The 56,918-nt window shown below is 55.1% G+C and carries 57 protein-coding genes and 1 pseudogene (1 of these 58 running past the window's edge); 55 read left to right on the forward strand and 3 right to left on the reverse strand.

Translation table 11 applies throughout. The features are described 5' to 3' along the window. Positions 1-198 precede the first annotated feature (198 nt). From ACTVDO_RS07050 to ACTVDO_RS07060, 3 genes and pseudogenes are all read left to right on the forward strand, one after another. Positions 199-825 carry a lactonase family protein gene (locus ACTVDO_RS07050; RefSeq protein ID WP_442901324.1) on the forward strand — a complete coding sequence of 209 codons (627 nt, stop codon included), beginning with the start codon at positions 199-201 and terminating at the stop codon, positions 823-825. A gap of 552 nt (positions 826-1,377) precedes the next feature. Beyond that, the gene (locus tag ACTVDO_RS07055) at positions 1,378-1,833 is read left to right on the forward strand and encodes a group II intron maturase-specific domain-containing protein (RefSeq protein ID WP_235183463.1); all 456 of its coding nucleotides are present in this window, start codon (positions 1,378-1,380) and stop codon (positions 1,831-1,833) included. Further along, positions 1,793-1,906 (forward strand): annotated as a pseudogene (locus tag ACTVDO_RS07060) (hypothetical protein); the annotation flags it as partial. The gene ACTVDO_RS07055 and the pseudogene ACTVDO_RS07060, both read left to right, overlap by 41 nt. 185 nt (positions 1,907-2,091) lie before the next feature. On the opposite strand, the gene ACTVDO_RS07065 reads toward ACTVDO_RS07060, so the two are convergent. Then, positions 2,092-2,652: a Uma2 family endonuclease gene (locus ACTVDO_RS07065; protein WP_020959289.1), complete on the reverse strand. Its 561-nt coding sequence runs from the start codon at positions 2,650-2,652 to the stop codon at positions 2,092-2,094. 248 nt (positions 2,653-2,900) lie between these two features. Next, positions 2,901-4,640 carry an Rqc2 family fibronectin-binding protein gene (locus ACTVDO_RS07070; RefSeq protein ID WP_442901266.1) on the reverse strand — a complete coding sequence of 580 codons (1,740 nt, stop codon included), beginning with the start codon at positions 4,638-4,640 and terminating at the stop codon, positions 2,901-2,903. 300 nt (positions 4,641-4,940) lie between these two features. Between ACTVDO_RS07070 and ACTVDO_RS07075 the strand changes: the two genes are divergently transcribed. From ACTVDO_RS07075 to spoVM, 17 genes are all read left to right on the forward strand, one after another. Then, positions 4,941-7,613 (forward strand): calcium-translocating P-type ATPase, SERCA-type, encoded by a 2,673-nt coding sequence (locus tag ACTVDO_RS07075; RefSeq protein ID WP_442901267.1) that lies wholly within the window; start codon positions 4,941-4,943, stop codon positions 7,611-7,613. A gap of 87 nt (positions 7,614-7,700) precedes the next feature. Then, positions 7,701-8,576: a YicC/YloC family endoribonuclease gene (locus ACTVDO_RS07080; protein WP_020959292.1), complete on the forward strand. Its 876-nt coding sequence runs from the start codon at positions 7,701-7,703 to the stop codon at positions 8,574-8,576. A 59-nt stretch (positions 8,577-8,635) separates the two neighbouring features. Continuing rightward, positions 8,636-8,899 carry an extracellular matrix/biofilm regulator RemA gene (remA, locus tag ACTVDO_RS07085; protein WP_041267737.1) on the forward strand — a complete coding sequence of 88 codons (264 nt, stop codon included), beginning with the start codon at positions 8,636-8,638 and terminating at the stop codon, positions 8,897-8,899. Positions 8,900-8,910: 11 nt separating this feature from the next. Next, positions 8,911-9,528, forward strand: a complete 618-nt coding sequence (gene gmk / locus ACTVDO_RS07090; RefSeq protein WP_071990875.1) for a guanylate kinase — start codon at positions 8,911-8,913, stop codon at positions 9,526-9,528. A 2-nt stretch (positions 9,529-9,530) separates the two neighbouring features. Further along, positions 9,531-9,731: a DNA-directed RNA polymerase subunit omega gene (gene rpoZ, locus ACTVDO_RS07095; protein ID WP_041267738.1), complete on the forward strand. Its 201-nt coding sequence runs from the start codon at positions 9,531-9,533 to the stop codon at positions 9,729-9,731. A 49-nt stretch (positions 9,732-9,780) separates the two neighbouring features. Then, positions 9,781-10,986, forward strand: a complete 1,206-nt coding sequence (coaBC, locus tag ACTVDO_RS07100; protein ID WP_020959296.1) for a bifunctional phosphopantothenoylcysteine decarboxylase/phosphopantothenate--cysteine ligase CoaBC — start codon at positions 9,781-9,783, stop codon at positions 10,984-10,986. Continuing rightward, positions 10,983-13,388, forward strand: coding sequence for a primosomal protein N' (gene priA / locus ACTVDO_RS07105; RefSeq protein WP_442901268.1), 2,406 nt, complete (start codon positions 10,983-10,985; stop codon positions 13,386-13,388). Before coaBC ends, priA begins: the two co-directional genes overlap by 4 nt. A gap of 16 nt (positions 13,389-13,404) precedes the next feature. Further along, positions 13,405-13,878: a peptide deformylase gene (gene def / locus ACTVDO_RS07110; protein ID WP_023817556.1), complete on the forward strand. Its 474-nt coding sequence runs from the start codon at positions 13,405-13,407 to the stop codon at positions 13,876-13,878. Between the two features lie 6 nt (positions 13,879-13,884). Beyond that, positions 13,885-14,844, forward strand: coding sequence for a methionyl-tRNA formyltransferase (gene fmt / locus ACTVDO_RS07115; protein ID WP_020959299.1), 960 nt, complete (start codon positions 13,885-13,887; stop codon positions 14,842-14,844). Beyond that, positions 14,831-16,168, forward strand: coding sequence for a 16S rRNA (cytosine(967)-C(5))-methyltransferase RsmB (gene rsmB / locus ACTVDO_RS07120; RefSeq protein ID WP_020959300.1), 1,338 nt, complete (start codon positions 14,831-14,833; stop codon positions 16,166-16,168). The genes fmt and rsmB overlap by 14 nt, the downstream gene beginning before the upstream one ends. 15 nt (positions 16,169-16,183) lie before the next feature. Beyond that, on the forward strand, positions 16,184-17,266 hold the full coding sequence (rlmN, locus tag ACTVDO_RS07125) for a 23S rRNA (adenine(2503)-C(2))-methyltransferase RlmN (protein ID WP_051391585.1): 1,083 nt from the start codon (positions 16,184-16,186) through the stop codon (positions 17,264-17,266). A 5-nt stretch (positions 17,267-17,271) separates the two neighbouring features. Then, entirely contained in the window at positions 17,272-18,021 is a 750-nt protein-coding gene (locus ACTVDO_RS07130) for a Stp1/IreP family PP2C-type Ser/Thr phosphatase (RefSeq protein WP_041267875.1), read from the forward strand. A 5-nt stretch (positions 18,022-18,026) separates the two neighbouring features. Then, on the forward strand, positions 18,027-19,997 hold the full coding sequence (pknB, locus tag ACTVDO_RS07135) for a Stk1 family PASTA domain-containing Ser/Thr kinase (protein WP_442901269.1): 1,971 nt from the start codon (positions 18,027-18,029) through the stop codon (positions 19,995-19,997). A 4-nt stretch (positions 19,998-20,001) separates the two neighbouring features. After that, complete coding sequence (rsgA, locus tag ACTVDO_RS07140; RefSeq protein WP_442901270.1) at positions 20,002-20,883, forward strand: ribosome small subunit-dependent GTPase A; 882 nt, start codon at positions 20,002-20,004, stop codon at positions 20,881-20,883. Between the two features lie 3 nt (positions 20,884-20,886). After that, on the forward strand, positions 20,887-21,543 hold the full coding sequence (rpe, locus tag ACTVDO_RS07145; RefSeq protein ID WP_020959305.1) for a ribulose-phosphate 3-epimerase: 657 nt from the start codon (positions 20,887-20,889) through the stop codon (positions 21,541-21,543). 163 nt (positions 21,544-21,706) lie between these two features. After that, complete coding sequence (locus ACTVDO_RS07150) at positions 21,707-22,354, forward strand: thiamine diphosphokinase (RefSeq protein WP_020959306.1); 648 nt, start codon at positions 21,707-21,709, stop codon at positions 22,352-22,354. An 81-nt stretch (positions 22,355-22,435) separates the two neighbouring features. Continuing rightward, positions 22,436-22,516 (forward strand): stage V sporulation protein SpoVM, encoded by an 81-nt coding sequence (spoVM, locus tag ACTVDO_RS07155; RefSeq protein ID WP_017437127.1) that lies wholly within the window; start codon positions 22,436-22,438, stop codon positions 22,514-22,516. Positions 22,517-22,555: 39 nt separating this feature from the next. Here the strand turns inward: spoVM and rpmB are convergent, their stop codons facing one another. Then, a complete protein-coding gene (rpmB, locus tag ACTVDO_RS07160) occupies positions 22,556-22,741 on the reverse strand; it encodes a 50S ribosomal protein L28 (protein ID WP_008878630.1) in 186 nt (61 codons plus the stop codon). A 229-nt stretch (positions 22,742-22,970) separates the two neighbouring features. Between rpmB and ACTVDO_RS07165 the strand changes: the two genes are divergently transcribed. The 35 genes from ACTVDO_RS07165 to flgB all read left to right on the forward strand — a co-directional run. Then, positions 22,971-23,333 (forward strand): Asp23/Gls24 family envelope stress response protein, encoded by a 363-nt coding sequence (locus ACTVDO_RS07165; RefSeq protein WP_020959307.1) that lies wholly within the window; start codon positions 22,971-22,973, stop codon positions 23,331-23,333. Between the two features lie 17 nt (positions 23,334-23,350). Beyond that, a complete protein-coding gene (locus ACTVDO_RS07170; protein ID WP_442901271.1) occupies positions 23,351-25,018 on the forward strand; it encodes a DAK2 domain-containing protein in 1,668 nt (555 codons plus the stop codon). A gap of 65 nt (positions 25,019-25,083) precedes the next feature. Further along, entirely contained in the window at positions 25,084-25,746 is a 663-nt protein-coding gene (gene sdaAB / locus ACTVDO_RS07175; RefSeq protein WP_442901272.1) for an L-serine ammonia-lyase, iron-sulfur-dependent subunit beta, read from the forward strand. A 76-nt stretch (positions 25,747-25,822) separates the two neighbouring features. Then, complete coding sequence (gene sdaAA, locus ACTVDO_RS07180) at positions 25,823-26,707, forward strand: L-serine ammonia-lyase, iron-sulfur-dependent, subunit alpha (protein WP_020959310.1); 885 nt, start codon at positions 25,823-25,825, stop codon at positions 26,705-26,707. Beyond that, on the forward strand, positions 26,704-28,752 hold the full coding sequence (recG, locus tag ACTVDO_RS07185; RefSeq protein WP_041267739.1) for an ATP-dependent DNA helicase RecG: 2,049 nt from the start codon (positions 26,704-26,706) through the stop codon (positions 28,750-28,752). The genes sdaAA and recG overlap by 4 nt, the downstream gene beginning before the upstream one ends. 216 nt (positions 28,753-28,968) lie before the next feature. Further along, positions 28,969-29,565 carry a transcription factor FapR gene (fapR, locus tag ACTVDO_RS07190; protein ID WP_442901273.1) on the forward strand — a complete coding sequence of 199 codons (597 nt, stop codon included), beginning with the start codon at positions 28,969-28,971 and terminating at the stop codon, positions 29,563-29,565. Then, the gene (gene plsX / locus ACTVDO_RS07195; RefSeq protein ID WP_442901274.1) at positions 29,549-30,532 is read left to right on the forward strand and encodes a phosphate acyltransferase PlsX; all 984 of its coding nucleotides are present in this window, start codon (positions 29,549-29,551) and stop codon (positions 30,530-30,532) included. Before fapR ends, plsX begins: the two co-directional genes overlap by 17 nt. A gap of 20 nt (positions 30,533-30,552) precedes the next feature. Further along, on the forward strand, positions 30,553-31,497 hold the full coding sequence (gene fabD / locus ACTVDO_RS07200; RefSeq protein WP_020959315.1) for an ACP S-malonyltransferase: 945 nt from the start codon (positions 30,553-30,555) through the stop codon (positions 31,495-31,497). Continuing rightward, positions 31,497-32,240, forward strand: coding sequence for a 3-oxoacyl-[acyl-carrier-protein] reductase (gene fabG / locus ACTVDO_RS07205; protein WP_442901325.1), 744 nt, complete (start codon positions 31,497-31,499; stop codon positions 32,238-32,240). Before fabD ends, fabG begins: the two co-directional genes overlap by 1 nt. Before the next feature lie 60 nt (positions 32,241-32,300). Beyond that, the gene (locus ACTVDO_RS07210) at positions 32,301-32,534 is read left to right on the forward strand and encodes an acyl carrier protein (protein ID WP_020959317.1); all 234 of its coding nucleotides are present in this window, start codon (positions 32,301-32,303) and stop codon (positions 32,532-32,534) included. 179 nt (positions 32,535-32,713) lie between these two features. Then, a complete protein-coding gene (gene rnc, locus ACTVDO_RS07215; RefSeq protein WP_020959319.1) occupies positions 32,714-33,454 on the forward strand; it encodes a ribonuclease III in 741 nt (246 codons plus the stop codon). A gap of 228 nt (positions 33,455-33,682) precedes the next feature. Beyond that, positions 33,683-37,252: a chromosome segregation protein SMC gene (gene smc / locus ACTVDO_RS07220; RefSeq protein ID WP_442901326.1), complete on the forward strand. Its 3,570-nt coding sequence runs from the start codon at positions 33,683-33,685 to the stop codon at positions 37,250-37,252. 15 nt (positions 37,253-37,267) lie between these two features. Further along, the gene (gene ftsY / locus ACTVDO_RS07225; protein ID WP_020959321.1) at positions 37,268-38,257 is read left to right on the forward strand and encodes a signal recognition particle-docking protein FtsY; all 990 of its coding nucleotides are present in this window, start codon (positions 37,268-37,270) and stop codon (positions 38,255-38,257) included. 213 nt (positions 38,258-38,470) lie between these two features. Then, the gene (locus ACTVDO_RS07230; protein ID WP_020959322.1) at positions 38,471-38,803 is read left to right on the forward strand and encodes a putative DNA-binding protein; all 333 of its coding nucleotides are present in this window, start codon (positions 38,471-38,473) and stop codon (positions 38,801-38,803) included. A gap of 14 nt (positions 38,804-38,817) precedes the next feature. After that, a complete protein-coding gene (ffh, locus tag ACTVDO_RS07235; RefSeq protein WP_020959323.1) occupies positions 38,818-40,158 on the forward strand; it encodes a signal recognition particle protein in 1,341 nt (446 codons plus the stop codon). Between the two features lie 94 nt (positions 40,159-40,252). Continuing rightward, a complete protein-coding gene (gene rpsP / locus ACTVDO_RS07240) occupies positions 40,253-40,525 on the forward strand; it encodes a 30S ribosomal protein S16 (protein ID WP_020959324.1) in 273 nt (90 codons plus the stop codon). Positions 40,526-40,536: 11 nt separating this feature from the next. Continuing rightward, the gene (locus tag ACTVDO_RS07245) at positions 40,537-40,773 is read left to right on the forward strand and encodes a KH domain-containing protein (protein WP_020959325.1); all 237 of its coding nucleotides are present in this window, start codon (positions 40,537-40,539) and stop codon (positions 40,771-40,773) included. Positions 40,774-40,870: 97 nt separating this feature from the next. Further along, positions 40,871-41,257, forward strand: a complete 387-nt coding sequence (locus tag ACTVDO_RS07250) for a YlqD family protein (RefSeq protein ID WP_020959326.1) — start codon at positions 40,871-40,873, stop codon at positions 41,255-41,257. 14 nt (positions 41,258-41,271) lie between these two features. Further along, positions 41,272-41,790, forward strand: coding sequence for a ribosome maturation factor RimM (gene rimM, locus ACTVDO_RS07255; RefSeq protein WP_020959327.1), 519 nt, complete (start codon positions 41,272-41,274; stop codon positions 41,788-41,790). Continuing rightward, positions 41,790-42,551, forward strand: a complete 762-nt coding sequence (gene trmD, locus ACTVDO_RS07260) for a tRNA (guanosine(37)-N1)-methyltransferase TrmD (RefSeq protein WP_200865288.1) — start codon at positions 41,790-41,792, stop codon at positions 42,549-42,551. The genes rimM and trmD overlap by 1 nt, the downstream gene beginning before the upstream one ends. A gap of 136 nt (positions 42,552-42,687) precedes the next feature. Then, positions 42,688-43,038 (forward strand): 50S ribosomal protein L19, encoded by a 351-nt coding sequence (rplS, locus tag ACTVDO_RS07265; RefSeq protein ID WP_020959329.1) that lies wholly within the window; start codon positions 42,688-42,690, stop codon positions 43,036-43,038. 107 nt (positions 43,039-43,145) lie between these two features. Further along, positions 43,146-43,697: a signal peptidase I gene (lepB, locus tag ACTVDO_RS07270; protein WP_020959330.1), complete on the forward strand. Its 552-nt coding sequence runs from the start codon at positions 43,146-43,148 to the stop codon at positions 43,695-43,697. 12 nt (positions 43,698-43,709) lie between these two features. Beyond that, positions 43,710-44,576 carry a ribosome biogenesis GTPase YlqF gene (ylqF, locus tag ACTVDO_RS07275; protein ID WP_041267740.1) on the forward strand — a complete coding sequence of 289 codons (867 nt, stop codon included), beginning with the start codon at positions 43,710-43,712 and terminating at the stop codon, positions 44,574-44,576. Positions 44,577-44,652: 76 nt separating this feature from the next. Further along, entirely contained in the window at positions 44,653-45,432 is a 780-nt protein-coding gene (locus tag ACTVDO_RS07280; protein ID WP_020959332.1) for a ribonuclease HII, read from the forward strand. Between the two features lie 48 nt (positions 45,433-45,480). Beyond that, positions 45,481-47,034, forward strand: coding sequence for a flagellar hook-length control protein FliK (locus tag ACTVDO_RS07285; RefSeq protein ID WP_442901275.1), 1,554 nt, complete (start codon positions 45,481-45,483; stop codon positions 47,032-47,034). After that, positions 47,031-47,315: an EscU/YscU/HrcU family type III secretion system export apparatus switch protein gene (locus ACTVDO_RS07290; protein ID WP_020959334.1), complete on the forward strand. Its 285-nt coding sequence runs from the start codon at positions 47,031-47,033 to the stop codon at positions 47,313-47,315. Before ACTVDO_RS07285 ends, ACTVDO_RS07290 begins: the two co-directional genes overlap by 4 nt. 118 nt (positions 47,316-47,433) lie before the next feature. Then, positions 47,434-48,594, forward strand: a complete 1,161-nt coding sequence (sucC, locus tag ACTVDO_RS07295; protein ID WP_020959335.1) for an ADP-forming succinate--CoA ligase subunit beta — start codon at positions 47,434-47,436, stop codon at positions 48,592-48,594. A 17-nt stretch (positions 48,595-48,611) separates the two neighbouring features. Then, positions 48,612-49,514 carry a succinate--CoA ligase subunit alpha gene (gene sucD / locus ACTVDO_RS07300; protein WP_015374401.1) on the forward strand — a complete coding sequence of 301 codons (903 nt, stop codon included), beginning with the start codon at positions 48,612-48,614 and terminating at the stop codon, positions 49,512-49,514. Between the two features lie 63 nt (positions 49,515-49,577). Continuing rightward, positions 49,578-50,459, forward strand: coding sequence for a DNA-processing protein DprA (dprA, locus tag ACTVDO_RS07305; protein ID WP_020959336.1), 882 nt, complete (start codon positions 49,578-49,580; stop codon positions 50,457-50,459). 78 nt (positions 50,460-50,537) lie between these two features. Next, positions 50,538-52,613, forward strand: coding sequence for a type I DNA topoisomerase (gene topA, locus ACTVDO_RS07310; RefSeq protein ID WP_020959337.1), 2,076 nt, complete (start codon positions 50,538-50,540; stop codon positions 52,611-52,613). 92 nt (positions 52,614-52,705) lie between these two features. Continuing rightward, the gene (gene xerC, locus ACTVDO_RS07315) at positions 52,706-53,608 is read left to right on the forward strand and encodes a tyrosine recombinase XerC (RefSeq protein WP_020959338.1); all 903 of its coding nucleotides are present in this window, start codon (positions 52,706-52,708) and stop codon (positions 53,606-53,608) included. 23 nt (positions 53,609-53,631) lie between these two features. Next, the gene (gene hslV / locus ACTVDO_RS07320; RefSeq protein WP_020959339.1) at positions 53,632-54,174 is read left to right on the forward strand and encodes an ATP-dependent protease subunit HslV; all 543 of its coding nucleotides are present in this window, start codon (positions 53,632-53,634) and stop codon (positions 54,172-54,174) included. Between the two features lie 16 nt (positions 54,175-54,190). Further along, a complete protein-coding gene (gene hslU, locus ACTVDO_RS07325; protein ID WP_020959340.1) occupies positions 54,191-55,585 on the forward strand; it encodes an HslU--HslV peptidase ATPase subunit in 1,395 nt (464 codons plus the stop codon). A gap of 16 nt (positions 55,586-55,601) precedes the next feature. Then, positions 55,602-56,381 (forward strand): GTP-sensing pleiotropic transcriptional regulator CodY, encoded by a 780-nt coding sequence (codY, locus tag ACTVDO_RS07330; protein ID WP_020959341.1) that lies wholly within the window; start codon positions 55,602-55,604, stop codon positions 56,379-56,381. Positions 56,382-56,564: 183 nt separating this feature from the next. Continuing rightward, positions 56,565-56,918: the 5' portion of a flagellar basal body rod protein FlgB gene (flgB, locus tag ACTVDO_RS07335; RefSeq protein WP_020959342.1), read on the forward strand. The gene runs 36 nt beyond the window's last position; the window shows 354 of its 390 coding nt (coding positions 1-354); it begins with the start codon at positions 56,565-56,567; its stop codon lies off the right edge, out of view.

Below are 56,918 nucleotides of genomic sequence, written 5' to 3' on the forward strand. Positions count from 1 at the left end.
AATGCGGCCATCAATATCAAACATGAGGGCATGAAACGATTAGCGATAGTCTAACTTGTCCTCGAACCGTGGGGCACACGGGGATCGCTCGGTCAACTTCCCATCATGAGATGGGATTACCCGAGAAACCCCCACCTCTAAGCGAAGCGTAGGTGGTGGGAGTATGTCACTGCAACGCATCTATATGAAAAATAGGGGATTTCTCATCCCCACCATACGGTATTTGATCCTACGGGACGTTTCCTCGTTGTTCCCGATTTAGGGCTTAACCGGATCATTTTGTTTACACTGAATGCCGAAACAGGCGGACTGACTTCAAGACATTTGCCTTTTGGAACAACGCAGGAAGGGGCCGGACCGCGGCACATCTCTTTCCATCCAGTCTTGCCGTATGCGTATGTTGTGAATGAGCTTGATTCTACTGTCACGGTATATGCGTTTGAAAAAGAAAATGGACGGCTAACGATGAAACAAACGATACCGACCGTTCCTAGCCATGTTAATGGAAATACAGCGGCAGAAATCGCTGTCTCACCGTGCGGGCGTTTCGTATACGCGTCAAACAGGGGGCATAATAGCATCGCCATTTTTGCGGTGGATCAACAAACCGGTGAACTTTCCCCTATTGGCTGGGAGTCTACCAAAGGTGCGACTCCCCGATTTTTCACGTTTGATCCATTCGGAACGTTCCTGTACGTTGCGAATGAGGACAGCGATACGATCGTGGCCTTTAAAGTGGATGGCAAAACCGGCGAACTACAGCCTACCGGCTGGATTTTGGAGACAGAAAGCCCGGTATGTATTGTTTTCTCTTCCTTAAGGTGAGGAGCAAATGCTCTTACGCGTATAAAGCGGGAAAGAAGCGCGAACCACAAAACGGTTCGCGCTTTTGTCAGTACGCCCGGCATGGATGCGACGCTATAGGGTGGGAGTCCCGAACGGGGGCTGGCGAGCGCCTACCGTTAGCTGAAGACAAGGGTGTCCACCGCGAGGTGGAATCTGAAGGAAGCTGGAGGCAAACACTTGACCTGAGGTACACGAACCCAATGAGAGGCCGCCACAGTCGGACGAGTCTGCTGAACAAGACGAAGTCCTAAGCCGCCAAGGGCTGTGAAGGTAGATTGGGCAGGTGCATGAGTGGAAAGTGTCCATCCTTATCCGGGGAGGCCTGTACGACATGCCTTCTGACGATGGCAACCAGAAGTGCTGAACGTACAGGAGTCAGCAGAGGTCATAGTACTGGAGTAAGGGACGCCTGAAACAGGAAGGACCGAACGTCAACTCAGGGGTGAATCAGACTCTTTCGAGATGTTGCGTGCCAACCCAAACTGGAGCATATCGATGCCGGAACGAATTCATCGTGTCAACCAATACGTCATGGGATGGATCGGGTACTTTCGGCTCATCGAAACCCCGTCTGTCCTTCAGAACATCGAAGGATGGATTCGGAGAAGGCTTCGACTCTGTCAATGGCTTCAATGGAAACGGGTCAGAACCAGAATCCGTGAGTTAAGGGCGCTGGGATTGAAGGAAACAGCAGTGATGGAGATCGCCAATACCCGAAAAGGAGCTTGGCGAACAACGAAAGCGCCGCAACTCCACCAAGCCCTGGGCAAGACATACTGGACCGCTCAAGGACTCAAGAGTTTGACGCAACGATATTTCGGAGCTCCGTCAAGGTTGACGAATCGCCTAGTGCGGACCCGCATGCTAGGTGGTGTGAGGGGACGGGGGTTAGCCGCCCCCTCCTACTCGATTGGACATGGATCAAGCGGGGGAGATGCCTCGCTCGTCGCTTCGCTGTTGCGATCCAGAACGGACATTAACGGATGAGGAAGTAACAAACGTTCACGAACAAGTGATGAAAGCGGTTGAACAGCAATTTGGCGCGACATTGCGTGGATAAAACGAAGTCCCTATCCGGATGCATGAGCATTAGATAGGGTGTTTTTATTGTGAACGTCTTCATTGAATGGATGAAGGCTTACAACATTCAGACCAAGTATTACGCCGCATCAGATGTACTGCGTGAACCAGAGGTTAACATGCTAATTTGGATGTATATAGCTTGTTTTGCTGCATTTTTTATTTTTATTGAAAAAATAATCGCCTCGCCTCGAGAGAAAAATCGGTAAATAGAAAAGAGATGATGGTTTCATGTTCCCCAAACGCTTCTCTTTTTTTAAAAAATCCATCTTCTAATCCAAATACTTCAATCGTTTTATACAAAGGGTCAACAATCCAATATTCTTTTACGCCAAATTGTTCGTATAGTTTAAATTTTTCATTTCGATCTTTTAACGCTGTAGATGGAGAAAGAACCTCGACAACGAGTGTTGGGGCTCCTAAACAGCCGTTTGGTGTTAAGTTGTTTCGATTGCAAATGACAGAAATATCGGGTTGAACGACATGTTTTGCATATGTGTAGTCATCGTTTTCGGAGAGACGAACATCAAACGGAGCAATGGCAACGTAGCAATCTTTATTTTGAAAGTACGAACGAAATGCGAACGATAGTTCCATAACGGTAAACTGATGCTCCCACGTTGGGGAAGGGCTCATGTTGTAAGCTTTTCCATCAATAAGCTCCCAACGCCCATCCCATTGAATATAATCGGCATACGTATACAGTTTGGACGGTTCTGGATTCATCGGATCTCCCTCGCTTTTTTCATTATTATACCATATCCAAAACGGCAACGATTATTGAAGATAACAACTTGCAGTCGCGATGGCGGCTTGTGGTTGACTCGATAAGTTTGCAAAGCGGGCTGTCCGTAAGGCCAATGAAACTGGTCTTGCAGACAGCCCGTTGTCTTTTCTGCGGCGCTAGGCCGTGTCGATGGCGATGGAAGTTCCCGCGAATCGCCGATGCCATGTTGAAGGGCATCGAGGCCCGTTTACGGCCGTTTCGCCGCTTGTTCTTTTTGCCGCTGTTTCATGGCGCGGATGAGCTCTTCATCCGGCGTGACGTAGAGCGTTTGCTCGTGTTCGTAAATGACAAACCCCGGCTTGGCGCCGCTCGGTTTTTTGACATGGCGGATGCGCGTGTAGTCGACAGGCACGGATCCGGACTGGCGGGCTTTGCTGAAGTAGGCGGCCAAGTTCGCCGCCTCGAGGAGCGTCTCGTCGGACGGCTGCCTGCTCCGGATGACGACGTGCGAGCCAGGGATGTTTTTGACATGGAGCCAAATGTCGTCTTTGTGGGCGAGCTTCGTTGTCAAATAATCGTTTTGTTTGTTGTTTTTGCCGACCAATATTTCCGTGCCGTCGCTTGCGATGTAGCGATCCAGCTCGGGCGCGGTTGGTTTTCGCTTTTTCGTCCCTTTTGTCGCGCGCGGGCGCAAATAGCCTTGTTCGATGAGCTCATCGCGAATTTCCTCGACGTCTTTTGGCGCGGCGGTTTCGAGCTGGCTTAAAATCGTGTCGCAATAGGCGATGTCTTCTTTCGTCCGCTCGATTTGTTCTTGAACGACAGCAAGCGAGTTTTTCGCTTTTTGGTATTTTTGAAAGTATTGTTGCGCGTTGTCAGACGGCGATTTTTGCGGGTCGAGCGGAATGGTGATCGTGCCGCCGTTTTCGTCGTAGTAGTTTGCGACCTCGATTTCCGTCATGCCGCGCTTTGCGGCGTACAGGTGGGCGGTGAGCAGCTCGCCGTACAGCCGGTAAATGTCGGCTTGTTTCGCTTCCTCCAGCGTCTGTTCGAGCTTGAGGAGCTTTTTCTCGTTTTTTGCCTTTTCGTTCGCCATGAGCCGCTCGATGTCATGGGCTTGCTGCTTGACGCGGTCGCGCTCGGCCTTGCCGAAATAAAAGCGGTCCAATAGCCCGCTCGCGCTCGCCAACGGCTGGCCTTCGATTTGTAAGTGCTTAAGCGGCAACACGTAAAACCATTCTTTTTCCCCGTTCGTGTACATCATCGGGGCAAAGCGGCGGTGCCGAACGTCATCGATGAGCGCGAGAAAGCTGTTCGGCAGCGTCGCCCGGTTGGCGAGCCCGGCGCGGAACACGGCTTCGTTGGCGAACAGCGGCGAAATGCCGCTGAAGGCGGAGACAAGCTGCTGGGCGAGCTTGCCGGCGTGAAAGTCGAGTTTTTTCAGCACCGTTTCTTCGGTCGCCTCGAGCGGATTGAGTTTGCCGTGCGCCGGCGGGGCGACGTACGGATGCCCGGGGAGCACCGTCCGGTAGCGGTTGACCGATGGCGGCAAATGCTTCAAGCTGTCGATGATCGTGTTGGTTGACGCGTCGACTAGGATGATGTTGCTATGGCGGCCCATGATTTCGATCATGAGCCGCTTCGTTTGCACGTCGCCGAGCTCGTCGCGCCCTTTTGCGTCGATGATGATGATCCGGTCAAAGTCGACTTGGCGGACCGACTCGATGATGCTTCCTTCCAACTGTTTGCGCAGCCGCATGCAAAACATCGGCGGCTCGGGTGGATTGTCGTACGTTTCACTCGTCAAGTGGACGCGCGCGTACGTCGGGTGCGCCGACAGCAGCACTTTATGATTCTGGCCGCGGGCGCGCACAAGCATGACGATCTCATAGGCGGACGGCTGATGGATTTTCGTGATCCGCCCGCCTGCAAGCGCCTCGTTCAGTTCACCGGCAATGGCGTATGTCAACACTCCGTCAAAGGACATAGGAAACACCTTTCTATGTTGGTTGTCTGCTATTCCGATCTTACCACATGACGCGCTGTTTTGAACATTTCTTTGAACATTGCCTGAGCGCGGGCGGTGATGCAGGACGAAAAGGTTGCATCATGAATTGGCGCACTGCCTTTCTCTTATAAGGACAGGGCCGCGGCCAGCCGATGACGTCGGGCTGTTTAGGCCGTCAGACATTATGGCGGAGAGTTGATCATTTTTTCGGACAGGGATGAATAAGCATAAAAAAGCGGGAACAGTGCGCTGAAAAGATGGAAGGACGGAGGGAGACAAATGCAGTGGCATACGCTTGCGGCCAACGATGTTGCGCAAGAGGCAAAGACGAATGTCAGGACCGGGCTTACCGCGGCGGAGGCGGAAAAACGGCTGCGGCAGTTCGGGCACAATGAACTGGCGGAAGGAAAAGCGACGCCGGCGATCGTCGTCTTTTTCCGTCAGTTTCAAGATTTTATGGTGCTCGTGTTGCTGTTGGCGACGGTCGTTTCCGCGTTTTTAGGAGAGTATGTCGATGCCGTGGCGATTGTTGTGATCGTCATTATGAACGCCATTCTCGGGTTTATTCAGGAACGGCGGGCCGAGAAGTCGCTGGCCGCCTTAAAACGGTTGTCCGCCCCGCAGGCGGTTGTGCTGCGCGGCGGGGAGTGGGTGAAAATCCCGGCGCGCGATCTTGTCGTCGGCGATGTGGTGCGGCTGGCAAGCGGCGACCGGGTCGGGGCCGATGTCCGCCTGATCGAGGCGAGCGGACTGGAAATCGAGGAGTCGGCGTTGACCGGCGAATCGGTGCCCGCAGCCAAATCGGCTGCCCCGCTTCATACGGAGCAGGCGTCGCTCGGCGATTTGCACAATATGGCGTTTATGGGGACGCTGGTGACGAGAGGAAGCGGCATTGGCATCGTCATCGCAACGGGAATGAAAACGGCGATGGGGCAAATCGCGGCGATGCTCGAAGAGGCCGATGCCGGCATGACGCCGCTCCAGCGCCGGCTTGAGCAGCTTGGGAAAATTTTGCTTGTGGTCGCGCTAGCCTTGACGGCAGCGGTGGTGGCGGTCGGCGTTGTTCAAGGGCATGATATGTACGACATGTTTTTGGCCGGCGTATCGCTCGCGGTGGCGGCGATTCCGGAAGGATTGCCGGCCATCGTGACGGTCGTGTTGGCGCTCGGCGTGCAGCGGATGATCAAACGCAACGCCATCGTCCGCAAGCTCCCGGCGGTGGAAACGCTAGGCTGCGCCTCGGTCATTTGCTCCGACAAAACAGGAACGATGACGGAAAACATGATGACCGTCACACAAGTGTGGACGGGCGGGCGGACGTTTGCGGTCAGCGGCGTCGGGGTGGAAACGGACGGGAAGTTTTCCGAGCGCGGCCAGGCTGTGGATCCGAACCGCATCCCGGCGCTTCGCCGATTGTTGGTGATGGCGGCGCTTTGCAACGATTCGGAAGTAAAGGAAGAAGGCGGCCGCCGCTATGTCGACGGCGACCCGACCGAAGGGGCGCTGCTTGTCGCCGCTGAAAAGGCCGGGGTGACGAAAACGGAGCTGCTTCGCGATTATATCGTGGAACGGGAATTTCCGTTTGATTCGGAGCGAAAAATGATGACAGTCATCGTCCGCGACCGGAACGGACGGCGGTTTGTCGTGACGAAAGGGGCGCCCGATGTGCTGCTTGAGCGGGCGGACCGTCTTGAATGGAACGGCCGCGAGCAGGCGCTGACCCCGGCGTGGAAAGAGGCGGTCGAGAAGGCGGTGCACGGGATGGCGGCCTCGGCCTTGCGCACGATTGCCGTCGCATATCGGCCGCTCGCGGCAACGGAGCGGATTCAGTCGGAAAAGGAGGCGGAGACGAAGCTTCAGTTTCTCGGCGTCGCCGGCATGATCGACCCGCCGCGTCCTGAGGTGAAACAGGCGGTGGCGCGCTGCAAGGAGGCGGGGATGAAAACGGTGATGATCACCGGGGACCATGTGTTGACCGCAACGGCCATCGCCAAACAGCTTGGCGTGCTGCCGCCCGGCGGCAAGGTGATGGACGGAGCGGCGCTCTCGAAGCTGTCGGTCGATGAGCTCGAACGCGAGGTCGATGATATTTACGTGTTTGCCCGCGTCTCCCCGGAGCATAAGTTGAAAATTGTCAACGCCTTCAAGCGGCGTGGCCATATTGTCGCCATGACCGGCGACGGGGTGAACGATGCGCCGGCGTTGAAAGCGGCCGATATCGGCGTCGCGATGGGCCGGTCGGGGACGGAGGTGGCGAAAGAGGCGGCGTCGCTCGTGCTGCTTGATGACAATTTTGCGACGATTGAGGCGGCGATCGAAGAAGGACGAAACATTTACGAAAACATTCGCAAGTTTATCCGCTATTTGCTGGCGTCGAATGTCGGAGAAATTCTTGTCATGCTCTTTGCCATGCTGCTGGCGTTGCCGCTACCGCTCGTGCCGATTCAAATTTTATGGGTGAATCTCGTGACCGATGGATTGCCGGCCATGGCGCTTGGGCTTGACCGCCCGGAAGAAAATGTAATGAAGCGGCCGCCGCGCCGCCCGGATGAAGGGGTGTTCGCCCGCGGGCTCGGCTGGAAAATCATCAGCCGCGGCTTTTTGATCGGCATCGTCACGCTGGCTGCGTTTCTGACCGCGTATGAACGGAGCGGCGCGGATCTCGTTTACGCTCAGACGGCGGCGTTTGCGACGCTCGTGCTGGCGCAATTGATCCACGTGTTTGACTGCCGCTGCGACCGTTCGGTTTTTGACCGCAGTCCGTTCGGGAATATGTATCTCGTTGCGGCGGTGCTCGTGTCGCTTCTATTGCTGCTTGTGGTCATCTATTATCCGCCGCTTGGCGCTGTATTCCATACGAAACCGCTCGCGGTCATTGACTGGCTTCTCATCGTGGGCTTGTCCGCCTTGCCGACATTTTTGTTTGCCGGCTCGTTTTTCGCGAGAAAATAAATAGCGTGTATGGTATAATGAAAAAGGTGATAGAGGCACGCTCTATGACCTTTTCTTTTTCATCAACGACGCAACGGGTGTGATGGCATGGTTTACAGCATGACTGGTTTTGGCGCGAGCACGAAAAAAACGGATCGCTTGACGGTGGCGGTGGAAATGAAATCGGTCAACCACCGGTTTTGTGAAATTTCCATCCGCCTCCCTAGACAATGGCTCGTGTTTGAGGATAAAATAAAAAAAGCAATTTTGCCGTATGTGCGGCGCGGAAAAGTGGAAGTGTTCGTCACGATTGCCGGCGAGGGGCTTGTGAAACGGAACGTACATATCGATTGGGATTTGCTCGGCCAATATTGGAACGGTTTGCAGGAAGCGGCGAGGCGATTTTCCCTCGACGGCGGCGCGACGGCGGCTGACTTGCTTCGGCTCGATGGGGTGGTCGAAGTGGTCGAGGAGGAAGGGGCGAACGAGGAGGTGGAGCCGCTCCTGTTGGCGGCGGTGGAAGAAGCGGCAAAAGCGCTCGCCGCAATGCGCCGGCGCGAAGGGGAGGCGCTTGCTGCGGATTTGCGCGCCCGCCTTCATGAAGTCGAAGCCGGGGTGGAAGCCATTGAACAGCGGGCGCCGCTCGTCGTCGAGCAATACCGCGAGCGGCTTGCGCGCCGCCTGCGCGAATGGGCGCCTTCTCCGGTTGATGAAGCGCGCCTGCTCACAGAAGTGGCGGTGTTTGCCGAAAAGGCCGACATTCACGAGGAATTGAAACGCATCCGCAGCCATTTGTCACAAATGGCAGACGTGCTTAGGGCGGATGAACCGATCGGGCGGAAGCTTGACTTTTTCGTGCAGGAGTTAAACCGCGAAGTGAACACGATCGGCGCCAAGGCGAACGACAGCGTCATTGCCGCGCAAGTCGTCGAGATGAAAAGCGCGCTCGAGAAAATGCGCGAGCAAGTGCAAAACGTGGAGTAACCGTCGTTTAAAACGGCTTGCCGGCGGCAACAATAATGAGTATGGCAGGTGGGCGTGTCTTGATGATGAAATTTATTAATATCGGGTATGGAAACATGGTGTCGGCCGCCCGCATTATCACGATTGTCAGTCCTGATTCGGCGCCGATCAAACGGATGATCCAAGATGCGCGCGAAAACGGCAAGCTCGTCGACGCAACGCACGGCCGAAGGACGCGCGCGGTCATCATTACCGACAGCGACCACGTCATTTTATCGTCCGTGCAGCCGGAAACGGTGGCGAACCGCTTGTACGGAAGCGATGATTTTTCCGAGGAAGGGTAGGGTTTTCAACGTTGAGGAACGAACGAGGGTTGTTAATCGTCATGTCAGGGCCGTCCGGCGTCGGCAAAGGGACGGTGCGCAAGGCGCTGTTTTCGCGTCCTGACATCAAACTTCATTACTCAGTGTCGGTCACGACGCGCAAACCGCGGGAAGGCGAAGTGGAGGGCGTCGATTACTTTTTCCGGTCGCGCGAGCAGTTTGAACAAATGATCCGTGAAAACAAGTTGCTTGAGTGGGCGGAATACGTTGGCAACTATTACGGGACGCCGGTCGACTATGTGGAAAAAACGCTCGCCGAAGGGAAAGACGTGTTCTTGGAAATTGAAGTGCAAGGCGCCATGAAAGTGCGCCGCGCGTTTCCGGAGGCACTCTTTATTTTTCTTGCCCCGCCGAGCCTGTCGGAGCTCGAGAAGCGGATCATCGGGCGCGGCACCGAGTCGAAAGAGCTGGTGGAAAACCGGCTGCAGGCGGCGAAAGAGGAGCTCGAAATGATGGATGCGTACGACTATGTCGTCGAAAACGACGAAGTCGAGCTCGCCTGTGAGCGGATCAAGGCGATCGTCATCGCCGAACATTGCCGGCGTGAGCGCGTCGCCGAGCGGTATAAACGGATGTTGGGGGTGGAATGACGATGTTGTATCCTTCCATCGATTTGCTGATGCAAAAAGTGGACTCGAAATATAAGCTTGTCACAGTCGCAGCGAAACGGGCGCGCCAGCTTCAAGACGGCTCGGAGCTGATGGTGAAACAGCCGGTGTCGAAAAAGTTTGTCGGCCAGGCGCTCGAGGAAATTGCCGGCGACAAGGTCGAATTAGCGGAAGAGGAAAAATAACAACCTAGCTGTTAGGTTGTTATTTTTTTCAATATCGGGGGTGGCCAAAATGATCAAGGGGAAACATATTTTGCTTTGTGTAACCGGGGGAGTCGCCGCGTACAAGGCGGCGGCGCTGACAAGCCAGCTTACCCAGCGCGGCGCGGAAGTGAAAGTGATCATGACCGAAGGAGCGTGTCAGTTTATTGCGCCGCTTACGTTCCAAGCATTGTCGCGCCAAGAAGTATATGTCGACACGTTTGCGGAAAACGATCCGGCTGTCATCGCCCATATTGATTTGGCGGACTGGGCGGATCTCGTCCTCGTTGCGCCGGCGACGGCCAATACGATTGCCAAGCTGGCGGCGGGCATCGCCGACAATATGGCGACGACAACGATTTTGGCGACGAAAGCGCCCGTTTGGATCGCCCCGGCGATGAACGTCCACATGTACGAGCACCCGGCCGTCCAAGCGAACATCGAGCTGTTGCATCGGTTCGGGTACAGATTCATTGAGCCGTCGGAAGGCTATTTGGCGTGCGGTTACATCGGCAAAGGACGGCTTGAAGAGCCGGAAAAAATCATCGCCCATATCGAGCGCTTTTTCGCCGGCGACCCGCCGCTGTTTGGCGGAAAGCGCATTCTTGTCACCGCCGGGCCGACGCGGGAAAGGCTCGACCCGGTTCGTTATTTTTCCAACTATTCGAGCGGAAAAATGGGCTATGCCATCGCCGAAGCGGCCGCCCGCTTTGGGGCGGCGGTGACGCTCGTTTCGGGGCCGACGTCGCTTCCGGCGCCCGATTATGTTGAGACCGTGTCGGTCGAATCGGCCGCTGAGATGTATGAAGCGGTGATGGCCCGCTTTTCCGAAACAGACATTGTCATTAAAGCGGCCGCCGTGGCTGATTACCGGCCCAAGCATGTCGCGGCGGCAAAAATCAAAAAGCAGCCAGGCGGCTATGTCGTGGAGATGGAGCGGACAGTTGACATTTTAAAAACGCTTGGCGAGCGGAAAACAAGGCAAATTCTAGTCGGATTTGCGGCCGAAACGGACAACCTCGAACAATATGCGTTAAAAAAGCTCGAAGAAAAGCGGCTCGATATGGTCGTTGCCAACAATGTCGTGGAAGAAGGGGCGGGGTTTGCCGGCGATACGAACGTCGTCACGATCTTCCGCCGCGACGGCGCCGTCCGTCCGTTGCCGCTCATGACGAAACGGGAAGCGGCCGAGGAGATTTTAAAAGAAATTCACGCCTATATCGAGGGGATTCGATGAAAGTCGCATCGGTCATTGTCGATGTCCCGACGCGGCAAACGGACCGCCCGTTCGACTATTTGATTCCCGAGCGCTGGCGCGGCGTCATCCAGCCTGGCATGCGGGTGACAGTGCCGTTCGGGGCGCGGCGCCTGCAAGGATTTGTCATTGACGTAAAAGACCATTCCGAGATCAAACAGCTAAAGCCGATCGAACATGTGCTTGACGTCGTGCCGGTGCTTAATGAAGAACTTCTCGATTTGGGCCGCTATTTAACGGAAACGACGCTCTGTTTCGCCATTTCCGCGTACCAGGCGATGCTGCCGGCGGCGATGCGGGCAAAATATGAAAAAACGCTCCGGCTGACGGATGAGCGGAAGCGGGACGCGTTGCCGGATGAACTAAAGCTGCTGTTTGCCGACCGAATGGAAGCTGCTTGGAAAGACATTGAAGCCGCCGGCCTATGGCGGCCGGCGCAAAAAGCGGTGCAGCAAGGGGTGCTTGAAGCGGTTTACGAAGTAAAAGAAAAAGCGGGCAAGAAAACGGTGAAGCATGCCGCCCTCGCTGTTTCAACGGAACAAGCGAAGGACGCACTGGCGGCGCTGCCTTCAAGGCAAAAAGACGTGCTTTCGTTTTTGCTTGAAAAAGAGGAAGCAGTGCCGGTGGCCGAGCTGCAGGCGGCGCTTGGCGTTTCCTCCGCACCGCTTAAAGCGCTCGTCGATAAAGGATTCATTGTGATCAGCGATGTTGAAGTGTACCGTGATCCGTACAGGCACCGCACGTTTCAGCCGAGCGAGCCGCCGGCGCTCACCGAAGCTCAGGCCGGAGCGCTTGCAGCAATCACCGCTTCAGTGCGTGCCGGAGAGCATCGCACGTTTTTGCTTTACGGCGTCACCGGGAGCGGAAAAACGGAAGTGTACATGCGGGCGATTGACGAAGTATTGCGCCAAGGAAAAGAGGCGATTGTGCTTGTGCCGGAAATTTCACTGACGCCGCAAATGGTTGAGCGGTTTAAGGGGCGGTTCGGCCCGAAGGTGGCGGTGCTTCATAGCGGGCTGTCGATCGGCGAAAAATATGATGAATGGCGGAAAATCCACCGGAAAGAAGTGCAGCTCGTCGTCGGGGCGCGCTCGGCTGTGTTTGCCCCGTTTGAAAACTTAGGGATGATTATCATCGATGAAGAGCATGAGACGAGCTACAAGCAGGAAGAAATGCCGCGCTATCATGCGCGCGATGTCGCCATTTACCGCGCCCGCCGCCACGGCTGCCCGGTCGTGCTCGGCAGCGCCACTCCATCCTTAGAGACGTTCGCCCGCGCGGCGAAAGGGGTGTATGAGCTGCTTGAACTGCCGGAGCGGATTGCTGACGGCGGCATGCCGGACGTCCACGTTGTTGATATGCGTGAGGAGCTGCGCAGCGGCAATCGTTCGATGTTTTCACGCCGGCTGCTCGATGAGCTGCGCCTCCGGCTTGAACGCGGCGAGCAAGCGGTCTTGTTTTTAAACCGGCGCGGCTATTCGACGTTTGTCATGTGTCGCGGTTGCGGCTACGTCATCCGTTGCCCGCATTGCGACATTTCGCTTACGTACCATCGCGCCGGCGAGCGAATGAAATGTCATTATTGCGGGCATGAAGAGCCGCTCGTTCCCCGCTGCCCGGCGTGTGGGAGCGAGCATATCCGCTTTTTTGGCACCGGTACGCAAAAAGTGGAAGAGGAGTTGACGAAACTGCTGCCGACAGCGCGCGTCATCCGCATGGATGTCGATACGACCGGGCGCAAAGGGGCGCACGAAGAGCTTTTGTCCCGCTTTGCCGCCAAGGAAGCCGACATTTTGCTCGGCACGCAAATGATTGCCAAAGGGCTTGATTTTCCCGATGTGACGCTCGTCGGTGTGCTTGCGGCTGATACGATGCTTCATTTGCCCGATTTCCGCGCTGCCGAAAAAACGTTCCAACTGCTGACGCAGGTGAGTGGGCGCGCCGGACGGCACGAGCTGCCGGGCGAAGTCGTCATCCAGACGTACGCGCCCGACCACTACAGCATCGAACTTGCCGCCCGCCACGATTACCGCGCCTTTTACCGGCGGGAAATGATGATGCGCAAAGCGCACGGCTATCCGCCGTACTATTACTTAACGCTCATTACCGCCGCCCATGAAGAAGCGCCGGCTGCCGCCAAAGCGGCGGAAAAAATCGCCGCCTACTTGCGCAAACAACTGTCGGAAGACGCGGTTGTCCTCGGTCCGGTCGCCTCGACGATCGCTCGCCTTCATGATAGATATCGTTATCAATGCATGATAAAATACAAGCGGGAACCGAACGTAACGGCGGCGCTCAAGGCGGTCATCGACCGCTACCAGGCGGATGCCGCCCACGGCGGGGTCGCGATTACCGTCGATACGAATCCTTATATGATGATGTGAAAACGGAGGAATGACGTTGTCTGTATTGCCGATTATCACCTATCCTGCCCCGGTTTTGGAACAGCCGTGTGCGCCGGTGACGGCGTTTGACCGAGAACTCGCCCGGCTGCTTGACGATATGTATGAAACGATGCTGGCTGCCGACGGGGTCGGCCTGGCCGCACCGCAAGTCGGTATCGCCAAACAGATTGCCGTTGTTGATGTCGGTGATGAGCACGGCCGGATCGAACTCATCAATCCGGTTATTATGGAGACACGCGGCGAACAAATTGATGTCGAAGGCTGTTTGAGCTTTCCCGGCCTGTTTGGCGAAGTGCCGCGCGCGAAATTTGTGAACGTGCGGGCGCAAAACCGGCGCGGCCGTCCGTTTACGCTCGCCGCAACCGGCTTTTTGGCGCGCGCCTTGCAGCATGAAATCGACCATTTGCACGGTGTGCTGTTTACAACGAAAGTGATCCGCTACTGCGATCTTAAAGAATTGGAAGGATAGATGCCGATGACGAACATTGTGTTTATGGGAACGCCGGACTTTGCGGTGCCGGTTTTACGGCAGCTGCTTGATGACGGTTATCACGTTACGGCCGTTGTCACCCAGCCGGACAAGCCGAAGGGGCGAAAGCGCGTACCCGTTCCACCCCCGGTTAAGGTTGAGGCGCAAAAGTACGGCATCCCGGTGCTGCAGCCGACGAAAATTCGCGAGCCAGAACAGTATGAACAAGTGCTGGCGTTTGCACCTGATTTGATCGTGACGGCGGCGTTCGGGCAAATTTTGCCGAAAGCGCTGCTTGCGGCGCCGAAATACGGTTGCATCAATGTCCATGCCTCGCTTCTTCCCGAGCTGCGGGGCGGAGCGCCGATCCATTACGCCATTTGGCAAGGGAAAGAGAAAACAGGCGTCACGATTATGTATATGGCGGAAAAGCTTGACGCGGGCGACATGTTGGCGCAAGTCGAGGTGCCAATTCATGAAACGGATACCGTAGGCACACTGCATGATAAATTAAGCGCCGCCGGGGCTAAACTATTATCAGAAACGCTCCCGCTTTTATTGGCAGGTAAAATCGCGCCTGTTCCACAAGAGGAAGAGAAAGCGACATATGCCCCGAATATCCGGCGCGAACAAGAGCAGATTGACTGGACACAGCCCGGCGAGACGATTTACAACCATATTCGCGCCTTCCGCCCGTGGCCGGTCACGTATACGACGCATGACGGGAACGTTTGGAAAATCTGGTGGGGCGAAAAAGTGCCGGCGATCAGTTCGGCGCCGCCGGGCACGATTTTATCGCTTGAAGAAGACGGCATCGTCGTCGCCACCGGCAATGAGACCGCCATTAAAATTACCGAACTGCAGCCGGCCGGCAAAAAGCGGATGACCGCCAGCGAGTTTTTGCGCGGCGCCGGCAGCCGGCTGGCGGCCGGCATGAAGCTAGGAGAGGACAATGAACGTACGTGAACTTGCGCTGGATACGTTATTGGCTATTGAACAAAAAGGAGCCTACAGCCATCTGCAGTTGAATGACGCCATCCGGAAAGGGCGCCTTGACGGGCGCGATGCGGCGCTGCTGACGGAGATCGTATACGGCACCGTGCAGCGGCGTGATACGCTCGACTATTATTTAGCGCCATTTTTGCGCAAGGCGCGCCGGTTGGAGCTATGGGTGCGCGTGCTTCTCCGGTTGACGTTGTACCAAATGGTGTATTTGGACCGCGTCCCGGATCGCGCCGCCATCTTTGAAGCGGTGGAAATCGCCAAGCGCCGCGGCCATCGCGGCATCGCTTCGCTCGTCAACGGCGTCTTGCGCACGATCGGCCGCGAGGGGCTGCCTTCGCTTGATGCGATTATCGATTCCGAAAAGCGGCTTGCCGTCGCCACGAGCCACCCGGAATGGCTTGTCCGGCGCTGGATCAAGCAATATGGTCTGGAGGAGACGGCGCGCATGTGCGAGACAAACTTGCGTCCACCGCCATCGACCGCCCGCGTCAATCGGCTGCGGGCGACGGTGGAGGAGGCGCTTGACCGGCTGCGTGCTGAAGGCATGGAGGCTGTTCCCGGCCTTGTCGCCCCGGACGCCGTCCGCGCGGCAAAAGGAAACTTGGCGCATACGGAAACGTTTCGCTCCGGCTGGCTGACGATTCAAGATGAAAGCTCGATGCTTGTCGCTCGGGCGCTTGATCCGTCCCCTGGAGAGCGGGTGCTCGACTGCTGCGCGGCACCGGGTGGAAAAACGACCCATATCGCTGAGCGGATGGACGGCCGCGGTGAAGTTGTCGCCGTCGACGTTCACGAGCATAAAGTGAAGCTCATTGAGCAGCAGGCGCAAAGGCTCGGACTTGGCTGCATCACCGCTCTCGCTCTTGACAGCCGCCGGCTCGGCGAGCGGTTTGCCCCTGAGTCGTTTGATCGTATTTTAGTCGATGCGCCGTGCACCGGATTCGGCGTCATCCGCCGCAAACCGGAAATCAAATATACGAAAGGGAAGGATGATGTTGCGGCGCTTATTGAGGTGCAGCAAGCCATTTTGCGGGCGGCCGCCCCGCTGTTGAAAAAAGGCGGCACGCTCGTATACAGCACGTGTACCATCGAGCGCGAGGAAAACGAAGAGGCGATCGCCCGGTTTTTGGCCGATCACCCGGACTTTTCCCTCGACGACCGCCTCGCCGAGCGGATGCCGGATGCGGTGCGCCCTCATGTGCAAGCAGGCATGCTGCAGCTGTTGCCGCATTATTTTGATTCCGACGGGTTTTTTATCGCCCGGTTACGAAAGAAGGTGCAGTAAGTGGAAACGACCCATATGGCTGCCCGCCGATTGGCGGGGGAAACGCCGCTGCCATTGCCGTCAGTTTATTCGCTCACGCTTGATGAGTGGAAGGAGTGGCTCGCTGTCCATGGTGAGAAACCGTTTCGGGCCACACAAATTTACGAATGGCTGTATGAAAAGCGCGTCACCGATTTTGCCGAGATGACGAACTTGCCGAAGCGGCTGCGCGAACAGCTCGCGGCGTCGTTTTCGATCACGACGCTCAAAACGATCGTCAAGCAAACGTCCAAAGATGGGACGATCAAGTTTTTGTTTGAGCTTCATGACGGCTATTCGATCGAGACCGTGCTCATGCGCCATAACTACGGCAATTCGGTGTGCGTCACAACTCAAGTTGGCTGCCGCATCGGCTGCACGTTTTGCGCGTCGACGCTCGGCGGGCTGAAGCGTCATTTGGAAGCAGGTGAAATTGTCGCCCAAGTCGTACACGTGCAAAAGGCGCTCGATGAGACGAACGAGCGCGTCAGCAGCATTGTTGTGATGGGCATCGGTGAGCCGTTTGACAACTACGATGCGCTCATCAAGTTTTTACGCATCGTCAACCATCCGAAAGGACTGAATATCGGCGCCCGCCATATTACCGTGTCGACAAGCGGGATTATCCCAAAAATTTACCAATTTGCTGACGAAAAGATGCAGATCAATTTCGCCATTTCGCTGCATGCGCCAACAAACGAACTGCGGACAAAGCTGATGCCGATTAATAAGGCGTACCCGTTGCCAAAGCTGATGGAGGCGATCCGGTATTACATTGAAAAAACCGGGCGGCGTGTAACATTTGAATACGGACTGTTCGGCGGGGTGAACGACCAGCTCGAGCATGCCGAGCAACTAGCTGAACTGCTCAAAGGGTTGAAATGCCATGTAAACTTGATTCCGGTCAACTATGTGCCGGAACGCAACTATGTGCGCACGCCGCGCAGCCAAATTTTCGCCTTTGAACGGGCGCTGAAAGAGCATGGGATTAATGTCACCATTCGCCGCGAACACGGACATGACATCGATGCCGCCTGCGGACAGCTTCGCGCGAAGGAGCGAAAAGAAGAGACGAGGTGAACCGGATGCGAGCCGTTTTCCGAACGGATATCGGGCAGATTCGCGAGCATAATGAGGACAACGGGGGCGTATTTGCCAACCAGGACGGCCAATATTTAGCCGTTGTCGCCGATGGGATGGGGGGACACCGGGCCGGCGATGTGGCGAGCGCCATGGCAGTGGCGCATTTGCAAGAACAGTGGGAGCAAGCGCCAAGCGTTTCTTCGCCGGCCGAGGCGGAGCAGTGGTTGAAAGAGCATATCGAGGCCGCGAACGAACGCCTGTTTCGCCATGCGCTTTCCCATCCGGAATGCCAAGGGATGGGAACGACGGTCGTCGGCGCGATTTGCGCCGGCCCGTTTGCTACGATTGCCCATATCGGCGACAGCCGCTGCTATTTATTGAATCAAAACGGGATTCAACAGCTGACGGATGATCACTCCCTTGTCAATGAGCTTGTCAAAAGTGGGCAAATTTCCAAGGAAGATGCGGAGTACCATCCGCGCAAAAATGTGCTCCTGCGGGCGCTCGGCACCGAGCCGGTGGTGAAGATTGATGTCAAAACCGTCTCCATTGATGACGGCGATATGCTTCTTTTATGTTCTGACGGGCTATCAAACAAAGTACCGGAGGCGGACATCATACATATTTTGGCAGGCAGCGGCACACTTGAAGAGAAGGCCGCAGCGCTCATCGATTTAGCAAACGGGCGGGGCGGGGAAGATAACATTTCGCTGGCGGTCATCGATTTTTCAGCGGAACGTGAAAGTGGGTGATCGGCGTGCTCATCGGAAAGCGATTGAACGACCGCTATAAAATCATCAACCTTATCGGCGGCGGCGGTATGGCCAATGTGTATTTGGCCCGCGACATCATTTTGGAGCGCGATGTCGCCGTGAAAGTGCTCCGCCTCGATTTTGCCAACGACGACCAATTTATTAGGCGGTTTCGCCGCGAAGCGCAGGCGGCAACGAGCTTAAACCATGAACATATTGTTCCCATTTATGACGTTGGCGAAGAAGAAGGAATCTATTACATTGTCATGGAATATGTACGCGGCTCAACGCTCAAGCAATACATTCAGCAACACGCCCCGCTCTCGGTTGAACAGGCGCTTCGCATCATGGATCAGCTGACCTCGGCGATCGCTCATGCGCATGAGAACGGCATCATCCACCGCGACATTAAACCGCAAAACATTTTGCTCGACGAGCACGGCAATGTGAAAGTGACCGACTTCGGCATCGCCGTGGCGATGAGTGGAACGACGATCACGCAGACGAACTCGGTGCTCGGTTCGGTTCATTATTTGTCGCCGGAGCAGGCGCGCGGCGGTATTGCCACCGAAAAATCAGACGTTTACTCGCTCGGCATCGTCATGTTTGAGCTTGTCACCGGCCGGCTGCCATTTTCCGGCGAATCGGCTGTTTCGGTCGTGCTGAAGCACTTGCAGGCGGAAACACCGTCGCCGAAGGCGTGGAATCCGGAGATTCCGCAAAGTGTAGAAAACATTATTTTAAAAGCGATGGCGAAAGATCCATTTTACCGCTATCAATCGGCGCGCGAAATGAACGAGGATATCCGGACGGCGCTTGACCCGAGACGGCGCAATGAGGCGAAATTTATGATTCCCGATGATGACGAGGAAGCGACGAAAGCCATTCCGATTATGAAACGGCCGGAAAGCGCGGCGCTGGAGCAGGAGACGCTTGTTTATGAAGAAAAGGCGAATGAATCGGTGAAAGCGGACGACAGGCCGAAGCCGAAACGGAAGCGGGCTTGGATCGCCTGGCTTGCCGCCGCCGTGTTGTTGTTAGGCGCAGCTGGCGTGAGCGCGCTCACTTGGGTTCCCGGCCTCGTCTTTCCGAAAGACGTGACAATGCCCGACGTCATCAATAAAGATTATGATGAAGCGGTTGAACAGCTGTCGGCGCTCGGTTTGGAAATTCAAGATACGATCGATGTGGAAGATGATACAATAGAAGAAGGGAAAGTCGTGCGCACCGACCCGGAAGCCGGCATGACGGTGAAGCCGGGGGCCGGCGTCGTCATCTATAAGAGCATCGGGGAAAAGAAAATCGAGTTTCCGAGCTTTATCGGCGACGATATTTCTGCTGCCGAGGAGGAGCTGCGCGCAGAAGGGTTCACCCGCATTACGCGCAACGGCCGCCATAGCGATAAGCCGGAAGGGACGATTTTGGATCAATATCCGTATGCCGGCGATAAAGTCGTGCCCGGTGAAACCGAAGTGATGTTCACCGTCAGCCTCGGTCCGGAAAAAGTAACGCTCAAAGACTTGAGCGGCTATACAGAAAAAAGTGTGCGCGATTACGGTGAAGATCAAGGGTTGCGCATCGAAATACAATATGAGTACGCCGATGAAGTGCCGGAAGGGCTTGTCATCTCGCAAACCCCGGCCGCGAACGAGCAGGTGGAAAGAGGCGAGACAATTACGGTCGTCATTTCCCGCGGTCCGGAGCCGAAGCCGTCCAAAACGGTCATTAAAGAAATCACGATCCCGTACGAGCCGGCGGAAAACGGACGAATGGTCGAGGCCCAGCTTTACATTCAAGATGCGAATCATAATATGACAACGCCATATAAAACATACCGGCTGACAGGTCCGGCAACGGAGATCGTCGAGTTTGAAATCCCATATGGAGAGACGGCGTATTATCGCGTCATTGTCAACAATGTTGTCAAGGATGAAGGGTCGATTCCATATCCGGGAAATGATGGAAAAAAGGAGTGAAGCTATGGCAGAAGGACAAATCATTAAAGCGCTGAGCGGATTTTATTATGTCTTGTCCGAGGGCAATGTGTTTCAATGTCGCGGGCGCGGTGTGTTCCGCAAGCAAAAAGTAACGCCGCTTGTCGGCGATCGCGTTGTCTTTACAGCGACAAGCGAGACGGAAGGCTACATTTTGGACATTCGCGAGCGGCAAAATGAACTCATACGGCCGCCGGTCGCCAACGTCGAGCAGGCGATTTTAGTCTTTTCGGCCGTAAGCCCGGACTTTAGCGCCAAGCTGCTCGACCGCTTTCTCGTCTTAATTGAATCGAAAGAAATTGCCCCAGTTATCGTCATTAGCAAAATGGATTTGCTTGATGGCGAGGGGAAAGAAACGATCGCCCGCTATGTGCACGATTACCGGCGCATCGGCTATGAGGTGATTGAGACGTCGGCCGTCACCAGAGGCGGTCTTGATGAGCTGGCGACGCTTCTTTACGGCCGCATTTCCGTTTTCGCCGGGCAGTCGGGCGTCGGCAAGTCATCGCTGTTAAACGCGCTCTGCCCGGATTTGCAGCTAAAAACAGGCGATATTTCCTCCCATTTGGGGCGCGGCAAGCATACGACCCGCCACGTGGAGCTGCTTGAGGTGGCCGGCGGGCTTGTCGCTGACACTCCGGGGTTTAGCGCCCTCGAGTTTGACGAGATTGAACTTGACGAACTGCCAAACTATTTTCCGGAATTTCGTGCATACGGGGAAGGGTGCAAGTTCCGCGGCTGCCTTCACATCGCCGAACCGAAATGCGCGGTGCGCGAAGCGGCGGCGGCCGGGGATATTGCTCCGTACCGCTATGATCATTATTTAAGTTTTGTCGCTGAAATGAAAGAACGAAAGCCGAGGTATTGAACAATGATTCGGATTGCGCCATCGATTTTATCGGCCGATTTTGCCCGCTTGGCCGAAGAGATTCGTTCTGTGGAAGAAGGTGGGGCCGACTGGATTCATGTGGATGTGATGGACGGACACTTTGTGCCGAACTTGACGCTCGGTCCGCCGATTGTCGCCGCCATTCGTCCGGTGACAAAGCTGCCGTTGGACGTCCATTTAATGATCACGGATCCAGACCGGTATATTCCGGCATTTGCTGAGGCCGGGGCTGATCTCATTTCCGTCCATGTCGAGGCGTGTATGCATTTGCACCGGACGATTCACTTTATTAAAGAACAAGGCGTCAAGGCCGGGGTTGTGTTAAACCCGCATACGCCTGTTGACATGATCCGCCATGTCATCGCCGATGTCGATCTTGTCCTATTGATGACGGTCAACCCAGGTTTTGGCGGACAGGCGTTTATTCCGGCTGTTGTGCCGAAAATCCGCGAGGTCGCCCGGATGGCTGATGAGCAAAACAAAGCGGTTGACATCGAGGTGGATGGCGGCATCAACGCGAAAACGGCGCCGCTTTGCGTCGAAGCCGGAGCGAATGTGCTTGTTGCCGGGTCGGCCATTTACAATAAAGCGGACCGGGCGGCGGCCATTCGCGCCCTTCGCGAAGCGTGCGCCAAGTAGCGCCAAGGGCGTCGGTGAACGTTGTATCAGTGCGTGGTATTCGCCCTTTCATAACTGATCCGGCCTTTAACCAACAATGCTTGGCTATAGGCGCGATCAGGGACAAAAAGAAGGCATAGGAGGGCGGCGGTTGCCATTGCGAAAGGCAAAGGGGGGAGGGAGAATGGTCATCCATATCGTCGGCGGCGGCCCGCGCGGGCTTCTCCCTGACTTGCGCTCTTATGACGGGAAGGACGTGCGCTGGGTCGGCGTCGATCGCGGCACAGCGGCGTTGCTTGAAGCCGGTCTTCGGCCGGTGCGTGCGTTTGGCGACTTCGATTCGCTGCCGGGCGAAGACGTTGCCAGGCTGCAGCAGATGTTGCCCGATCTTGACATATGGCCGGCGGAAAAGGACAAAACGGATATGGAGATCGCCCTTGACTGGGCGGTTGAACAGACGGCCCGCTGCATCCGCCTGTTCGGTGCGACCGGCGGGCGGCTTGATCATTTGTTTGGCAACGTCGAGCTGCTGTTGAAATACGCCGGCCGGCTCATTGAAATCGTCGACCGGCAAAACGTGCTGACCGTTCATCTGCCTGGCACGTATACGGTGATGCATGACGCGCGGTACCGCTACGTATCGTACATCCCGGTTTCTGAAATGGTGACAGGACTCACGCTCATCGGATTTAAATATCCGTTAACAAACTGTCATATTTCCCGCGGCTCCACACTATGTATTAGTAACGAACTTATCCAATCTTCCGGTACTTTTTCGTTTTCTGAAGGCATATTAATGATGATAAGGAGCAGCGATGTCAGCTGCCCGTAGTCGCGATTGGCCCATTTAGGAATATAATGGATAAGGAAATGGCGGGAAGCTCGTTATGATGGGTGTGAGGAGGGAATCGGGATGAAGTTTTATACAATTAAGCTGCCGAAGTTTTTAGGCGGGATTGTGCGGGCGATGTTGAACGCATTTAAAAAAGGATAAGAAAAAAGCACCATTTTTGGTGCTTTTTTTGTTGAACGGTTAGACGCGTTTAATTTTCCCGGATTTCAGTGCGCGTGCCGAAACCCAGACGCGTTTCGGTTTGCCGTCGACTAAAATGCGCACTTTTTGCAAGTTGGCTTTCCATGTGCGGCGGTTGGCATTCATAGCGTGCGAACGCGTGTTGCCGAACGATTTTTTCTTGCCGGTGACAAAGCATTTCGCCATTCGTTTTCCCTCCTTGCTTTAACATCCCTCTAAAAACACTATTATAATGTATCATACAACCGAAAGGATTGCAATAGACGCGCCTTTTCCCTTTCAAGAAAATGTCCTTGACATATATTTCAGTTTTCGGCTAAATAATACTAGTGGGCGGCCGGTGCGCTTTGAAAACGGTAAGCGTTATAGTACAATAAGGGTAGCTGTGCGATGATACGAAAAAGGGGGAACGAGCATGTCGATCGAATGGCAAACAAAATACGGGCGCATTGAAATCGCTAATGACGTCATTGCCATGATTGCGGGGGGAGCGGCCGTCGACTGTTACGGCATTGTTGGAATGGCGTCCAAAAACCAAATCCGCGACGGGTTATCGGAAATTTTGCGCCGCGAAAACTTCTCCAAAGGGGTCATCGTCCGGGAGGAAAACGGCGAAGTGCATATCGATATGTACATCATCGTCAGCTATGGGACGAAAATTTCCGAGGTTGCCCATAACGTACAGTCAAAAGTGAGGTATACGCTCGATCAAACGCTCGGATTGGCGGTTCAGTCGATCAACATTTACGTTCAAGGGGTTCGGGTGACGAATCCGTAGTAAGGAGGAGTTAGTCGGTGACAATGAGGACGCTTGACGGAAGACGGTTTGCCGATATGGTGCAACAAGGAGCGGCACACTTGGCGAACAATGCCAAAGCGGTCGATGCGCTGAACGTCTTTCCGGTTCCAGATGGCGATACAGGAACAAACATGAACTTGTCGATGACGTCCGGGGCGAAAGAAGTGGAGGCAAACGCCTCGAACCATATCGGCAACGTCGCCGCGGCGCTGGCGAAAGGATTGTTGATGGGGGCGCGCGGCAATTCCGGCGTCATTTTGTCGCAGCTGTTCCGCGGGTTTGCCAAGGCAGTCGAAGGCAAACAACAAGTGGATGGCTTCGAATTCGCCGCGGCGTTGCAAGCCGGGGTTGATACAGCCTACAAGGCGGTTATGAAGCCGGTCGAAGGAACGATTCTCACCGTGGCGAAAGAGGCGGCGCGCAAGGCGATTGAAACGGCAAAAAAAGAGCGCGATGTCGTCGCGGTGATGGAAGCGGCGCTCGCCGAGGCAAAGGCAGCGTTGCAACGCACGCCGGAGCTGCTGCCCGTTCTCAAGGAAGTCGGGGTTGTTGACAGCGGCGGCCAAGGGCTCGTATATGTGTATGAAGGATTTCTCGCCGCTTTGAAAGGGGAAGCCGTCAGCGCCGCTCCCGTTGAAGTGCCGATGGAAGAGCTCGTGAAAATGGCGCACCATCAAAGCGCGCAAAGCCATATTCATACCGATGAAATCGAGTTTGGCTATTGTACGGAATTTATGGTTCGGTTTGAGGCGGACAAGCTGGTGCAGCATCCGTTTTCCGAAGAGACGTTTCGCCGCGACTTAAGCCGGTTTGGTGATTCGTTGCTTGTCGTTGCCGACGACGAGCTTGTCAAAGTCCACATCCATTCGGAAACGCCGGGTGAAGTGCTGACCTACGGTCAGCGCTATGGAAGCCTCATCAAAATTAAAATTGAAAACATGCGCGAGCAGCATGCCAACATCGTCGGCAAAGAGGCGGAAACGTCATCCCGCACCGCGGGGAAAACGAAGCCATACGGCATCGTGGCGGTTGCGATGGGCGCCGGCGTGGCCGAACTGTTTCGAAGCATCGGAGCACATGAGGTAATTGAAGGCGGGCAGACGATGAATCCAAGCACGGAAGAAATCGCCGACGCCATCCGCCGCGCCAACGCGGAAACGGTGTTTGTGTTGCCGAACAACAAAAACGTTGTGATGGCGGCCAAGCAGGCGGCGGAACTTTCGGAACGGCGCGTGATTGTCATCCCGTCGAAAACCGTTCCGCAAGGTATGGCGGCGCTTTTAGCCTTCAGTCCGGCGCAATCGGCTGAGCAAAATGAACGGGCGATGATGGCGGCGCTTTCAAAGGTGAAAACAGGGCAAGTGACGGTTTCCGTGCGCGATACAACGATCGATGGCATCGAGATTCAAAAAGGCGATTACATGGGGCTGTTTGACAACCGCATTATCGTCGCCGACAAGGACAAGATCGCGGTCACGAAGCAGCTGCTTGACGCGCTGATCGACGAGGAAAGCGAAATCGTCACCATCCTATACGGTGAAGATGCGACCGAAGTAGAAGTGGAAACGATCGTTGCCTATCTTGAAAAGGAACATGACGAAGTGGAAGTCGAAGTGCATAACGGCCAACAGCCGCTATACCCGTTTGTCATTTCTGTTGAGTAATATGGTAAGATAATAGAAGGGAGAATTCCCTTCTATATTTTTCTACACGAACGGGGGTCGCAGCGATGAAATACAAAAGCGTCTTTGATATTATCGGTCCGGTGATGGTTGGGCCGTCGAGCTCGCATACGGCGGGGGCGGCGCGCATCGGCCTTGTTGCGCGCAAGCTGTTTGGCAGAAAGCCGGAGTGGGCGCGCATCTCGTTTTACGGTTCGTTCGCTGAAACGTACCGCGGGCACGGTACGGATGTCGCCATTGTCGCCGGGTTGCTCGGTTTTGACACGTTTGATGATCGTCTCCCGAATGCGCTTGAAATTGCTCGTATCGAAGGGCTTGACGTGTCCTTTTTCACCGAGGACGCGATTCCGGAGCATCCGAATACGGCGCGTTTGCGCATTGGTGATGATAAGGGAAAACTTGAACTTGTCGGTATTTCCATCGGTGGAGGGAAAATCGAAATTGTCGAGTTGAACGGTTTCGACTTAAAGTTGTCTGGCCATCATCCGGCGCTATTAATCATGCATAATGACCGGTATGGGACGATTGGATCAGTGGCCAGCGCATTGGCGAAGCATGCGATAAATATCGGCCATATGGAAGTGTCGCGTAAGGAAAAGGGAAAAGAAGCGCTGATGACGATTGAGGTTGATCAGCTGCTGACAGATGATTTGATACAGGAATTGGAAAGTTTGCCAAATATCATCCAAGTGACGAAGCTTGTCGATTGAAACGAAAACGGTTGCGAATGAGCACGGAAGTTCAAAACAGCAGCGGCACTTTGCCAGGAAAGGATGGGAATAACGAATGTTTCGCAATGTTGCTGAACTTGTCGAGTTAGCCGAAAAAGAGCAAATCAAAATTGCTGAAGTGATGATCCGGCAAGAAGTAGAAGTGAGCGGGCGAAGCCGGGAAGAGATTATCGCGCAAATGGACCGGAACCTCGAGGTGATGGAGCAAGCGGTCGAGAGAGGGCTGCAAGGTGTCGTGTCCCGCTCCGGGCTGACCGGTGGCGATGCGATGCGGATGCAACGTTATATCGAGCGCGGCCAATTCTTATCCGGAGAAACAGTTTTGGACGCCGTCAGCAAAGCGATGGCCACAAACGAAGTGAACGCGGCGATGGGCGTCATTTGTGCCACGCCGACAGCAGGCTCGGCCGGCGTCGTCCCGGGGACGCTGTTTGCGGTAAAAGAGAAATTGCAGCCGACAAGACAAGAAATGATAGAATTTTTGTTTACAGCCGGTGCGTTTGGTTATGTCGTCGCCAATAACGCTTCCATTTCCGGCGCTGCCGGCGGTTGCCAGGCGGAAGTCGGTTCAGCGGCCGGCATGGCTGCCGCCGCGCTCGTTGAGCTGGCTGGTGGGACGCCAAGCCAGGCGGCCGAAGCGATGGCGATCGCGCTAAAAAATATGCTCGGGTTGGTTTGTGACCCTGTCGCCGGCCTTGTGGAAGTCCCATGTGTGAAGCGGAATGCCATGGGGGCGGCGAATGCCATGATCGCCGCCGATATGGCGCTGGCCGGCATCAAAAGTCGCATTCCGTGCGATGAAGTGATCGAAGCGATGTATCGTATCGGTACGGCGATGCCGGTAGCGCTCAAAGAAACCGCGCAAGGGGGGCTGGCCGCTACGCCGACAGGCCGCGCCATTGCGGCCCGCATTTTCGGCGCTGCTGCGGCAACAAAGTGAATGAAACGATGCAACAATCGGTGACGGTGGTCAAGGGCATCGGTGAAGAAACGGCTGCCGCGCTCGCCGATCTCGGCATTGCGACGGTCGGCGAGCTGCTTGCCTACGCGCCGTATCGGTATGATGATTACGAACAAAAAGACTTGGCCGCCGTCCGCCATGAAGAAAGGGTGACGGTTGAAGGGAAAGTGCACAGCGCCCCGCTCTTGACATATTACGGAAAAAAAAAGTCACGCCTTTCCTTTCGGCTGTTGGCCGGCCGCTATTTAATCACCGTCATTTGCTTTAACCGCCCATATTTAAAAGAAAAAATCGCCTTAAACGAGACGGTGACGGTGATCGGGAAATGGGACCGACATCGCCAGGCGATCAATGCGTATGAGCTCCGGTTCGGAGCCGCCCGGGAGACGGCCGGTATTGAACCGGTCTATTCGGTACGCAGCCCGTTGACGGTCAAGACGATGCGCCGTCTTATGAAGGCGGCGTTCGCCCAGTTCGGCGCGCATATCCCTGACTTGCTGCCGCCTGCTTTGCGCCATGCCTATCGCCTTGTCGACAAGCAGGAGGCGATCCGGGCTCTTCATTTTCCGCGCTCGCGCGAGGAGTTGCATCAGGCGCGGCGCCGGCTCGTCTATGAGGAGTTTTTGCTCTATCAGCTGAAAATGCAGGCGTTTCGACAAATCATGCGCGGCGAGCAGCATGGCGTCGTCCATTCATTTTCGGAAGAACGGCTTTCAGCGTTTCTTTCCGGGTTGCCGTTTTCGTTAACGAACGCCCAACGGCGCGTCATGAGGGAAATTTTAGCCGACATGCGGGCGCCAAGGCAAATGAACCGGCTCTTGCAAGGCGACGTCGGCTCCGGCAAGACTGTCGTCGCCGCGGTTGCGCTTTACGCTGCCGTGTTGTCCGGGTTTCAAGGGGCGTTGATGGTGCCGACGGAGATTTTGGCTGAACAGCACGCGCGCTCGCTTGCCGAGCTGTTTGCTAATACGGGCGTGACCATGGCGCTGTTGACAAGCTCGGTGAAGGGAAAACGGCGCAAAGGGCTGCTTGCTGAATTGGAGGAGGGGGCGCTCGATATTGTCATCGGCACGCACGCTTTGATTCAAGAAGGGGTGCAGTTTCGCCGGCTCGGTCTCGTCATTACCGATGAACAGCACCGGTTCGGCGTCGAGCAGCGCCGCGTCCTGCGCGAGAAAGGGCATGCGCCGGACGTATTGATGATGACGGCGACGCCAATCCCGCGGACACTCGCCATCACTGCGTTTGGCGATATGGATGTCTCAGTGCTCGATGAAATGCCGGCCGGACGAAAAAAAGTGGAGACGTATTGGGTGAAGCATAACCAGTTTGCCCGCGTGCTCGATTTTATCGAAAAAGAGTTGCGTCGCGGCCACCAGGCGTACGTGATTTGTCCGCTTATTGAAGAGTCGGAAAAATTGGACGTGCAAAACGCCATTGATGTCCATAGTCAGCTTGTCCATTACTATCGCGGGAAATATGAAGTCGGCCTTATGCACGGCCGGCTGTCAGCCGATGAAAAGGAAGCGGTCATGCGGGCATTCAGCGAAAACCGCATTCACGTACTCGTTTCAACAACAGTTGTCGAAGTCGGAGTGAACGTGCCGAACGCGACAGTGATGGTCATTTATGACGCCGAACGGTTCGGGCTTGCTCAGCTTCATCAGCTGCGCGGCCGGGTCGGGCGCGGTCATGCCCAGTCGTACTGCATTTTAATCGCTGACCCGAAATCGGAAATCGGCAAAGAACGAATGCGCATTATGACGGAAACGGCGGACGGTTTCGTGCTCGCTGAGAAAGATCTCGAGCTGCGCGGTCCGGGCGATGTGTTCGGCACGAAACAAAGCGGGCTTCCGGAATTTCAGTTCGGCGACCCGGTGCATGATTACCGCATTTTGGAAGTGGCCCGCCGCGATGCGGCTAAGCTCGTGTCGTCTTCTGCATTTTGGCGCGACGAGACGTACGCCGGGTTGCGCGCTGCGCTAGAAGCGTCCGGCGTGCTCGATGGGGAAAAGCTAGATTAATAGATAAGCAGTGCGGCGGTCGGCGCGCATTCGCGCCTCCGCTGTTTTTTATGGCTGTTTCCATCGGACGGCATCTGTCATAAGCTTTGGTTATGGCCAGCCGACAGTTCTCGGCAAAATGTGGACGCTTTTCACTTTTTCCGCTTGCATTCCGTTTTTTGATATTATATATTACTTTTAGTACCTAGTCATAAAATTGGACGGTGTAATGAATCAATGAGAAAAAGCAAACGCGAACGGCAACGGTTGCTGCAGGAGACGATTCGGGAAAACCCGTTTGTGACGGACGAAGAGCTGGCGGAGAAATTTTCCGTCAGCGTGCAGACGATCCGCCTTGACCGGCTTGAGCTGTCGATTCCCGAGCTGCGCGAGCGCATTAAACACGTCGCCCGTCAGTCGTTCGCCGATAAAGTGCGGGCGTTGCCGCTTGAAGAAGTCATTGGCGACATTATTGACATCGAGCCGGATGCGAGCGCCATTTCGATTTTTGATGTCAAAGAAGAGCACGTCTTTCGGCGCACCCGCATCGCTCGCGGCCACCATTTGTTCGCCCAGGCGAATTCGCTCGCCGTCGCCGTCATCCATGACGAATTGGCGCTGACAGCGAAGGCGACAATCCGTTTCGTACGCCAAGTGAAAGAAGGGGAACGGGTCGTGGCGAAGGCGAAAGTGACTGGCAAAACGGCGCACGGGCGTACGGTTGTGGACGTGAACAGCTATGTCGCCCAAGAGCTCGTGTTTTCCGGGACGTTCGAGATGTATCGCTCAAACATGGAAAAAAAGGATGGCGACAGCAATGAACATCGCGATTGATGCTATGGGGGGAGACCACGCCCCGCAAGAAATCGTACTTGGCGCGGCAAGGGCCGCCGCGCATTTTCCCGATATTCACATTACTTTAATTGGCGATGAAGCAAAAATTCGCCCGCATTTGCGGAATGAGGAGCGCATTTCAGTCATTCACGCCGATGAAGTGATTGAAGCGACGGATGAGCCGGTGCGGGCGGTGCGGCGCAAAAAAAATTCATCGATGGTGCGCATGGCCGAAGAGGTGAAAGAAGGGCGCGCGGACGCCTGCATTTCCGCCGGCAATACCGGAGCGCTTATGGCGGCCGGTCTGTTTGTCGTCGGGCGGATCGCCGGCATCGACCGGCCGGCGCTTGCGCCGACATTGCCAACGGTGGACGGGCGCGGGTTTGTCTTTTTAGATGTCGGCGCCAATGTTGACGCTCGTCCGGAACATTTGCAGCAGTATGCGCTAATGGGGCATGTATACGCCAAACAAGTGCGAGGCATCGCGAACCCGCGCATCGGTTTGCTCAATGTCGGCACAGAAGACCAAAAAGGAAATGAGACCGCAAAGCGGGCGTTCGCCTTGCTCAAAGAAACGAACCTTCATTTCATCGGCAATGTCGAAGCGCGCGACTTGCTGCAAGGGGCGGCCGATGTCGTCGTCGCTGACGGCTTTTCCGGCAATATCGCCTTAAAAACGATCGAGGGGACGGCGCTCGCGCTCTTTTCCTTGCTCAAGCAGGCGCTGACAAGCGGCTTGGCGGCCAAACTTGCCGCTGCTGCCCTCAGGCCGAAGCTTTCCGGGCTGAAAAAGATGATGGACTACTCCGAATACGGTGGTGCGGCGCTGTTCGGCTTGAACGCTCCGGTCATTAAAGCGCACGGCTCGTCTGATGCCAATGCCGTGTTCCACGCCGTCCGCCAGGCGCGTGAGATGGTGGCGAATGATGTTATCGGCACGATCAAAACAGAGCTTGAGCGGGAATAATGAATCAAGGAGGAACGGGAATGGGAAAAATCGCCTTTTTGTTTCCAGGTCAAGGATCACAAGCAGTCGGCATGGCGAAAGACGCCGCCGACCATGACGCCCGCGCCCGGGCGGTCATTGAAGCGGCCGATGAGCGGCTCGGCTTCCCGCTTTCGGCGCTGATGTTCAATGGGCCGCAAGAGGAGCTGACGCTGACATATAACGCCCAGCCGGCGCTCTTGACGGCGAGCACTGCTTTGTTGGAGCTTGTCAAAGCCGCTGGTCTGCACGCTGATTATGTCGCCGGCCATAGCTTGGGCGAATATACGGCGCTCGTCGCTGCCGGCGCCATGTCGTTTACCGATGCAGTGTATGCGGTGCGCCGCCGCGGCGAACTGATGGACGAAGCGGTGCCGGCCGGTGAAGGTACGATGGCCGCCGTGTTAGGGATGGAAGCGGAGGCGCTCGAAGCGGTAACGAACGAAATTGCTGCCCAAGGCGACCCAGTGCAGCCGGCCAACTTCAACTGTCCGGGGCAAATTGTCATCTCCGGTTCGAAAGCGGGAGTGGAAAAAGCGGGGCAGCTGGCGAAAGAGCGCGGGGCCAAACGCGTCATCCCGCTTGACGTGAGCGGGCCGTTCCATTCGGCGCTCATGAAGCCGGCCGCCGAACAGCTGCAGGCAGTTCTTGCCGGCTTGGCCATTCGTGATGCCGTCATTCCGGTCATCGCCAATGTGACGGCCGAGCCGGTCACAAAAAAAGAAGACATCGCCCATCTGCTCATCGAGCAACTGTCTTCGCCGGTGCGCTGGGAACAGTCGGTGCGCACGCTTTTGGCGCTTGAGGTCGACACGTTTGTGGAAATCGGGCCGGGGAAAGTGCTGTCGGGCCTCGTAAAAAAAATTGACCGCAACGCCCGCGTTTATGCGGTAAACGATCTCGCTTCCTTGGAAGCGACGGTTGCGGCGTTGAAAGGAGAATCATGATGCTCGAAGGGAAAGTCGCCCTCGTCACCGGGGCGTCGCGCGGCATCGGCCGGGCGATCGCTCTAGAACTCGCCCGTCAAGGGGCGAATGTCGCCGTTAATTACGCCGGAAATGAAGCAAAGGCGAACGAAGTCGTTGAAACGATCCGCTCGCTTGGCCGTGAAGCGTTCGCCGTGCAGGCGGATGTCGCCTGTGCCGAGGATGTGGAGCGCATGGTAAAAACGGTGCTCGATCAGTTCGGCCGCCTTGACATTTTAGTGAACAATGCCGGCATTACGCGCGACAATTTATTGATGCGGATGAAAGAAGAAGAATGGGATGCGGTGATTAACACGAACTTAAAAGGGGTATTTCTTTGTACAAAGGCCGCCACGCGGACGATGATGAAGCAGCGTTACGGGCGGATCATCAACGTTGCTTCGGTCGTCGGTGTTATCGGCAACCCCGGGCAGGCGAATTACGTCGCCGCCAAGGCGGGGGTCATCGGGCTGACAAAGACGGCGGCGCGCGAACTCGCCAGCCGCAACATTACAGTGAACGCCATCGCGCCGGGATTCATTACAACCGATATGACGGAAGGGCTCAGCGAGGAACTGAAGGCAGACATGTTAAAGCAAATCCCGCTCGCCCGTTTCGGCGAGCCGGATGACGTCGCCCGTGCTGTCGCGTTTCTTGCTTCGGACGCAGCCTGCTATATGACTGGCCAGACGCTTCATGTCGATGGCGGCATGGTGATGCCATAATCAAACGCCTCTAGTATTTTTTCGGCAAATCGACTATAATCATGAAGGGAGGTGAACGCAATGGCAGACGTATTGGAGCGTGTCACGAAAATTATCGTCGACCGCTTAGGTGTTGACGAGTCGCAAGTGACGCTTGAGGCGTCGTTCAAAGATGATTTGGGCGCCGACTCGCTCGACATCGTCGAACTGGTCATGGAGCTCGAAGACGAATTCAACATGGAAATTTCCGATGAAGAAGCGGAAAAAATCGTCACAGTCGGAGATGCTGTGAACTACATAAAAAGCCATCTGTAATGCCGCTTTTTTGCAAAGTCCCGTTGCTCCGAACGGGGCTTTCTCTACTTTTTCAGGAACGCCCGGCGGGCCTTGTGGGAAAGCGCAAACCGTTCCCGTTGGCGTAGCGGGTTGGCGAACGGATATAATAAAGATAGTATACGGCCAGTTTGTCTGGAACGAAGTCGGAGGGCATTTTTATGTCAAAACAAAAAGATAAAGAGCGCATTCACGAAAAAAGGCGGGCGAAGTTTCAACAGCTGCAGAAGAAGATCGGCATCACCTTCCAAAATGAAAAACTGTTGATCCAAGCGTTCACCCATTCATCGTATGTGAATGAGCATCGGCGGCGGCTCCATGAGGACAACGAGCGGCTCGAGTTTTTAGGAGACGCCGTGTTGGAGCTGACGGTTTCTCAATATTTATTTCAAAAGTTTCCGCATATGAGTGAAGGGCAATTGACGAAACTGCGGGCGGCCATTGTCTGTGAGCCGTCGCTTGTGAAATTTGCCAATGCCTTGTCGTTTGGCGAACTCGTTTTGCTCGGCAAAGGCGAAGAGCTGACCGGCGGGCGGACGCGCCCGGCGCTTTTGGCCGACGTGTTTGAGGCGTTTATCGGCGCCCTTTATTTGGACCAAGGAATGGATGCGGTCATTCGCTTTTTGGGACAAACGATGTTCCCGAAGATTGACGAAGGTGCTTTTTCTCATGTGATGGATTTTAAAAGCCAGCTGCAGGAACTCGTACAGCGCGACGGCAGTGGGACGCTTGAATACGCCATTTTGGAAGAAAAAGGCCCGGCCCACAACAAAGAATTTGTCGCTCGTGTGGCGTTGAACGGTCACGAGCTCGGCGTCGGCGTCGGCCGCTCGAAAAAAGAGGCCGAGCAGCATGCGGCACAAATGGCGCTTGAAACGTTGCGGGCCAACGACAGGCCATAAAAGGCTGGCGCTTGACGTCAGTCTTTTTCTATAAAAAAGCGATTCTTCCCCCCACTGGCTCCATTCGGTCGTTAAAGTGGGGGGCTCTCCGCCGAAACGGATGAACATTTTTCCTATGAGCGTTTTTTCTGTCTTTGTATGGTATAGTGAAAAAAGACAGCCCGTCCCGGTTCGCTGCTATGTCTGGCGGGCCGAGATCAAAGCGGAAAGATGGTGAAGCATTATACCATGTTCCTGAAACGATTAGATGTGGTTGGCTTCAAATCGTTCGCCGACCGCGTATCGATTGACTTTGTTCCCGGTGTGACGGCGGTCGTCGGGCCGAACGGAAGCGGCAAAAGCAACATTACTGATGCGATCCGCTGGGTGCTCGGCGAGCAGTCGGCCAAATCGTTGCGCGGGGCGAAAATGGAAGACGTCATTTTTGCCGGCAGCGATTCGCGCAAGCCGCTGAACGTGGCCGAAGTGACGATCACGCTCGACAACGAAGATGGCTTTTTGCCGCTCGAGTATCAAGAAGTGAGCGTCACCCGGCGCGTCTACCGCTCCGGGGAAAGCGAGTTTTTCATCAACCGCCAGCCGTGCCGCCTAAAAGATATTGTCGACTTGTTTCTTGACTCCGGGCTTGGCAAGGAGGCGTTCTCGATCATCGGCCAAGGCCGGGTCGAGGAAATTTTAAGCAGCAAGCCGGAAGAGCGGCGCACCATTTTTGAAGAAGCGGCCGGTGTGTTGAAATACAAGCTGCGCAAAAAAAAGGCGGAAACGAAACTCGCGGAAACGCAAGACAACTTGCACCGCGTCAACGATATTTTGCATGAGCTCGGGCAGCAGCTCGAACCGCTCCAGATGCAGGCGTCGATCGCCAAAGAGTATTTAGAAAAACGCGAGGAGCTTGAGCGGTTTGAAGTGGCGCTCATGGTGCACGATATCGAGCAGCTGCACCGGCAATGGAGCGAGCTGAAGGAGACGCTCGATGGGCACCAGCGAGAGGAAGGGGCGCTGGCGGCGGCGCTGCAAAAAATGGAGGCCCATATCGAGCAGCTGCGCGACCAAATGGCAGCTATCGATGAATCGGTTGACGGCTTGCAACAAGTGCTGCTGTTGGCGAGCGAAGAGCTTGAAAAGCTTGAAGGCCGGAAAGAAGTGCTGAAAGAGCGAAAAAAAAATGCAGAAAAGCGGAAGGGGCAGCTTGATGAGGCCGCTGCTGCCTTAACGGCGAAGCGGCGCCGCCTCGCCGAACAGCTTCATTCGGAGCAAGCCATGCTCGCCGAGCTCGAAGCGGACGCCGCGGCGCTTGAGAAAATAGTAAAAGAGAAACAAGCGTCGCTTTCGGCGTATGAAATGGACATTGACGAAGAAATCGAGCGGCGAAAAGGCGACTACATTGACCTTGTTCACGAACAGGCGGCGTTGAAAAATGAGCGCATGCATCTAGAACAGGGCATCAACAAGCTGCGCGCCAGGCAGGTGGCGTTGGACGAAGCGAACCGCCATCATCTCGCCGAACGCGAACAGCTCGAACAAAGGTGGAACGCCTTATTGGCTGAGCAATCCCGCCTCGAACAAGCCATAGCGGAAGCGCGCCGCCATCAAACCGCTCTCGCCGCCGCCTGTGCGGCGCAAAAAACAGAGCTCGAACAGAAAGAAACGTTGTTGCATCAGGCGCGCCAATACAGGCAGCAAACAAAAGCGCGCAAGCAATGGCTTGAGGAGATGCAACACGATTACGCCGGCTTTTTCCAAGGAGTGAAAGAAGTATTAAAAGTGCGCGACCGGCTGCCCGGCATTCATGGCGCGGTCGTTGAACTAATCCGCGTGCCGGACCGCTATGAAACGGCGATTGAAACGGCGCTCGGCGGCGCGATGCAGCACATTGTCGTCGACAACGAAGCGGCGGCGCGTCAGGCCATTCATTATTTGAAAACGAACGGCTACGGGCGGGCGACGTTTTTGCCGCTTGACGTCATCCAAGCGCGCGCCTTGCCAGAGCGGGAACGAGCGGCGATTAGCGGCCATCCGGCGTTTGTTGGCATCGCCGGCGAACTCGTCGAGCACGACCGCGCATATGCGGCGGCGATGGCTCATTTGCTCGGTCATGTGATCGTGGCGGTTGACTTAAAAGGAGCAAACGAGCTCGCCAAACTTCTTCAGTACCGGTACCGTCTCGTGACTCTTGACGGTGATGTTGTCAGCCCCGGGGGAGCAATGACCGGCGGCGGGGCAACGAAAAAGACGGCCTCATTGTTAAGCCGAAACCGTGAACTCGAAACACTCGTTGTCAAACTACAGGAGATGGATGGAAAAATCGCGCAGCTTGAGCGCGACATTGCCGTGAAGCAGCGCGAACGAGCGGAACGGGAACGAGAGGCGGACGCGCTCGGGCAGGAGCTTGTCAGGCTGCAACAAGCGCTGCAGGCGCAAAAAGATGAACAGCGCGAACTTGAATGGCAAAAAAAGCGAATCGATGAGCGGCTCGCCTTATACGACGAAGAAAAAGCGAACGGCGAGCGTGAAATCGCGGAGCTGAACGGCCGCTTGCACATCATTGACGGACGGCTTCAGCAGCTTGCCGAGAAGCTGCAGGCGATCGATGAGGACATCCATCGCCTGCAGGCGCAAAAACAGACGGAACAAACGACAAAAGAGGCGCTGCAAGCCGCAATCACTGAGAAAAAAATCGCCCTGGCCGAAACGAGGGAGCGGGTGAAACATGCGCGCCGGAAAGCCGAAGAGCTGGAAGCCGAGCTGGCGGACACCGATAGCGAACTTCGGGCGGCCGAACAAGAGCGGGCCGCTTTGGCCGCAGAAATGAACACACCGGCGTGGAACGAAGATGAACTTGAAGAGCAGCGGCGGCAAAAGCTAGAAGACAAGCAAAAAACGATTGAACTGATCGCTAGCCGCCGTGAGCAACGGCTTGACTGCCAGGAGCGGCTTGAACATTTGGAGCGGGAATGGAAAGAGGCAAAGCGGCAGCATAAACAACTCGCTGAGGCGATGAAAGACGAGGAAGTGAAGCTGAACCGGCTGGATGTGGAGCTTGAGACCTTGCTTGCCCGCCTCCGCGAAGAGTACGGTTTGTCGTTTGAAGCGGCCCGCTCCACGTATCCGCTTCACATCGAAGCCGGGGAGGCGCGTAAGCGGGTGAAGCTGATCAAGCGCGCCATTGATGAACTTGGCACTGTCAATTTAGGGGCGATCGACGAATATGAGCGCGTGTCGGAACGGCATCGTTTTTTAAGTGAACAAAAAGCTGATTTGGAAGAAGCGAAGGCGACGCTTCACCAAGTGATTCGTGAAATGGACGAAGAAATGAAAAAACGGTTTTTCTCGACGTTTGAACAAATCCGCACTCATTTTGCCGAGGTGTTTCGCGAGTTGTTTGGCGGCGGGCGCGCTGATTTGCGGCTGACCGAGCCGAACGACCTGCTCGGGACGGGGGTGGAGATCGTCGCCCAGCCGCCGGGGAAAAAGTTGCAGCACTTAAGCTTGCTCTCGGGCGGTGAGCGGGCGCTGACCGCGATCGCGCTCTTATTTTCGATTTTAAAAGTGCGCCCGGTGCCGTTTTGTGTCCTCGATGAAGTTGAGGCGGCGCTTGATGAGGCGAACGTGCAACGCTACGCCCAATATTTGAAGCGGTTCAGCCGCGGCACGCAGTTTATTGTCATCACCCATCGGAAAGGGACGATGGAAGAGGCGGACGTGCTGTATGGCGTCACGATGCAAGAGTCGGGCGTCTCGAAACTCGCTTCCGTCCGTTTGGAAGATTCTTCGAAAGAGCTCGTTCAGTCGTCATAGAAAGGAGGAGCCTGTATGGGCTTTTTTCAAAAGTTGAAAGAAAAGTGGACGAAACAAGCGGACTCTGTGACCGAAAAGTTTAAGGAAGGGTTGTCAAAAACGCGCGATTCGCTTGCGGGGAAGGTGAACGACCTCATCGCCCGCTACCGGAAAGTCGATGAAGAATTTTTTGAAGAGCTTGAGGAAATTTTAATTGCCGCTGACGTCGGCGTGGCGACCGTCATGGAACTGGTTGACGAGTTGAAAATGGAAGTAAAGCGCCGCAACATTCAAGATTCGGCGCAAATGCGCGATGTCATCGCCGAAAAGCTTGTCGATCTTTATCGCGCCGGCGCCGGCGACAGGGAGTTGACTGCTGTCAATATGCAAGAGGGCGGACTGACCGTCATTTTGTTCGTCGGCGTCAACGGCGTCGGCAAGACGACGACGATCGGAAAACTGGCGCACAAGCTGAAATCGGAAGGAAAATCGGTGCTCTTGGCCGCAGGCGACACGTTCCGTGCTGGAGCGATTGAGCAGTTGGAAGTATGGGGCGAGCGCGTCGGGGTCGATGTCATTAAGCAGGCGGCCGGCTCTGATCCCGCAGCGGTCATGTACGACGCCATTCAGGCGGCAAAAGCGCGCGGTGTCGACGTGCTGTTATGTGATACAGCCGGACGGCTGCAAAACAAAGTGAACTTAATGAAAGAGCTTGAAAAAGTAAAGCGCGTCATCAGCCGCGAAATCCCGGGTGCTCCGCATGAAGTGTTGCTTGTGCTTGATGCGACGACCGGGCAAAATGCGATGAGCCAGGCGAAGCTGTTTAAAGAAGCGACCGATGTGACCGGCATCGTGTTGACAAAGCTCGACGGAACGGCAAAAGGCGGCATCGTGCTCGCCATTCGCAACGAGCTTGCCATCCCGGTGAAATTTGTCGGCCTCGGCGAAAAGATGGACGATTTACAGCCGTTCGATCCGGAAAAATATGTATACGGGCTATTTGCCGGCTTGTTCGACGAACAATAACGGCTAGTCGGTCAACCGCATGCCGTTTAACGGCTCATGCGGCATCGGCGTGGCCCGCATCCGCGCTTTTCCGTCAGGCTGGCGGTCAATCGCGCCCCCAGCCTTGCTTTTATGGGTTGAGAAAAATCGGCCTCATCTTGACAAGAGACCGGAAACAAAGTACACTCACTTTTGTAAAGGGATTTTACTTAACAATGAAGGAGGGAGCGTCCGGTGCTGGAAAAAACGATGCGCATGAACTATTTGTACGATTTTTATCACGCGCTGCTGACGCCGAAACAGCGCAATTATATGGCACTGTACTACTTGGACGACTACTCCCTCGGGGAAATTGCCGAACAATATGAAGTGAGCCGCCAGGCGGTGTACGATAATATCCGGCGCACGGAAGCGATGCTCGAACAGTATGAAGAGAAGCTCAGACTGCTGCAAAAATATGAACAGCGGCGGCAGATCATCGAGCGGTTGAAAGACTACATCAGCCGGCATTATGGCGCTGACGCCGAATTGGCGGCGCTAGTGAACGAGCTTGATGAGCTCGATTAAGGGGGGTGACCGCTATGGCGTTTGAAGGATTGTCCGAACGTTTGCAGCAGGTGATGAACCGCATCCGTGGCAAAGGAAAAGTGACCGAGGCTGACGTAAAAGAGATGATGCGCGAAGTGCGCCTCGCTTTACTTGAGGCCGACGTCAACTTTAAAGTAGTGAAAGATTTTGTTAAACGGGTAAGCGAGCGGGCCGTCGGGCAGGACGTGATGAAAAGCCTAACCCCCGGCCAGCAGGTGATCAAAGTCGTCAAGGAAGAACTGACGTCATTGATGGGCGGCGAACAGAGCAAAATTGCCGTCGCCAAGAAGCCGCCGACCGTCGTCATGATGGTCGGGCTGCAAGGGGCGGGGAAGACGACAACGACCGGGAAGCTCGCCAACTTGTTGCGCAAGCGACACAACCGGAAGCCGTTGCTCGTGGCTGCCGACGTTTACCGCCCGGCGGCGATCAAGCAGCTTGAGACGCTCGGCAAACAGCTGAACGTCCCCGTCTTTTCGCTAGGGGAGCACGCCAACCCGGTCGAGATCGCCAAACAGGCGCTTGAGCGGGCGAAAGAAGAGCATTACGACTATGTGCTCATCGACACAGCCGGCCGCCTTCACATCGATGAGGCGCTCATGGATGAACTGAAACAAATGAAAGAAGCGGTCAAGCCGGATGAAATTTTCCTTGTTGTCGACGCCATGACCGGGCAAGATGCGGTCAATGTGGCGCAAAGTTTCCATGAACAGCTCGGCATTACCGGCGTCATTTTAACGAAGCTCGACGGCGATACGCGCGGTGGGGCGGCGCTGTCGATTCGCGCAGTGACAGGGGCGCCGATCAAGTTCGCCGGGATGGGTGAAAAACTTGACGCCTTGGAGCCGTTTCATCCGGAGCGGATGGCGTCGCGCATTTTAGGGATGGGCGATGTCTTGACGCTCATTGAAAAAGCGCAGGCGGCCGTCGACGAGGAAAAGGCGAAAGAGCTCGAGCAAAAAATGCGCACGGCAACGTTTACGTTCGACGACTTTTTGGAGCAGCTCGGCCAAGTGCGTAAGCTTGGCCCGCTTGACGAAATTTTAAAAATGCTGCCGGGGGCGAATAAAATCAAGGGGCTCAGCAATGTTCAAGTTGATGAAAAGCAAATCGCCCGCGTTGAAGCGATCATCCGCTCGATGACAAAAGAAGAGAAAATGCATCCGGAAATCATCAACGGCAGCCGGAAAAAACGGATCGCCAAAGGAAGCGGCACGACCGTGCAAGATGTGAACCGCCTGCTCAAGCAATTTGACGACATGAAAAAGATGATGAAGATGATGACGAATATGCCAAAAGGGAAGAAAAAAGGATTTCGCTTCCCATTTATGTAAATGCTGCTCTGTTAAGCGAAAAACCTTTACAAACGACAAAAGAATTGCTAATATACTATCTTGTGTGAACACTATACGGAGGTGCGTACAAACTATGGCAGTAAAAATTCGTTTAAAACGTATGGGCGCAAAGAAAAACCCGTTCTACCGCATCGTTGTGGCGGATTCCCGCTCGCCGCGCGACGGCCGTTTCATCGAGACGATCGGCACGTACAACCCGGTCGCCCAGCCGGCCGAAATCAAAATCGATGAAGAATTGGCGCTCAAATGGCTGCAAAACGGTGCCAAACCGTCTGATACGGTGCGCAGCTTGCTGTCGAAACAAGGCGTTTTAGAGAAGTTCCATAACTTGAAATACGGCAAATAAGCGGGATGCACATGAAACCGCTCATTGAAACGATCGTGAAGGCGCTTGTCGACCATCCGGAGGCGGTAGCGGTTGAAACCCGCGAGGAAAAGACGGCCATCATCTATGAACTGTCGGTGCACGGCGAGGATGTCGGCAAAGTGATCGGCAAACAAGGGCGGACGATTCATGCGATCCGCACGGTCGTCTATGCCGCCGCCGCCGGATCGCCCAAGCGGGTGATCGTGCAAGTGAAAGAAAAAGGGTGAGGATGTTCCTCTCCCTTTTTTGGTATGGCCGTCAATCTGTGTTTGCCGGCGGAAGCGAGGAAAAGCCGGTGACGAACCGATGTAAAGGGGGATGAGGATGAAGCTCATTCAAACGGTTGAGGTGAGGCAAATTGTCACCGAGCGGAGCAAACAGACGCTTGCAGCGGCATTTACGGCGCGCAAGCAGCAGTTGGAGCGCGAGTGCGACCAGCTTCGTTTCGAGCAAAAGCGGATGGAGAAAAGCGGGAAATACCCGCCTAGTCTCGTGAAGCAATATTTTGCTAACGAAATCGACGACCGGATGGAGAAAATCAAGCTGCTTGAGTTTCAGCTTGAACAATTACATATGCTACCGTTAGGAAGTGAATTGAAAGAGCGGGAAGTTGAGGCGCTCATTGAGGTGAACGTCGGCGACCGCTGGGAAGAGGTGACGAAAACGCGCGCCATTATCGTTGAAGATGGCGTCGTGAAAGAGATTCGCTAAGGAGGGAGAAAGGGATGGAACGATGGTTTAACGTCGGCAAAATCGTCAATACGCACGGCATTCGCGGCGAAGTGCGCGTCATTTCCCGCACCGATTTTCCGGAAGAGCGGTACAAAAAAGGAAACAAGCTGTACATTTTCCGTGAACGTGACAGCGAGCCGATCGAAGTGACCGTGAAAAGCCATCGCCCCCATAAATCATTTGACTTGCTGTCGTTTGAAGGCTACGACAGCATTAACGACGTCGAGCCGTTTAAAGGGGCGATGCTGAAAGTGCCGGAAAGCCAGCTCGGTGAACTAGGTGAAGGCGAGTATTATTTCCATGAAATTATCGGCTGTACGGTCGTGACGGAAGAAGGCAGGACAGTCGGTGCAGTCAGGGAAATTTTAACGCCGGGGGCAAACGACGTTTGGGTCGTCCGCCGCGATGACGGCACCGATGCGCTCATTCCGTACATTGATGAAGTCGTTCTTCGCGTCGATCCGGAGCACAACATGATCATCATCCGGCCGATGAAAGGGCTGCTTGAATGATGCGGATCGATATTTTGACCTTGTTTCCCGACATGTTTTCCGGCGTGCTTGGCGAATCCATTTTAAAAAAGGCGCAAGAAAAAAAGGCTGTTCAAATCGGGCTTGTTGACTTCCGTGAGTTTGCCGATAACAAACATAAAACCGTTGACGATTATCCGTACGGTGGAGGAGCCGGCATGGTGCTGAAGCCGCAGCCGATTTTCGATGCCGTGGAACACGTGACGGCCGGGTCGCCTCGTGCGCGCATCATCTTGCTTTGCCCGCAAGGTGAGCGCTATACGCAAAAAAAGGCGGAAGAGCTCGCCAAAGAAGAGCATTTGGTGCTTATTTGCGGCCATTATGAAGGCTATGACGAGCGCATCCGCCAATATTTGGCGACCGATGAAATTTCGATCGGCGATTACATTTTAACGGGCGGCGAGCTCGGCGCCATGGTCATCGTCGACAGCGTTGTCCGGTTGCTTCCCGGCGTGCTCGGCAACGAAGCGTCGCCGGTGGACGACTCGTTCAGTTCCGGTTTGCTGGAGTATCCGCAATACACAAGACCGGCCGATTTTCGCGGTATGAAAGTGCCGGACATTTTGCTTTCCGGCAACCACCAGCTTATCGCTGAATGGCGCGAGAAAGAATCGCTCCGGCGCACGTTTATGCGCCGTCCGGATTTGCTCGCCGACTATCCGCTCACCGAGAAGCAAAAGCAGTGGCTGAAAGAGTGGGAACATGAACGCGAAAAGGAAAACAGCGACCTTCAATGCGAATAACTATTGCCTGCGCCTGGCGTTTATGCTATCATATCTTTTGTGTGACTGAAGCAGTCCGCTTAAGGACGGAAAACGATGTTCCGCTGCAATGAATGAGACGCATTGGCATGAACATCTGTGGAAGGAGTGGAAAATGATGCATCATTTAATCCAAGAAATTACGAAAGAACAATTGCGAACCGATTTGCCGGATTTCCGCCCGGGCGACACGGTGCGCGTCCACGTAAAAGTTGTGGAAGGCAACCGCGAACGCATCCAAGTGTTTGAAGGTGTCGTCATCAAACGGCGCGGAGCAGGCATCAGCGAAACGTTCACGGTTCGCAAAGTGTCTTACGGCGTCGGCGTTGAGCGCACGTTCCCGGTGCATACGCCGAAAATCGCGAAATTGGAAGTTATCCGCCGCGGGAAAGTCCGCCGCGCGAAATTGTACTACTTGCGTGCACTTCGCGGCAAAGCGGCGCGCATTAAAGAAAAAACGGCCCAATAACGGACAACGGTGGATCACAGCGGAAAAGGAGCTTGCTTTCAAGCTCCTTTTTTCACTATCCTATCCATCGGCGAAGCAGCTAAATTATCATTTTAGGTGGGAGAAAGATGGAACAGAAGAAAAGTGAATGGCGCGAGTGGTTGAAAGCCATTGTCGTCGCGGTTCTGCTGGCCGGGGGCATCCGCTACTTTATTTTCGCTCCGATTATTGTCGACGGCTATTCAATGATGCCAACATTACATAACCACGAACGGATGATCGTCAATAAACTGGCGTATAAAATCGGCATGCCGCATCGCTTCGATATTATTGTGTTTCATGCCGAAGAAGGGAGAGACTATATTAAGCGGGTGATCGGCCTGCCGGGCGACCGCATCGAGTACAAAAACGACACGCTGTATGTGAACGGCAAGCCGTATGCAGAACCGTATTTGGACGAATATAAAAAGCAGGTGGCCGACGGGCCGTTGACCGAACCGTTTACATTAGCGGAACTAACCGGGCGGAGCACGGTGCCGGAAGGGCATTTGTTCGTCATGGGTGACAACCGCCGCTTCAGCAAAGACAGCCGCCATATCGGCTTCATCCCGATGGAGAAAGTTGTCGGCAAGGCGAATATTGTCTACTGGCCGCTCGATGACGTCCGCATTGCGAAATAAACAAGGCAGGTGATGCCAATGACGACGATTCAATGGTTTCCCGGTCATATGGCGAAAGCGAAACGGGAAGTGCAAGAAAAACTTAAGCTGATCGATGTGGCGTTCGAACTGCTTGACGCCCGCGTGCCCATGTCGTCACGCAATCCGATGATTGACGATATTCTCGGGCAAAAGCCGCGCCTCATTTTGCTCAATAAAGCGGACATGGCCGATGAGGCTGTGACTGAACAATGGATTCGCTATTTCCGGGACCAAGGCCGGACGGCCATCGCCATCGATGCGCAAAGCGGGACGGGAGTCAGGCAAATCGCCGCTGTTGCCAAGGAAATGGTAAAAGAGAAGTTTGACAAAATGCGGGCGAAAGGCATTAAAAATCCGCGTCCGGTGCGAGCTCTCATTGTCGGCATTCCAAACGTCGGCAAATCGACGCTCATCAATCGGCTCGCCGGCCGCCACATCGCCAAAACCGGCGACAAGCCGGGGGTGACGAAAGCCCAACAATGGATCAAAGTCGGCAAAGAAATGGAGCTGCTTGATACACCGGGCATTTTATGGCCAAAGTTTGAAGACGAAGACGTCGGCTTCAAGCTCGCGGTCACCGGTGCGATTAAAGATGAAATTTTGAACTTGCAAGATGTTGCCGTCTATGCGCTCCGCTTTTTGTCAGTCCATTACCCGGAACGGCTGTCGGAGCGCTATCGTCTCGACAACATCCCCGCTGACATCGTCGCCTTGTTTGACGCCATCGGCCGGCGTCGCGGCTGCCTGACGGCGGGCGGCGGCATTGACTATGACAAGGTGGCTGACATCGTTTTATACGACATTCGCACCGAAAAATTAGGACGGCTGAGCTTTGAAACGCCCGCTGCCTGGACGTAATGGCGTCCGGCGGGCGTTTTTTGCTTCACAGCAGGTTGAACATGGCCGATAGTATAAGTAGAAAAGGGAGAGAGGCATGAAACGGTACACGGTGAAAGAAATTGAAGCGCTGCTCCCGGAGCTTGGCGGTGATGACGACCCGCGCTGGGAGATGCTGCGGGGCGATGAGCGAAAAAGCGTGCGGGCGTTGCTTGCTCGTTTTATGAAACAAAAAGAGCGGGAAAAAGCGATGCGGCAGCGTTGGGAAGAGCTGATGCGCTATGAGCGTGAACTGTACGCCGCCGGCATCGAACGGATCGCCGGCATTGACGAAGCGGGACGCGGGCCGCTCGCCGGGCCGGTCGTCGCAGCGGCGGTCATTTTGCCGCCTGATGCGTATTTGCCTGGTCTTGACGATTCGAAGCGGCTGACGGCGGCCAAGCGCGAGGCGTTGTTTGCCCAAATCGAGGCGTGCGCGGTCGCTGTCGGCATCGGCATTGTCAGTGCGGCGGAAATTGATGAGCGGAATATTTACGAAGCGACGAAGCAGGCGATGGCAAAGGCGGTGCATGCGCTCTCACCATCGCCCGACTACTTGCTCGTTGACGCGATGGCGGTGCCGTGCGCGCTGCCGCAGCGCCGCCTGATTAAAGGCGATGCCAACAGCGTTTCGATCGCCGCGGCGTCGATCATGGCCAAAGTGACGCGCGACCGGTTGATGAAAGATCTCGACCGCCGCTATCCGCAGTATGGATTTTCCCGCCATATGGGCTACGGGACGCCGGAGCATCTTGAGGCGATCCGCCGCTACGGCATAACGCCGGAGCACCGCCGCTCGTTTGCGCCGGTAAAGGAAGCGGCGGGAGCCGAAAACTAGCCGGCCTGACGGTTGGATTACGAATCGGAGATGAAAGGGGGACGCAAAATGGTGGAGCGGATGGAACGAATCGTTCCCGTGACCGCCGCCCGCGATGCGGCATCAAGCGGACGGTTTCGGCCGGGACAGGCGGTTGTCGGGCGGGTGGAGAAGGTCGAAGAAATGGAAGGCGGGGGGCGGACAGCGCTTGTCCGCGCCGGCGGCCACATCGTGCGCGCCCGTCTCGAGGCGCCGCTTGCTGCCGGGCGCATGTATTTATTTGAAATGAAGGAAAACGGCGGCAACGTTTACTGGAAAGCGATCCCGCTTTCCGGGCGGGAGCCTGCCGTTCCCTATGAAGATGCGATCCGTCGATGGCAGCAGGCATGGAAGCTGCCCGAAGCCGCGCTCCCGGTGCTCCGCCAAGCGCTGAAAGCGGGCGCGGCTTTGACGAAGGAAGAAGCCGCGGAACTGGCGGCGACGGTGCGGAAAACCGGCCAGCCGGCCGAGGCTGAGGAAGTGCTCGCTTATTTGTTTCACCGCCGCCTCCCGCCGTCTTCCGCTATGTTTCGCGCGCTGTGGGCGGCGCGGACCGGAGAGCCGCTCGCATCGCAGCTTGGACGATTGAAAGCGGCGCTTGCCGCCCATTCTTTGAGCCCGATGGCGTCCGCGTTCACCCAAGCGGCCGATCGGCTTCTTTCGCCCCCGCTGTTCGCCTACGAGGCAGCGGTGCGCCTGTTGTTGGCGACGGAAGAAGGAACGAAGGGGCCGGCTCATGCGCTTCTTTCCCGCCTCGGGCTTGTTCCGCTGCCGGCGGAACGGATGGCCTCCCTTCAGAAGGCGCTGCTGCAGCGGCAGTTTGCTGAAGTCGGGAAGCTGCTTAGCCTGCCGGATGAGGAAGCGTTTTTCGCGCGCTTTGTTGCTGTCGATGCCGCTTACAAAAGCGGTGCGCTTTCCGAGGCGGAAGCGAAGTTGTGGATGTCTGTCCGCGCGGCCGGCGATCCGGCGCTGTCGCTGTTTCATTGGCTGAGGCGGATCGTCGGACGCCTCGGGCTTGAGGACGAGGCGATGCTCGCCGGCGCGGTGAAAACAGGGGGTTCGTTGCCGATGGTTTCATCGTTGAGACGGCTGCTTCTTCATCTGCTCAGCGGGGCGGAAGGCAAAGAAGCCAAAGCCGCGGCAGCGGTGCTTCTTGACCGTCTTGACGGAATGGTCGTCATCGCTGGAAGCGATGGGCCGCTTGGGCATGTTTGGCTTTCTTTTCCTTGTCCGCTCGGCGGGCAAAACCGCGATTTTTCGGTTTATTGGCAAGGGCGGCGGAAGGATGGGGGGGTGTTTGATCCCGATTACAGCCGCATTGTTTGCAGCGTAACGCTCGAAGAGCTGGGCGAAATGTTGGTCGATATGCGCGTGCAACGGCGGATCGTCCATATTTCCGTTTTTCATGATGACCCAAGGCTGCCGGAGCTCGCCCATCGCTTTGCCCCGCTGGTGAAAGAGCGTCTTCAGGCACACGGCTATTTGCTGTCGGGCATTGACGTGAAAGCGGCTGGTGCCGGTCCCCCGGCTCCTTCTGTTTTGCCGTTCGCCGCCCGTGATTGCGAGGTGGATTGGCGCATATGAGCGAGGAACGGAAAAAAGCGGTCGCCCTGTCCTATGACGCAGCGGTTCATGCTGCTCCGGTTGTAAAAGCGAAAGGAGACGGAAAGATCGCAGCAGCGATCATCGCCGCCGCTAAGCAGCATGGTGTGCCGGTGCGGAAAGACCCGACGCTTGTTGAGCTGCTGGGCAAGGTGGAGATCAATGAGGCGGTTCCGGAGGAGCTGTACGCGCTCGTGGCAGAGTTGTTTGCGTTTTTATACAAGCTTGATCGGGCGGCGAAAGGGTCAGCTTCTGATGAGTAAATATTTTCCTATTCCCCGATTTCTTAATTTTGTGGCGAAACGGTGGACAAGCGTGAAATGTTAGGTATAAAATGAAAGCGCTAAGACTTTTTTAGTTTCATACATAGGAGGTTGGCGCATGAACATTCATGAATACCAGGCAAAAGAAATTTTGCGAAGCTATGGCGTAAGCGTGCCGAACGGCCGCGTCGCGTTCACAGTTGATGAAGCGGTGGAAGCGGCAAAAGCGCTCGGCACACCTGTGTGCGTTGTCAAAGCGCAAATTCATGCCGGGGGGCGCGGTAAAGCGGGCGGAGTAAAAGTGGCGAAAAGCCTCGAGGAAGTCCGGGCATACGCCGGTGAATTGCTCGGCAAAGTGCTCGTCACCCATCAAACCGGCCCGGAAGGAAAAGAAGTGAAACGGCTGTTGATTGAAGAAGGATGCGACATTCAAAAAGAATACTATATCGGCCTTGTCGTCGACCGCGCCACTTCGCGCGTCGTCTTAATGGGCTCGGAGGAAGGCGGCACAGAAATTGAGGAAGTGGCGGCGAAAACGCCGGAGAAAATTTTCAAAGAGTACATTGACCCGGCCGTCGGGCTGCAGGCGTTCCAAGCGCGCCGATTGGCTTTCAACATCAACATTCCGAAGCATCTCGTCAACCAAGCGGTCAAATTTATGATGGGCTTGTACCAAGTGTTTGCCGACAAAGACTGCTCGATCGCGGAAATCAACCCGCTTGTCGTCACCGGCGACGGCAAAGTGATGGCGCTTGACGCGAAGCTGAACTTTGATTCGAACGCGTTGTACCGCCACCCGGACGTGCTCGAATACCGCGATTTGGACGAAGAAGATCCGAAAGAGGTTGAAGCATCGAAATACGACTTGAACTACATCGCCCTTGACGGCAACATCGGCTGCATGGTCAACGGCGCCGGCTTGGCGATGGCGACGATGGACATCATCAAATATTACGGCGGCGAGCCGGCCAACTTCCTCGATGTCGGCGGCGGCGCCAGCGAGGAAAAAGTGACGGAAGCGTTCAAAATCATTTTGTCGGACCCGAACGTGAAAGGCATTTTCGTCAACATTTTCGGCGGCATTATGAAATGCGATGTCATCGCGAGCGGCATCGTCGCAGCGACGAAGCAAGTCGGCCTCACGCTTCCGCTTGTCGTCCGTCTTGAGGGCACGAACGTCGAGCTCGGGAAAAAGATTTTGCAAGAATCGGGCTTAAACATTACGGCGGCGGAATCGATGGCGGATGGCGCGCAAAAAATTGTTGAGCTAGTACGTTAAGAAAGTGAGGGAGACATGTGAGCGTTTTTGTCAATAAAGACACGAAAGTCATCGTACAAGGGATTACCGGTTCGCAAGGGCTGTTCCATACTAAGCAGATGATCGAGTACGGCACGAATATTGTCGGCGGTGTTACGCCGGGCAAAGGCGGCACGGAAGTCGAAGGCGTGCCGGTGTTTGACACCGTTTCCGAAGCGGTCGAAAAAACAGGCGCGAACGCCTCGGTCATTTACGTTCCGCCGGCGTTTGCCGCAGACGCCATTATGGAAGCGGTCGACGCCGGGCTTGATCTTGTCGTCTGCATCACCGAAGGCATTCCGGTGCTCGATATGGTGAAAGTGAAGCGGTACATGGAAGGGAAAAAGACTCGCCTCATCGGCCCGAATTGCCCGGGCGTCATTACGCCGGAAGAGTGCAAAATCGGCATTATGCCGGGCTATATCCATAAAAAAGGGCACGTCGGCATCGTCTCGCGCTCCGGCACGCTGACGTATGAAGCGGTTCATCAATTGACGCAAGCCGGCATCGGCCAATCGACGGCGGTCGGCATTGGCGGCGACCCGGTCAACGGCACGAACTTCATCGATGTGCTGAAGGCGTTTAACGAAGACGAGGAGACGTACGCGGTCATTATGATCGGCGAAATCGGCGGCACGGCGGAAGAAGAAGCGGCCGAATGGGTGAAAGCGAACATGACGAAGCCGGTCGTCGGCTTTATCGGCGGACAGACGGCGCCTCCGGGCAAACGGATGGGCCACGCGGGCGCCATCATTTCCGGCGGCAAAGGCACGGCGGCGGAAAAAATCAAAAAGATGACCGAATGCGGCATTAAAGTGGCGGAAACGCCGGCCGTCATCGGTGAAACGCTTATTTCCGTCCTAAAAGAGCGCGGATTGTACGAAAAATGTAAAACGCATTAAGACGGAGCCCCGCACGCTATCGTGCGGGGTGCTGTTTACCATTGGCGCAGAAAGGAGAATGGTATGTACGATACGGTTCGCGACCGGCTCATTCATCTTCACCATTGCCGGGGGGCCGGCTGGAAGACAATCCGTTGTCTGCTTGACGTGGACCCGACGCTTGCGATTCCGTTTTCTATGTCTCCTCAATCTCTCCGTTCGCTCGTTCCGCTTACTTCTCAGCAATTTGCCGCTTTTTTCCGCGATTTGCATTCCATTGATCTTCATCGGCTCATTAAAACGTATGAAGCGCGACGCGTTCACGTTATGACCGTATTCGATGCCGGCTACCCGCCGCTCTTAAAGCATATTTACGCTCCGCCATGGGTGCTGTATGCAAAAGGAAACATCGCCTTGCTTCAAGAACCAAAGTTGATCAGCATCGTCGGCACGCGGCGCCCGACCAAAGACGGAATCGAAGCGCTTGACAAGCTTGTGCCGCCGCTTGCGGCCGCCGGATGGACGATCGTCAGTGGGCTCGCTGCCGGCATCGACATTCATGCCCATCGGCTTGCCGTCAGGCACGGCGGAACGACGATCGCGGTCATTGCCGGCGGGCTGGATCATGTTTACCCGAAAGCGCACCGGCCATTCGCCCGGCTCCTTATGGATGGCCAGCTCGTCATTGCGGAACATCCGCCGGCAACGAAGCCGCAGGCGTGGCAGTTTCCGGCGCGCAACCGCATCATCAGCGGGCTGTCGCTCGGTACGCTTGTCGTGCAGGCGAAACAGAAAAGCGGCTCGCTCATTACCGCCGCGTATGCGCTCGAACAAGGACGGGAAGTGTTCGCTGTCCCCGGCCCGATCGGGGCGGCCGAAGCTGTCGGGCCGAATACGCTCATTCAGCACGGGGCAAAACTAGTGCAGGAGGCGGAAGACATCATCGCCGAATTCCCGTACGTATAATGATCATGTTTGACAAATGCGGCAATAATCATTAATAATAATGAAGATTTCAATTTACTTCCTAGGGGTGGAAGATGGATGTCAGACTACTTAGTTATCGTCGAATCGCCAACGAAAGCGAAGACGATCGAACGGTACTTAGGAAAAAAATATACGGTCAAAGCCTCGATGGGGCACGTTCGTGATCTGCCAAAAAGCCAGATGGGCGTTGATATAGACCGCGGCTACGCGCTGAAATACATTACGATCCGTGGCAAAGGCCAAGTGATTAAAGAGTTGAAAACGGCGGCCAAAAAGGCGAAAAAAGTGTTTCTTGCCGCCGACCCGGACCGGGAAGGGGAGGCGATCGCCTGGCATTTGGCTAACATGCTTAATCTCGATATTCACTCCGATTGCCGCGTTGTTTTTCATGAAATTACAAAAGACGCCATTAAACAATCGTTCCAACAGCCGCGCTCCATCAATATGAATCTTGTTGACGCCCAACAGGCGCGGCGCGTGCTCGACCGTCTTGTCGGCTATAACATCAGCCCGCTCTTATGGAAAAAAGTGAAAAAAGGGTTAAGTGCCGGCCGTGTCCAATCAGTTGCACTGCGTCTGATCATCGACCGGGAAAAAGAAATCCGTCAGTTTCAGCCGCAAGAGTATTGGACGATTCAAGCGACGTTTCAAAAAGGGGACGAGACGTTTGCGGCTTCGTTTTACGGGGTGGACGGTGAAAAGCGCGAGTTAAAAACGGAAGCGGACGTCAAAGCGGTGCTCGCCCGCTTGAACGGGTCTGCGTTTACCGTGAAAACGGTGACAAAACGGGAGCGAAAACGAAGCCCGGTGCCGCCGTTTACAACGTCGTCGCTGCAACAGGAGGCGGCGCGCAAGCTGAATTTCCGCACAAAAAAGACGATGATGATCGCCCAACAGCTGTACGAGGGGATCGACCTCGGCAGCGAGGGGACGGTCGGGTTGATCACGTACATGCGCACCGATTCGACGCGCATCGCCGAAACGGCGCAGCAAGAGGCGGCGGCGTATATTGAGGCCAAATTCGGTGCCGCGTACGTCAATCAAGAGAAGCGAAAAGAGAAGAAAGGCACGAACGCTCAGGATGCCCACGAGGCGATCCGCCCGACAGCGGCGTTTCGCGACCCGGAGAACGTGAAGCCGTATTTGACGCGCGACCAATTCCGGTTGTATAAACTCATTTGGGAACGGTTTATCGCCAGTCAAATGACGGCGGCCGTGCTTGATACGATGAGCGTTGAGCTCGAGAACAACGGCGTCGTATTCCGCGCGAGCGGGTCGACAGTGAAGTTTCCAGGGTTTATGAAAGTGTATATTGAAGGAACGGACGATCAAACGGAAGAGCAAAACCGGCTGCTTCCGGATCTAGCGGAAGGGGAGACAGTCGAAAGTGAGGCGATCGACCCAAAGCAACATTTCACCCAACCGCCGCCGCGCTATACGGAAGCGCGCCTCGTCAAAACGTTAGAGGAGCTCGGCATCGGCCGCCCGTCGACCTATGCCCCGACGCTTGATACAATTCAAAAACGCAACTACGTAGTGCTTGAGAACAAGCGGTTCGTCCCAACGGAACTTGGGGAAATCGTCGTCGAATTGATGCTTGAGTTTTTCCCGGAAATCATTGACGTTGAGTTTACCGCGAAGATGGAAAAAGAGTTAGACGAAATTGAAGAAGGGAAAGAGGAATGGATCAAAGTTGTCGATGAATTTTATCGCGAGTTTGAGAAACGGCTGAAAGTGGCGGAAAAAGAAATGCGCGAAGTAGAGATTAAGGATGAGCCGGCCGGCATCGACTGCGAGGTGTGCGGCAGCCCGATGGTGTACAAAATGGGCCGCTTCGGCAAATTTATCGCCTGCTCCAATTTCCCGGAATGCCGTCATACGAAGCCGATCGTCAAAGAAATCGGCGTCAAATGCCCGAAATGCCGCGAAGGGGAGATTGTCGAGCGCAGCACAAAGAAAAAGCGAATCTTTTACGGTTGCAGTCGTTTCCCGGAGTGCGATTTCGTCTCGTGGGATAAGCCGCTTGCCCGTCCATGCCCGAAATGCGGCAGCCTGCTCGTCGAGAAAAAGCTGAAAAAAGGTGTGCAAGTGCAATGCACAGCATGCGATTATGAAGAACAGCCGGAAACGTAACCGAGTATTGAGTACAATTCAGAATTTTAGAAAAAATAGTTGCGCCGCAAGGGAACATATGGTACGATGTAGAAGCATTGCGGGGTGAGGCGATGGAAAATGCAACATTTGCGTTACAATTATTCATGGAATATTTACAAATCGAGAAAAATTATTCACAATATACTATTGCGTGCTACCGGCGCGATATTGAGCAGTTTTTCCAATTCATGAACGAAGAAGGGATCCATGAGCTTGACCAAGTGGCCTACAGCGACGTCCGCTTGTATTTGACGAAACTGTATAGCCAGCATTTGACGAGCCGTTCGGTCGCCCGTAAAATTTCGAGCTTGCGCAGCTTTTACAAGTTTTTGCTGCGCGAAGGACGGGCGGCCGAAAACCCGTTTGCGCTTGCGTCACTGCCGAAAAAAGAGCAAAAAATTCCTAATTTTTTATATCGCGAAGAATTAGAAGCACTGTTTCGTGTCAATGATGGAAATACCGCCATCGGCCAGCGCAACGCAGCACTGTTGGAACTGCTGTACGCCACTGGCGCCCGAGTTAGTGAATGTTGTCACATTCACTTGTCCGACCTTGATTTTGCTGCAGATACGGTGCTGATTCATGGGAAAGGAGGCAAGCAACGCTACGTTCCGTTTGGCCGCCCCGCTAAGGAAGCGCTCCGACGGTATCTCGACGACGGACGGCGCGAACTGATCAGGCGGCTGCCGGCAGATCACCGGTATTTGTTTGTCAACGCCCGCGGCAACCCGCTCACGCCCCGGGGGGTGCGCCACATTTTAGACCGGATCGTTGAAGCGGCGGCGCTGACGCAAAACATCAGCCCGCACGTGTTGCGCCATACGTTTGCGACCCATTTGCTTAACGAAGGGGCGGATCTTCGCTCTGTGCAGGAGCTGCTCGGCCATGCGCATCTATCATCGACGCAAGTGTACACCCATGTGACGAAAGACCGTTTGCGGCACATTTATTTGCAGGCGCATCCGCGGGCATAGCGCGCGCGTAAGGAGGGGGAACGATGGAACGCTTTCATGCGACGACGATTTTTGCCATCCGCCATAACGGTGCGGCGGCGATGGCCGGCGACGGCCAAGTGACGTTCGGCAACGCGGTCGTCATGAAACATACGGCGAAGAAAGTGCGGCGCTTGTTTCATGGCAAAGTGCTTGCCGGTTTTGCCGGCTCGGTGGCCGACGCGTTTACGCTGTTTGAGATGTTTGAAGGCAAGCTCGAACAATTCAACGGCAACTTGCCGCGCGCGGCCGTTGAGCTGGCGAAAGAGTGGCGAAGCGATAAAGTGCTGCGCCGCCTTGAGGCAATGTTGATTGTCATGGACAAGGAACATTTGCTGTTGATTTCCGGCACTGGTGAAGTGATTGAACCGGATGACGGCATGCTCGCCATCGGGTCGGGCGGCCACTATGCGCTTGCCGCCGGGCGTGCCTTGAAGCAGTATGCCGGCGGCTCGATGACGGCCAAAGCGATTGCGAAAGCCGCGCTTGAGATTGCCGCTGACATTTGCGTTTATACGAACGGCCATATTATTGTCGAAGAGTTGTAAAAAAGGGGGGCCGATGATGGCGGAAACATTGACTCCACGGCAAATTGTCGAGAAGCTCGATCAGTTTATCGTCGGACAAAAAGAGGCGAAAAAGGCGGTGGCGATTGCGCTCCGCAACCGGTATCGCCGCAGTTTGCTCGATGAAAAATTGCGCGATGAAGTGATGCCGAAAAACATTTTAATGATCGGCCCGACGGGGGTCGGGAAGACGGAGATTGCCCGCCGGCTCGCCAAACTTGTCGGGGCGCCGTTTATCAAAGTCGAGGCGACGAAATTTACGGAAGTCGGCTATGTCGGCCGTGACGTTGAATCGATGGTGCGCGATTTGGTCGAAACGTCCGTCAGGCTTGTGAAAGAGCGGAAAATGAATGACGTGAAAGACCGGGCCGAGCAGCAAGCGAATAAACGGCTTGTGGAATTGCTCGTTCCGGGCAAGCAAAAGCAAACGATCAAAAACCCGCTCGAGCTGTTGTTTGGCAGTCAAGCGGGCCAACCGGACAGCGGCCACAGCCACGACGATGAACAAGTGGAGCAAAAGCGGCGCCAAGTCGCCTGGCAGCTGGCAAACGGCCAACTCGAAAACGAGATGGTCACGATTGAAATAGAGGAGCAGCCGCCGATGCTCTTTGACTTTTTGCAAGGGGCGGGCATTGAACAGATGGGCATGAATATGCAGGATGCGCTCAGCAGCTTAATGCCGCGGCGGCGCAAAAAGCGACGCCTAAAGGTGAGCGAGGCGCGCAAGGTGCTTATCAATGAAGAGGCGCAAAAACTGATCGATATGGATGAGGTGACGCAAGAGGCGGTTCGCCTCGCTGAGCAGTCCGGCATCATCTTTATCGATGAAATTGATAAAATTGCCCGCAGCGGATCGGCGTCCGGCTCGGCCGACGTCTCGCGCGAAGGGGTGCAGCGCGACATTTTGCCGATTGTCGAGGGATCGACGGTCATGACAAAATACGGGCCGGTCAAAACAGATCATATTTTATTTATTGCAGCCGGCGCGTTTCATATGGCGAAGCCATCGGATTTGATTCCCGAGCTGCAAGGCCGGTTTCCGATTCGCGTCGAATTAACGAAACTTTCGGTTGACGATTTCGTAAGTATATTAGTCGAGCCGAATAACGCGCTCATTAAACAATATCAGGCGCTTTTAGCGACAGAAGGTATAAATCTTGAATTTTCTGACGATGCTATTCGTAAGATTGCCGAAGTGGCGTTTGAAGTGAACCAGACGACTGACAATATCGGCGCGCGCCGGCTCCATACGATTTTGGAAAAACTGCTTGAAGATTTGCTGTTTGAGGCGCCGGATATCGGACTCGATCGAGTCGTCATCACGCCGCAATACGTCGAACAAAAACTCGGCACCATCGTGAAAAACAAAGATTTAAGCGAGTTTATTTTATGAGGAGGAGATGGAACCAATGAATTTGCTAGAGAAAACGCGAAAAATTAATGCCATGCTGCAAAAAGCAGCCGGGCGACCGGTCAATTTTAAAGAAATGGCGGAAACGCTTTGCGACGTCATTGAAGCGAACGTGTTCGTTGTCAGCCGCCGCGGCAAACTGCTCGGATTTGCCGTCAAGCAATCGATCGAAAACGAGCGGATGAAACGGATGCTTGAGGAGCGGCAGTTTCCGGAAGAATATACGAGAAACTTGTTCAACATTACGGAAACGTCTCCTAATATCGATATTAATAGCGAATATACGGCATTTCCAGTGGAAAATCGTGACTTGTTTAAAACCGGCTTGACGACGATTGTTCCGATCAACGGTGGGGGGGAACGGCTCGGCACGCTCATTTTGTCGCGCCTTGACCGCGAGTTTGATAACGACGACTTGATTTTAGCCGAGTATGGCGCAACGGTCGTCGGCATGGAGATTTTGCGCGAAAAAACGGAGGAAATCGAAGAGGAAGCACGCAGCAAGGCGGTCGTGCAAATGGCGATCAGCTCGCTTTCCTACAGCGAACTCGAGGCGATTGAACATATTTTCGAAGAGCTTGACGGAACGGAAGGGCTGCTTGTCGCCAGCAAAATTGCTGACCGCGTCGGCATTACCCGTTCGGTGATCGTCAACGCCCTGCGCAAGCTTGAGAGCGCCGGGGTCATTGAATCACGTTCGCTCGGCATGAAAGGGACGTATATTAAAGTGTTAAATGACAAGTTTTTAACTGAACTGGAAAAATTAAAATCAAGCTGAACGAACGCTCCAACACCCGCCAGACATGTTTGTCCGGCGGGTGTTTCTTTTTTCATCTTCTTCGGCCGCCTTATCGGTTGGCAGAAAAATAGTACCAAGTTCCGGCTATACATTAGGTTTTCCTTCCCGTAAAATGAAAACTAGCAGAAATTGTCGAAAAATAGGATAAAAGAGGGGATTCCATTGTCGCTGTTTTCATCGACGATCCGTTGGCTTGAACAAGGGCTCCATTATGCTTCGCTCCGCCAACAGGCGATTGCTGACAACATTGCTAACGCCGATACGCCGGGCTATAAGACGAAAGACGTGCGTTTTCAGGCCGAGCTCGATCGGGCGCTTCAGCTTGAGGCCAAACGGACAGACCCGCGCCATTTTCCGTTTCGCAACGAACAAAATGGAAAAATTGTCGTGACGACCAATGCCAGCATCAGTTACAATCATAATGGAAATAGTGTCGATATCGACCAAGAAATGTCGAAATTGGCGGAAAACCAAATTTATTATAACGCTCTGATTGAGCGGTTAAACGGCAAATTC

This window comes from Geobacillus sp. BK01 (genome assembly GCF_052220245.1).
GTDB lineage: Bacteria > Bacillota > Bacilli > Bacillales > Anoxybacillaceae > Geobacillus.

Bases quoted from the DNA above. Each gene is read 5' to 3' on its own strand.
- xerC (WP_020959338.1), top strand. From the start codon at position 52,706: ATGGAAAATGCAACATTTGCGTTACAATTATTCATGGAATATTTACAA.
- fabD (WP_020959315.1), top strand. From the start codon at position 30,553: ATGGGAAAAATCGCCTTTTTGTTTCCAGGTCAAGGATCACAAGCAGTC.
- rplS (WP_020959329.1), top strand. From the start codon at position 42,688: ATGCATCATTTAATCCAAGAAATTACGAAAGAACAATTGCGAACCGAT.
- topA (WP_020959337.1), top strand. From the start codon at position 50,538: ATGTCAGACTACTTAGTTATCGTCGAATCGCCAACGAAAGCGAAGACG.
- sdaAB (WP_442901272.1), top strand. From the start codon at position 25,084: ATGAAATACAAAAGCGTCTTTGATATTATCGGTCCGGTGATGGTTGGG.
- rsmB (WP_020959300.1), top strand. From the start codon at position 14,831: ATGAACGTACGTGAACTTGCGCTGGATACGTTATTGGCTATTGAACAA.
- smc (WP_442901326.1), top strand. From the start codon at position 33,683: ATGTTCCTGAAACGATTAGATGTGGTTGGCTTCAAATCGTTCGCCGAC.
- ACTVDO_RS07280 (WP_020959332.1), top strand. From the start codon at position 44,653: ATGAAACGGTACACGGTGAAAGAAATTGAAGCGCTGCTCCCGGAGCTT.
- hslU (WP_020959340.1), top strand. From the start codon at position 54,191: ATGGCGGAAACATTGACTCCACGGCAAATTGTCGAGAAGCTCGATCAG.
- ftsY (WP_020959321.1), top strand. From the start codon at position 37,268: ATGGGCTTTTTTCAAAAGTTGAAAGAAAAGTGGACGAAACAAGCGGAC.
- rsgA (WP_442901270.1), top strand. From the start codon at position 20,002: ATGGCAGAAGGACAAATCATTAAAGCGCTGAGCGGATTTTATTATGTC.
- ffh (WP_020959323.1), top strand. From the start codon at position 38,818: ATGGCGTTTGAAGGATTGTCCGAACGTTTGCAGCAGGTGATGAACCGC.
- plsX (WP_442901274.1), top strand. From the start codon at position 29,549: ATGAACATCGCGATTGATGCTATGGGGGGAGACCACGCCCCGCAAGAA.
- ACTVDO_RS07150 (WP_020959306.1), top strand. From the start codon at position 21,707: ATGGTCATCCATATCGTCGGCGGCGGCCCGCGCGGGCTTCTCCCTGAC.
- fabG (WP_442901325.1), top strand. From the start codon at position 31,497: ATGCTCGAAGGGAAAGTCGCCCTCGTCACCGGGGCGTCGCGCGGCATC.
- ACTVDO_RS07070 (WP_442901266.1), bottom strand. From the start codon at position 4,640: ATGTCCTTTGACGGAGTGTTGACATACGCCATTGCCGGTGAACTGAAC.
- ACTVDO_RS07075 (WP_442901267.1), top strand. From the start codon at position 4,941: ATGCAGTGGCATACGCTTGCGGCCAACGATGTTGCGCAAGAGGCAAAG.
- ACTVDO_RS07130 (WP_041267875.1), top strand. From the start codon at position 17,272: ATGCGAGCCGTTTTCCGAACGGATATCGGGCAGATTCGCGAGCATAAT.
- ACTVDO_RS07245 (WP_020959325.1), top strand. From the start codon at position 40,537: ATGAAACCGCTCATTGAAACGATCGTGAAGGCGCTTGTCGACCATCCG.
- rlmN (WP_051391585.1), top strand. From the start codon at position 16,184: ATGGCTGCCCGCCGATTGGCGGGGGAAACGCCGCTGCCATTGCCGTCA.
- ACTVDO_RS07250 (WP_020959326.1), top strand. From the start codon at position 40,871: ATGAAGCTCATTCAAACGGTTGAGGTGAGGCAAATTGTCACCGAGCGG.
- rpsP (WP_020959324.1), top strand. From the start codon at position 40,253: ATGGCAGTAAAAATTCGTTTAAAACGTATGGGCGCAAAGAAAAACCCG.
- ACTVDO_RS07165 (WP_020959307.1), top strand. From the start codon at position 22,971: ATGTCGATCGAATGGCAAACAAAATACGGGCGCATTGAAATCGCTAAT.
- lepB (WP_020959330.1), top strand. From the start codon at position 43,146: ATGGAACAGAAGAAAAGTGAATGGCGCGAGTGGTTGAAAGCCATTGTC.
- ACTVDO_RS07055 (WP_235183463.1), top strand. From the start codon at position 1,378: ATGGGATGGATCGGGTACTTTCGGCTCATCGAAACCCCGTCTGTCCTT.
- dprA (WP_020959336.1), top strand. From the start codon at position 49,578: ATGTACGATACGGTTCGCGACCGGCTCATTCATCTTCACCATTGCCGG.
- rpoZ (WP_041267738.1), top strand. From the start codon at position 9,531: ATGTTGTATCCTTCCATCGATTTGCTGATGCAAAAAGTGGACTCGAAA.
- sdaAA (WP_020959310.1), top strand. From the start codon at position 25,823: ATGTTTCGCAATGTTGCTGAACTTGTCGAGTTAGCCGAAAAAGAGCAA.
- ACTVDO_RS07210 (WP_020959317.1), top strand. From the start codon at position 32,301: ATGGCAGACGTATTGGAGCGTGTCACGAAAATTATCGTCGACCGCTTA.
- ACTVDO_RS07080 (WP_020959292.1), top strand. From the start codon at position 7,701: ATGGTTTACAGCATGACTGGTTTTGGCGCGAGCACGAAAAAAACGGAT.
- spoVM (WP_017437127.1), top strand. From the start codon at position 22,436: ATGAAGTTTTATACAATTAAGCTGCCGAAGTTTTTAGGCGGGATTGTG.
- ACTVDO_RS07285 (WP_442901275.1), top strand. From the start codon at position 45,481: ATGGTGGAGCGGATGGAACGAATCGTTCCCGTGACCGCCGCCCGCGAT.
- hslV (WP_020959339.1), top strand. From the start codon at position 53,632: ATGGAACGCTTTCATGCGACGACGATTTTTGCCATCCGCCATAACGGT.
- rpe (WP_020959305.1), top strand. From the start codon at position 20,887: ATGATTCGGATTGCGCCATCGATTTTATCGGCCGATTTTGCCCGCTTG.
- ACTVDO_RS07290 (WP_020959334.1), top strand. From the start codon at position 47,031: ATGAGCGAGGAACGGAAAAAAGCGGTCGCCCTGTCCTATGACGCAGCG.
- ACTVDO_RS07065 (WP_020959289.1), bottom strand. From the start codon at position 2,652: ATGAATCCAGAACCGTCCAAACTGTATACGTATGCCGATTATATTCAA.
- trmD (WP_200865288.1), top strand. From the start codon at position 41,790: ATGCGGATCGATATTTTGACCTTGTTTCCCGACATGTTTTCCGGCGTG.
- rpmB (WP_008878630.1), bottom strand. From the start codon at position 22,741: ATGGCGAAATGCTTTGTCACCGGCAAGAAAAAATCGTTCGGCAACACG.
- codY (WP_020959341.1), top strand. From the start codon at position 55,602: ATGAATTTGCTAGAGAAAACGCGAAAAATTAATGCCATGCTGCAAAAA.
- rimM (WP_020959327.1), top strand. From the start codon at position 41,272: ATGGAACGATGGTTTAACGTCGGCAAAATCGTCAATACGCACGGCATT.
- ylqF (WP_041267740.1), top strand. From the start codon at position 43,710: ATGCCAATGACGACGATTCAATGGTTTCCCGGTCATATGGCGAAAGCG.
- sucC (WP_020959335.1), top strand. From the start codon at position 47,434: ATGAACATTCATGAATACCAGGCAAAAGAAATTTTGCGAAGCTATGGC.
- fmt (WP_020959299.1), top strand. From the start codon at position 13,885: ATGACGAACATTGTGTTTATGGGAACGCCGGACTTTGCGGTGCCGGTT.
- fapR (WP_442901273.1), top strand. From the start codon at position 28,969: ATGAGAAAAAGCAAACGCGAACGGCAACGGTTGCTGCAGGAGACGATT.
- rnc (WP_020959319.1), top strand. From the start codon at position 32,714: ATGTCAAAACAAAAAGATAAAGAGCGCATTCACGAAAAAAGGCGGGCG.
- coaBC (WP_020959296.1), top strand. From the start codon at position 9,781: ATGATCAAGGGGAAACATATTTTGCTTTGTGTAACCGGGGGAGTCGCC.
- priA (WP_442901268.1), top strand. From the start codon at position 10,983: ATGAAAGTCGCATCGGTCATTGTCGATGTCCCGACGCGGCAAACGGAC.